The organism is Pseudomonas sp. NPDC047961 (assembly GCF_050272435.1).
Lineage (GTDB): Bacteria > Pseudomonadota > Gammaproteobacteria > Pseudomonadales > Pseudomonadaceae > Stutzerimonas.
On sequence record NZ_JBNNMD010000004.1, the window covers coordinates 341,370 to 399,040 of the forward strand.

40 protein-coding genes and 1 riboswitch (2 of these 41 cut by a window edge) are annotated in these 57,671 nt (G+C 61.2%); of the genes, 14 read left to right on the forward strand and 26 right to left on the reverse strand.

Annotated features, from left to right (window positions below; genetic code table 11):
- The 7 genes from uca to ACQKIK_RS15925 form a co-directional block, all read right to left on the reverse strand.
- Nucleotides 1-3,029 carry the 5' portion of an urea carboxylase gene (gene uca / locus ACQKIK_RS15895; RefSeq protein ID WP_499136631.1) on the reverse strand. Its footprint begins 613 nt before the window's first position, so only the first 3,029 of its 3,642 coding nucleotides appear in the window; the start codon lies at nt 3,027-3,029; its stop codon lies off the left edge, out of view.
- 294 nt (nt 3,030-3,323) lie between these two features.
- The gene (locus ACQKIK_RS15900) at nt 3,324-3,959 is read right to left on the reverse strand and encodes an urea amidolyase associated protein UAAP2 (RefSeq protein ID WP_499136632.1); all 636 of its coding nucleotides are present in this window, start codon (nt 3,957-3,959) and stop codon (nt 3,324-3,326) included.
- Between the two features lie 15 nt (nt 3,960-3,974).
- Entirely contained in the window at nt 3,975-4,703 is a 729-nt protein-coding gene (locus ACQKIK_RS15905) for an urea amidolyase associated protein UAAP1 (RefSeq protein WP_463286882.1), read from the reverse strand.
- Nucleotide 4,704: 1 nt separating this feature from the next.
- Nucleotides 4,705-5,541 (reverse strand): ABC transporter ATP-binding protein, encoded by an 837-nt coding sequence (locus ACQKIK_RS15910; RefSeq protein WP_499136633.1) that lies wholly within the window; start codon nt 5,539-5,541, stop codon nt 4,705-4,707.
- The gene (locus tag ACQKIK_RS15915; RefSeq protein WP_045427029.1) at nt 5,538-6,353 is read right to left on the reverse strand and encodes an ABC transporter permease; all 816 of its coding nucleotides are present in this window, start codon (nt 6,351-6,353) and stop codon (nt 5,538-5,540) included. Before ACQKIK_RS15915 ends, ACQKIK_RS15910 begins: the two co-directional genes overlap by 4 nt.
- A gap of 122 nt (nt 6,354-6,475) precedes the next feature.
- Nucleotides 6,476-6,575: riboswitch (guanidine-I (ykkC/yxkD leader) on the reverse strand.
- A gap of 624 nt (nt 6,576-7,199) precedes the next feature.
- Nucleotides 7,200-7,472 carry an HU family DNA-binding protein gene (locus ACQKIK_RS15920; RefSeq protein WP_019339665.1) on the reverse strand — a complete coding sequence of 91 codons (273 nt, stop codon included), beginning with the start codon at nt 7,470-7,472 and terminating at the stop codon, nt 7,200-7,202.
- Nucleotides 7,473-7,775: 303 nt separating this feature from the next.
- The gene (locus tag ACQKIK_RS15925; RefSeq protein WP_064482364.1) at nt 7,776-8,204 is read right to left on the reverse strand and encodes a DUF2141 domain-containing protein; all 429 of its coding nucleotides are present in this window, start codon (nt 8,202-8,204) and stop codon (nt 7,776-7,778) included.
- A gap of 238 nt (nt 8,205-8,442) precedes the next feature.
- Between ACQKIK_RS15925 and ACQKIK_RS15930 the strand changes: the two genes are divergently transcribed.
- From ACQKIK_RS15930 to ACQKIK_RS15970, 9 genes are all read left to right on the forward strand, one after another.
- Nucleotides 8,443-8,919, forward strand: coding sequence for a GreA/GreB family elongation factor (locus tag ACQKIK_RS15930; protein ID WP_499136635.1), 477 nt, complete (start codon nt 8,443-8,445; stop codon nt 8,917-8,919).
- A 424-nt stretch (nt 8,920-9,343) separates the two neighbouring features.
- Nucleotides 9,344-10,516 (forward strand): isochorismate synthase, encoded by a 1,173-nt coding sequence (locus ACQKIK_RS15935; RefSeq protein ID WP_499136636.1) that lies wholly within the window; start codon nt 9,344-9,346, stop codon nt 10,514-10,516.
- On the forward strand, nt 10,513-12,138 hold the full coding sequence (locus ACQKIK_RS15940; RefSeq protein ID WP_499136637.1) for a (2,3-dihydroxybenzoyl)adenylate synthase: 1,626 nt from the start codon (nt 10,513-10,515) through the stop codon (nt 12,136-12,138). The genes ACQKIK_RS15935 and ACQKIK_RS15940 overlap by 4 nt, the downstream gene beginning before the upstream one ends.
- An 11-nt stretch (nt 12,139-12,149) precedes the next feature.
- Entirely contained in the window at nt 12,150-13,022 is an 873-nt protein-coding gene (locus tag ACQKIK_RS15945; protein ID WP_499136638.1) for an isochorismatase family protein, read from the forward strand.
- Complete coding sequence (locus ACQKIK_RS15950; RefSeq protein ID WP_499136639.1) at nt 13,019-16,114, forward strand: amino acid adenylation domain-containing protein; 3,096 nt, start codon at nt 13,019-13,021, stop codon at nt 16,112-16,114. Before ACQKIK_RS15945 ends, ACQKIK_RS15950 begins: the two co-directional genes overlap by 4 nt.
- A gap of 12 nt (nt 16,115-16,126) precedes the next feature.
- Entirely contained in the window at nt 16,127-16,885 is a 759-nt protein-coding gene (gene dhbA / locus ACQKIK_RS15955; RefSeq protein ID WP_499136640.1) for a 2,3-dihydro-2,3-dihydroxybenzoate dehydrogenase, read from the forward strand.
- Between the two features lie 18 nt (nt 16,886-16,903).
- Nucleotides 16,904-21,481 (forward strand): amino acid adenylation domain-containing protein, encoded by a 4,578-nt coding sequence (locus ACQKIK_RS15960; protein WP_499136641.1) that lies wholly within the window; start codon nt 16,904-16,906, stop codon nt 21,479-21,481.
- Nucleotides 21,478-22,821 carry an AMP-binding protein gene (locus ACQKIK_RS15965; protein WP_499136643.1) on the forward strand — a complete coding sequence of 448 codons (1,344 nt, stop codon included), beginning with the start codon at nt 21,478-21,480 and terminating at the stop codon, nt 22,819-22,821. The genes ACQKIK_RS15960 and ACQKIK_RS15965 overlap by 4 nt, the downstream gene beginning before the upstream one ends.
- Nucleotides 22,725-22,925 carry an AMP-binding enzyme gene (locus ACQKIK_RS15970; RefSeq protein ID WP_499136737.1) on the forward strand — a complete coding sequence of 67 codons (201 nt, stop codon included), beginning with the start codon at nt 22,725-22,727 and terminating at the stop codon, nt 22,923-22,925. Before ACQKIK_RS15965 ends, ACQKIK_RS15970 begins: the two co-directional genes overlap by 97 nt.
- Before the next feature lie 46 nt (nt 22,926-22,971).
- Here the strand turns inward: ACQKIK_RS15970 and ACQKIK_RS15975 are convergent, their stop codons facing one another.
- The 9 genes from ACQKIK_RS15975 to ACQKIK_RS16015 form a co-directional block, all read right to left on the reverse strand.
- Nucleotides 22,972-23,916, reverse strand: a complete 945-nt coding sequence (locus tag ACQKIK_RS15975) for an ABC transporter substrate-binding protein (RefSeq protein ID WP_499136644.1) — start codon at nt 23,914-23,916, stop codon at nt 22,972-22,974.
- Nucleotides 23,913-24,779, reverse strand: coding sequence for an ABC transporter ATP-binding protein (locus ACQKIK_RS15980; RefSeq protein WP_499136646.1), 867 nt, complete (start codon nt 24,777-24,779; stop codon nt 23,913-23,915). The genes ACQKIK_RS15975 and ACQKIK_RS15980 overlap by 4 nt, the downstream gene beginning before the upstream one ends.
- A complete protein-coding gene (locus ACQKIK_RS15985) occupies nt 24,779-25,822 on the reverse strand; it encodes a FecCD family ABC transporter permease (RefSeq protein WP_499136648.1) in 1,044 nt (347 codons plus the stop codon). Before ACQKIK_RS15985 ends, ACQKIK_RS15980 begins: the two co-directional genes overlap by 1 nt.
- 2 nt (nt 25,823-25,824) lie before the next feature.
- On the reverse strand, nt 25,825-26,862 hold the full coding sequence (locus ACQKIK_RS15990) for a FecCD family ABC transporter permease (RefSeq protein WP_499136649.1): 1,038 nt from the start codon (nt 26,860-26,862) through the stop codon (nt 25,825-25,827).
- A gap of 56 nt (nt 26,863-26,918) precedes the next feature.
- On the reverse strand, nt 26,919-28,892 hold the full coding sequence (locus ACQKIK_RS15995) for a TonB-dependent receptor domain-containing protein (protein ID WP_499136738.1): 1,974 nt from the start codon (nt 28,890-28,892) through the stop codon (nt 26,919-26,921).
- Nucleotides 28,893-28,948: 56 nt separating this feature from the next.
- On the reverse strand, nt 28,949-30,163 hold the full coding sequence (locus ACQKIK_RS16000; RefSeq protein WP_499136650.1) for an MFS transporter: 1,215 nt from the start codon (nt 30,161-30,163) through the stop codon (nt 28,949-28,951).
- A gap of 202 nt (nt 30,164-30,365) precedes the next feature.
- Nucleotides 30,366-34,313, reverse strand: a complete 3,948-nt coding sequence (gene putA / locus ACQKIK_RS16005; protein ID WP_499136651.1) for a trifunctional transcriptional regulator/proline dehydrogenase/L-glutamate gamma-semialdehyde dehydrogenase — start codon at nt 34,311-34,313, stop codon at nt 30,366-30,368.
- Nucleotides 34,314-34,634: 321 nt separating this feature from the next.
- Complete coding sequence (locus ACQKIK_RS16010; protein WP_046161374.1) at nt 34,635-35,723, reverse strand: endonuclease/exonuclease/phosphatase family protein; 1,089 nt, start codon at nt 35,721-35,723, stop codon at nt 34,635-34,637.
- Between the two features lie 232 nt (nt 35,724-35,955).
- Complete coding sequence (locus ACQKIK_RS16015; RefSeq protein WP_499136652.1) at nt 35,956-37,656, reverse strand: glycoside hydrolase family 5 protein; 1,701 nt, start codon at nt 37,654-37,656, stop codon at nt 35,956-35,958.
- Between the two features lie 627 nt (nt 37,657-38,283).
- Here ACQKIK_RS16015 and ACQKIK_RS16020 point away from each other — a divergent pair.
- On the forward strand, nt 38,284-39,417 hold the full coding sequence (locus tag ACQKIK_RS16020; RefSeq protein WP_499136653.1) for an aminotransferase class V-fold PLP-dependent enzyme: 1,134 nt from the start codon (nt 38,284-38,286) through the stop codon (nt 39,415-39,417).
- Nucleotides 39,418-39,979: 562 nt separating this feature from the next.
- Here the strand turns inward: ACQKIK_RS16020 and ACQKIK_RS16025 are convergent.
- On the reverse strand, nt 39,980-41,656 hold the full coding sequence (locus ACQKIK_RS16025; RefSeq protein WP_499136654.1) for a putative bifunctional diguanylate cyclase/phosphodiesterase: 1,677 nt from the start codon (nt 41,654-41,656) through the stop codon (nt 39,980-39,982).
- Nucleotides 41,657-41,904: 248 nt separating this feature from the next.
- Between ACQKIK_RS16025 and ACQKIK_RS16030 the strand changes: the two genes are divergently transcribed.
- The gene (locus tag ACQKIK_RS16030) at nt 41,905-42,495 is read left to right on the forward strand and encodes a YqaA family protein (RefSeq protein ID WP_499136655.1); all 591 of its coding nucleotides are present in this window, start codon (nt 41,905-41,907) and stop codon (nt 42,493-42,495) included.
- Nucleotides 42,496-42,547: 52 nt separating this feature from the next.
- Here ACQKIK_RS16030 and uvsE read toward each other — a convergent pair whose 3' ends face one another.
- A complete protein-coding gene (gene uvsE, locus ACQKIK_RS16035; protein WP_499136656.1) occupies nt 42,548-43,573 on the reverse strand; it encodes a UV DNA damage repair endonuclease UvsE in 1,026 nt (341 codons plus the stop codon).
- A 156-nt stretch (nt 43,574-43,729) separates the two neighbouring features.
- Nucleotides 43,730-45,559, reverse strand: coding sequence for an NAD(P)-binding domain-containing protein (locus tag ACQKIK_RS16040; RefSeq protein WP_499136658.1), 1,830 nt, complete (start codon nt 45,557-45,559; stop codon nt 43,730-43,732).
- 417 nt (nt 45,560-45,976) lie between these two features.
- Between ACQKIK_RS16040 and ACQKIK_RS16045 the strand changes: the two genes are divergently transcribed.
- From ACQKIK_RS16045 to ACQKIK_RS16055, 3 genes are all read left to right on the forward strand, one after another.
- On the forward strand, nt 45,977-47,875 hold the full coding sequence (locus ACQKIK_RS16045) for a sigma-54-dependent Fis family transcriptional regulator (RefSeq protein ID WP_499136660.1): 1,899 nt from the start codon (nt 45,977-45,979) through the stop codon (nt 47,873-47,875).
- Between the two features lie 102 nt (nt 47,876-47,977).
- Complete coding sequence (locus ACQKIK_RS16050; protein WP_499136661.1) at nt 47,978-49,984, forward strand: UvrD-helicase domain-containing protein; 2,007 nt, start codon at nt 47,978-47,980, stop codon at nt 49,982-49,984.
- A 64-nt stretch (nt 49,985-50,048) separates the two neighbouring features.
- Nucleotides 50,049-50,669 (forward strand): glutathione S-transferase family protein, encoded by a 621-nt coding sequence (locus ACQKIK_RS16055; RefSeq protein ID WP_499136662.1) that lies wholly within the window; start codon nt 50,049-50,051, stop codon nt 50,667-50,669.
- A gap of 34 nt (nt 50,670-50,703) precedes the next feature.
- Here the strand turns inward: ACQKIK_RS16055 and ACQKIK_RS16060 are convergent, their stop codons facing one another.
- From ACQKIK_RS16060 to ACQKIK_RS16090, 7 genes are all read right to left on the reverse strand, one after another.
- The gene (locus ACQKIK_RS16060; RefSeq protein WP_499136663.1) at nt 50,704-51,465 is read right to left on the reverse strand and encodes an SIR2 family NAD-dependent protein deacylase; all 762 of its coding nucleotides are present in this window, start codon (nt 51,463-51,465) and stop codon (nt 50,704-50,706) included.
- Nucleotides 51,466-51,876: 411 nt separating this feature from the next.
- The gene (locus ACQKIK_RS16065; protein ID WP_499136664.1) at nt 51,877-53,376 is read right to left on the reverse strand and encodes a methyl-accepting chemotaxis protein; all 1,500 of its coding nucleotides are present in this window, start codon (nt 53,374-53,376) and stop codon (nt 51,877-51,879) included.
- Between the two features lie 128 nt (nt 53,377-53,504).
- The gene (locus ACQKIK_RS16070; RefSeq protein ID WP_499136665.1) at nt 53,505-54,752 is read right to left on the reverse strand and encodes an NAD(P)/FAD-dependent oxidoreductase; all 1,248 of its coding nucleotides are present in this window, start codon (nt 54,750-54,752) and stop codon (nt 53,505-53,507) included.
- A gap of 15 nt (nt 54,753-54,767) precedes the next feature.
- A complete protein-coding gene (locus ACQKIK_RS16075) occupies nt 54,768-55,019 on the reverse strand; it encodes a hypothetical protein (RefSeq protein WP_045427097.1) in 252 nt (83 codons plus the stop codon).
- Nucleotides 55,016-55,444, reverse strand: coding sequence for a nuclear transport factor 2 family protein (locus ACQKIK_RS16080; protein ID WP_064482344.1), 429 nt, complete (start codon nt 55,442-55,444; stop codon nt 55,016-55,018). The genes ACQKIK_RS16075 and ACQKIK_RS16080 overlap by 4 nt, the downstream gene beginning before the upstream one ends.
- Entirely contained in the window at nt 55,441-56,868 is a 1,428-nt protein-coding gene (phrB, locus tag ACQKIK_RS16085) for a deoxyribodipyrimidine photo-lyase (protein ID WP_499136667.1), read from the reverse strand. Before phrB ends, ACQKIK_RS16080 begins: the two co-directional genes overlap by 4 nt.
- Nucleotides 56,865-57,671, reverse strand: the 3' portion of a protein-coding gene (locus ACQKIK_RS16090) for a MerR family transcriptional regulator (RefSeq protein ID WP_499136668.1). Its footprint extends 135 nt past the window's final position; 807 of the gene's 942 nt are visible here — the last part of the coding sequence; the start codon falls outside the window, past its right edge; its stop codon occupies nt 56,865-56,867. The genes phrB and ACQKIK_RS16090 overlap by 4 nt, the downstream gene beginning before the upstream one ends.

Genomic DNA, 57,671 nt, shown 5'->3' on the forward strand with positions numbered 1-57,671 from the left:
TAGACGCACATGTAGGCACCGCCGATGCCGACGGAGTTTTCCGCGGTCCAGGTGCGCGCTGGGTTGTATTTGGTGGTGACCAGCCGATGCCGCGGGTCCAGGGGGGTTGCTACTGGCGCGCCGAGGTAGACGTCGCCCAGGCCCATCACCAGATAGCTGGCTTCGAACACTGTGCGATGCACCTCGTCGAGGTTCGGCAGATCATTGATGCGACGGATGAATTCCAAATTGCTCGGGCACCAGGGTGCGTCCTTGCGCACCGTGGTCATGTACTTGTCGATCGCCAGCTGACAGGCCGGGTCGTCCCAGGAAAGTGGCAGATGCACGATGCGCGACGGGACTCGAAGATCTTGCGCCGAGCACACCGCGTCCCAGAGGCCGTCGACGGTGCCGAGCAGGCTCCGAAGCGGCAGGGTCTCCGGCTGGTAATGGACCTGCAGGGAGCGGATGCCGGGGGTGAGGTCGATCACGCCGTTGAGGTTCTTCGCCTCGAGCGCCTGCATCAATGCGTGGCCTCGGAAGCGCAGGACAAGGTCCAGTTCGGGCGCGCCAATTTCCAACAGCAAATGGGTGTCGCCGGAGAGTCGGGCGACCAGGCGGGTGTCGTCGTTACCCAGATCGAGAACGATGGGCGATGTGAGGGCATGGGCTGTTGTAGGAGCCAGCTTGCTGGCGATCCTTTCGCATGGCTGATCGCGAGCAAGCTCACTCCTACAAAGGTTGGCGCACTCAAGATTTTGGGTCTTAGCCAACTCACGCGCCATGGACACATCCACTGGCACGAAGCGCACCCGGTCACCGGCCTTGAGCTGGCCCATCTGCCAGAGGTCGGCGTCGATGATGGTCACTGGACAGACAAAGCCGCCGAGGCTCGGGCCGTCCGGGCCGAGGATGACCGGCATGTCGCCGGTGAAGTCCACGGCGCCGATGGCGTAAGGGTTGTCGTGGATGTTCGAGGGGTGAAGGCCGGCCTCGCCGCCGCTGTCACGCACCCACTCGGGCTTCGGTCCTATGAGGCGAACGCCGGTGCGGCTGGAGTTGAAATGCACTTCCCAGTCGGTGGCGAAGAAGCGCTCGATATAGCCTTCCGTGAAGTATTCCGGCGCGCCGTGCGGGCCGTAGATCACACGGATCTCGCGTACCGATGGCAGCGGCGGGCAGAGCTCGACAGGCAGGCAGGCGACGGCGCTGCGGTCAACGAGTTCAGGAATATGCAGTACATCACCGGCGCGTAATGCGCGTCCGGCATGGCCGCCGAACTGGCCAAGGGTGAAGGTGCTCTTGCTGCCCAGATAATCGGGCACCTGCAGCCCGCCGCGTACGCATAGGTAGCTGCGTGCACCGGCGCCGGCAATGGTGCCGAGCGCAAGCGTGCTGCCAGCCTTGACCAGAATCGCAGTGCACATCGGTTGCGCGACGTCGTCGAGCTTCACCGGAATGTCGGCGCCCGTTACCGCGACCACCGCATCGGTGTTGAAGCGCAGAATCGGCCCGCTCATGGTGATTTCCAGGCCCGCAGCATCGGTCGGATTACCCAGCAGCGCATTGCCCAGGCGCAGCGCACGGCTGTCCATCGGCCCGGACGGAGGCACGCCGACAGCCCAGTAACCGAGCCGGCCGGGAAAGTCCTGAACGGTGGTCTGGGTGCCAGCGGTGAGCACCTCGAAAGTGGTCGCCTGGTAAGTCAGGCCGTCCAGGCAACGGGTCCAGGGATTGCCCTTGGCAAACGGGGCATACGCGAGAATCTGGCGCAGGTAGTCGCGGTTGGTCTCGACGCCATACAGCAGGCTGTCGGCTAAGGCCTGATCGAGCGCAGCCTTGGCTGCCTCACGGGTCGACGCGTAGGTGATGAGCTTGGCGATCATCGGGTCGAAGTAGGGCGGAATTTCGCAACCTGCTTCGACCCAAGTATCGATGCGCAGTGCTTTGCCGTCGGCAGCTGGAAACTGGACCGCGGTCAGCAGGCCAGGGCTCGGCTGAAAATCGCGCCCCGGGTCCTCTGCATAGAGCCGCGCCTGGATGGCGTGGCCCTCGGGCTTCAAGCTCTTGGCCAGCTCGGTCAGCGGCGGCAGATCACCGGCCGCCAGTTCGATCATCCAGCGCACCAGATCGACGCCCCAAACCTGCTCGGTGACGCCATGCTCGACCTGCAACCGGGTATTCACTTCGAGGAAGTAGAACTGCTCGGCCTCGCTGTCATAGACGAACTCGACCGTGCCGGCGCTGCGATAGCTAACCGCCTTGGCCAGCTTGATCGCCGCCTCGCACAGCGCATCGGCCATGCCGGCGGGTAGGTTCGGCGCCGGGGTTTCCTCCAATACCTTCTGGTTGCGCCGCTGCACAGAGCAGTCGCGCACGCCGAGGGCGATCACATTGCCCTCACCATCACCGAATACCTGCACTTCCAGATGACGGGCGCGCTGGATGTATTTCTCGATGAATACGCCGGCGTCGCTGAAATTGTTTTGCCCCAACCGTTTGACTGCGTCGAAGGCATCCGCCAGTTCAGCCGCGTCACGGCAGACCCGCATGCCGATGCCGCCGCCGCCAGCAGTACTCTTGAGCATGACCGGATAGCCGACCTGGTCGGCTGCGCTTAGCGCATCGGTGAGGCTGTCGAGTAGCTCGGTGCCTTCGAGCATCGGCACGCCGTGCTGCTTGGCCAGCGCGCGGGCGGTGTGCTTGAGGCCAAATACCCGGAGCTGCTCTGGCGTCGGCCCGACGAAGGCGATACCGGCCGCCTCGCAGGCTTCGGCGAACGCGGCGTTTTCGGAGAGGAAGCCATAGCCGGGGTGGATCGCTTTCGCACCGGTTCGATGCGCAATGGCGAGGATCTTGTCGACCGCCAGATAGGTATTCGAGGCAGCGCCTTCGCCGAGGCTATGGGCTTCACTGGCCTGTTGGATATGCAAGCTGGCGGCATCGGCCTCCGAGTAGACGGCAACGCCTTTCACGTCCAAGGCACGCAGCGTACGCAGGATGCGGCAGGCAATGGCGCCGCGGTTGGCGATCAGGAGTGTGTCGAACATCTTCAGTCCCTCTGGGGGAGGCGGGCCGTCCCGCTTATATTCATTCATCGCCCCCGGCCGTCCGGGGGTTCATCCATTGGTAGGGTGGGCTTCAGCCCACCATGTGGACGTACTGCTAACGGTGGGCTGAAGCCCACCCTACGACGCTCAAGCAGGGCGCCGCGCGCCCCATCCCTCTGTGCTACTGGGCCGCGCGATGATCATCCTTCCCCCGCGCATCCGGCTTGGGTTTGGTGGGCCGCTGCCCGGCGCGTGCTTGCATCAACGGCAGCAGGTAGCGGCGCAACCAGCGCATCAGTCCCACACCAGCACCTCGGCCGGCGTGGGGTTCCAGCCGTTGCACGGGTTGTTGAGTTGCGGGCAATTGGAGATCAGCACGATCACATCCTGCTCGGCCCTCAGCTCGACATATTTGCCAGGGGCGGAGATGCCGTCCTCGAAGGTCAGGCCGCCGTCGGGCGTGACCGGGACGTTCATGAAGAAGTTGATGTTGGCGCCGATGTCGCGCTTCTCCAGGCGACCGTCGTGCAGGCTGGCACGCAGGAAGTTATCGCGGCAGCTATGCATGTAGCGCTTGTCCAGGGCGTAACGCACCACGTTGCTTTCCTGTGCACAGGCCCCGCCGAGCGTGTCGTGACGGCCACAGGTGTCGGCGACGATGGTCAGCAGCGGGTTGCCAAGGTTCGAGTAGAGCACCGTGCCGGTGGTGAGATAGACCTTGTTCTGCCGGCGCAGCGTGCGCTGCGGATCGAAACGCTCACGCGGATTCATGGCGCTGAAAAACAGGGTGTCGACCGCCTGATTGCCTTCCAGATCGAGCAGGCGCAGGGTCTGGCCGGCCTTCACTTCGAACAGATAGGGCTCGCCAGCCGGAATCACATGCCGGAAAGTGGCGGCTTCGGGGTGCAGGTTGCTTTCGTGGATGGTCATTTGGGCACCCCTTCCTCAGATGTAGAGTCGTTCGGTGTTGTGAAAGCCGCGGCTATTTTCCGGGCGCGAGGTGCGGCAAAGGACGCTGATGCCATCGCTGTCGACGCGGTGCCAGCTGAGCTGGACGGGTTTCGGTGCGTACTCGGGGTTCGGGTCCATTGGGTGTGGCAATGCGGTCAGCACAACCAGCGTCTCCATTGGCGCGTACAGCTCCACGGCGTCGCCGGCCTTGCTGTTGCCGGCCTCGAAGGCGAAGCCGCCGTCGGCGTCCACGGTGACCTTGCTGAACAGATTGAGTGTCATCAGCAGGTCCTGCAGATTCAGGTTCCACTTGCCCATTTCCACCAGCAGGTTGTCCGTGCCGTTGCGGAAGAAGCCGTTGCGCAGTTCCTGATAGCGACCCTGGCCGTATTTCTCGGCGACTTCGTCAGCGTTCAGTACGCCACCGAAACTGTCATGCCAGCCGCAGGTATCGGCTGTGATGCAGGCCAGCACCCGACCCATGTCCGAATACAGGCAATGGCCAGTGGTGAGCTTGGCGGTGTGCTGGCACTTGAGCGTGTCCGGCAGGTTGAGTCGCTCGCTTTTTTCATGCGCGTTGAACATCAGCAGACTGACGTTGGCGCCGCCCTCGAGGTCGGTCAGGCGCAACAGCTGACCACGCTTGAGCACGAAGGAGGTGTGGCCGCCGCCGGGTAGGGTTTCTTCATAAAGCATGGGGCGGATAGCGAGTGAAGCGCTCATGTCAGACTCCTTGATTGACGGTATGCAGGTGGCCTAGCTGCGGTGGCAGGTCGCCAGCGGCGGCGCGCGCGACCCGGCGATCGCTGTTCAGCGGGATGTCATAGGTGACGCGTGCGCCGTAGGCGCCAGGGGCGTGAGGGTCGAGGCGGGTCTTGTCGAACACCAGGATGCGCGTTCCGAGGGTGAAGCCTTCGGACAGGTCGTGGGTGACCATGAACACCGTCAGTTGGGTCTCCCGCCAGAGTTGCAGAAGCAGCTCATGCATGTCCTTGCGAATGCCGGGATCGAGTGCGCCGAAGGGCTCGTCGAGCAATAACACACGGGGCTTCATGACGAGTGCCTGGGCGATAGCCAGACGCTGCTGCATGCCGCCAGAGAGCTGCGCTGGGTACTTATCCAGCGAGTGACCAAGGCCCACTTTGCGGAGGATCACTTCGGCCTGCTCGCGTGCTTCGCGCTTGCTGCGGCCGAACAGGCGGCCCAGCAGGGGGGATCTGGGCAACTCCAGGCCGAGGGCGACGTTGTCCACTACCGACAGGTGTGGAAACACCGAATAACGCTGGAACACCACGCCACGGCTAGCGTCGGGCTCGCCGGCGATGGGTGCGCCATCGAGCAGGATGTCGCCGCGGCTGGGCCGTTCCTGGCCGAGCAAGAGTCGCAGAAAGGTGGATTTTCCGCAGCCGGACGCGCCGACCAGGGTGCAAAATTCACCTTCATTGACGCTCAGGTTCAGCCGTTCCAGCACCACCTGATCGCCATATTCCTGCCAGACATTGTTGACCTGAATGAAAGGGTTGGTTGGCCGTTCGCCAGCCGGGCGGATGACATGACTCATGCCTTGGCTCCTTCGTACCAGGGGAAGGCCAGCTGGGTGAGCTTGCGTAGACCGAAATCCATGCTCCAGGCGAGCAGGGTGATCCAGGCCACGTACGGCAGGATCACGTCCATCGCCAGATAGCGGCGGACCAGAAAGATGCGGTAGCCCAACCCGTCGGTGGAGGCGATGGCCTCGGCGGCGATGAGAAACAACCAGGCTGAACCGAGCACCAGGCGCAGTGCGATCAACAGGCGCGGCAGTAATTGCGGTAGCACCACCCGCAGGATCAGCGTCCAGGTGTTGGCGCCCAGCGTCTGCGCTTTGATCAATAGCTCCGGCGGCAATTCTCGGGCGCGCTGTTCCAGATCGCGGGCCAGCACCGGGGTCACGCCAATGACGATCAACATCACCTTGGACAGCTCGCCGAGACCGAAGACGATGAACAGAATCGGCAGGATCGCCAGCGGCGGGACCATCGACAGCACCGTCAGCAAAGGCGACAGGGGCGCGCTGAATAGCGGCAGCGTCCCAGCAGCAACACCGAGGCACAGCCCGGCAACGGCGGCGATGCCGAGGCCGACGCCGAGGCGCTTGAGGCTGGACGCGGTGTCCTGCCAGAACAGGTAGTCGCCACTGCGTTTGTCCGGCGTGAAGGCAAGGCGCTCCACAGCGCTGGACATCTGCGTGAAGCTAGGCAGGAGCTTGTCGTTGGGGTTGGTCTCGAGCCGTTGTGCAGAGCTGACCAGATAGGCGAACAGCAGAATTGCGAAGGGCAGCATCACCAGCAGCGTCCAGCCGGTGCGGCTCGGAACACGATTGATCAGGCGCATGGGGAGGTCCCCCTTTCGATCGGGGGGTGTCGCCGCGGGTCGGTCGTGTTGTCGAATCCGAGCAGGGGCATAAAAGTCCTCCAGTGAGTGGACATGGCAATAGGAGCTGCGTGTCGAACGCCGTCTCCCGGGCTTTTATCCCGCCGTGTAACCTCACTGGAGGTCGCCAACTCTCGGACCAGCCACTCGCAACCGCGAGCCGGAACCCTAGTCAGCTATTTCTGAATTTTCTCGTCCCTGAGCCGCAGCTTCCTGGCAATAGGGATTTTGCAAGAGCAGTGCCAACCACAAGACCTGCGTATTTCGGCGCTTGCGGCGGGGTTAAGCAGCGCTGGCGCGCTTTAATAGTGCAAGGCGAGCGTTCCATGCCCCCTTTCGGGACGCCAGCTGGTAGATCCAGATCTACGTAGGCGAGGGATGCGTCAAAACCTGTCTGGCAGCAAAGCCGCCGAGACTTTTGCTGGCAAGGCGGAATCCGCGCATGCGGCGCTTTGCGCTAACGACAGGGCGCTAAGGGAATCTTCTAGGGTGCTACCGCACATCAAGATCAACCGGCGCAAGGACGTCAGACGATTGATCGCCCGAGGACACACAGGCAATAGTCGGCAGTCATCTGGTGCTGTCGTGCCAGTCTGCTTGTCTTGATCAGGGTTTCTGTTGCGCAAGTGCAGGTGAGATTGAAAGCCTACCAGCTCAGGCGAATGTCACGAACGCGCGGTATGGAAGCTTTCGCCTTGCGGCTATAGGGCAGGTGTAATCAGGCGGGGATAAGCAGGAGAGGGAAGGTCCGAGCAGGCGCTGCGTCCGTGAGGACGTCAGCGGCCCGGTTTCCTGGGATGCAGTGACTTAGTTCACTGCGTCCTTCAGCGACTTGCCTGGCTTGAAGCCTGGCAGCTTTGCTGCGGAGATCTTGATCGTTGCGCCAGTCTGCGGATTGCGGCCATCACGGGCTGCACGCTCTTTGACGGCAAAGGTGCCGAAGCCGACCAGCGTCACGCTGTCGCCGTTCTGCAGGGTGTTGGTCACGCTTTCGGTGAAGGCATCCAGCACGCGGGTAGCGGTGCTCTTCGGTACATCGGCGGAGGCGGCGATCGCTTCAATCAACTCGGCTTTATTCACGGGTGTGGCTCCAGATTGGAATGGGTGGTCAGTATAAGCAGCGTCTCGCTCTGCCGCCTGCGGCAAATTTCCTCTTTTTCAAAAATATCCGGTGCGGGGCGACAAATCGTTTGTTTGCCTAATCCAGACGCTTTTGTCTGGACAGCGGGATTTTGGCTCCGGTTCATTGCCCTCCCGACCATTGGTAGGGCTGCAGTCGGCAGGATGCATCAAAAGCGATCCGTACGCGGCTAACCAGGTCGCGCCAAGCGCAAAACGCCCATGAGCCGGCCGATCAACATGCTGATTGGCTCGCGTTCGACTTTAGTAGTGGATGTCGACGTCGATCTCACTGGGCTTGTCGCCTGGTACTTCGAACCGGCTCTCCTCGAATGCTGGCGGACCCATTACCTTGGGGTTATTGGACAATCCATAACCTTCGGTAGGAAACATGCCAAATCGAAGGTCCAGCTCGCCGTTAGCGTTTTCGTCGTGGTAGGCCATCACCGCGTACTGACCGGCGGGTACGTCATCGAACACCAGGGTGACCGTTCCGCTCTTGGCTGGCGATTCGCTCGAGGCAAATGCCTGGTCCGCTTTACGGAACGTCTTTGGGTCCGAGAACAGAGCCACGCGAACCGTGCCCCGGTCGTGTTCGATGTTGTTCAGTTTGACCGTCAGCGGCTGGCCGTCGGCGAAAGCCGCTTGACCTACCGCCATTGCTACCAAAGTTAGCGCTACGCGCAGTGTCATCGATTCGCTCCTGGTTGGCGTGCATCTCGTTTGGATTGGGTCGCGCGGACATACCAAGCGTGCCCGGAACAGTATGGCGATAGTGCCGCGCTTCTAACGGATCGACCAGCCTATACGGTTGATTAGGCAGCCGCGCCTCAGCACACGCAGGGGCCCATATCGATTGAGAAGGATGCCGTGGCCCCAGGAACGCCGCAATGCGATGCTAGGCGCCAAACGCCTTACTGACCGAGCCCGCATGAACAAGACCCATCTTCAGACGCTGATCATCGACAAGCTGCAGGCCGACCTGGCTGTTGCAAAGGATGCACTGAAGGCCTCTCACGAGGCGGCGACGCACGCCGAAAGCAAAGCGGAGAACAAGTACGACACCCGTGGTCTGGAGGCGGCCTACCTGGCTGACGGTCAACGGCGACGCGTTCATGAAATAGAAACAGCGCTCTCAAGCTATCGAAACCTGCCGGTGCGATCACATCGCAATGCAGCGATTACCCTGGGCGCTTTGGTTTCGTTGGAGTCCGCTGACAATTGCCGCTGGGTGTTCCTCGGGCCGGATGCCGCTGGGCTGAATGTGACGATTGAAGGAGAAGAGGTGCTGGTGATCTCTCCGCGTTCACCGCTGGGCAGAGCGCTGCTGGGCTGCGAGGAAGGTGATGAGGCCGAGATTCGCGTCGAAGGACAAACCATCCGCTACAGCGTAATCAGCGTCAGCTGATCTGCTTTCACCGAGCGAATGAGAAAGGGCACCTCAGCGAAATTCTAGTAACCGTAATTTTCTTCTAGATCAATCAGATATGAATCTCATCTGATGTAGATTGTACGGTTTGTGTTTCTGCTTTGCTCAGTGGATGTGAGGCGCTAGAGCATTTGATAAGTAACATCAATAAGCGTCTCTATCCTGCTGATATTAGGAGATAAAATGTCAGATAGCGGTTCGTTCTTAGCCGCTACGTTTGGCTCTCGCACCCAACCGTCCTACCGCACCGTTTCTACCGTGCTGCTGGCGTCGCCGCGTCGCTTGGTGCCGGCAAAATGCCACCCCTCAACCCCTCTAGAAACAATTTGACGCATCCAGTCGAGCTGACTATCGTGCCGCATGCAGATGATAAGCAATCTCATTAGTATTTGCGGAGGTGGTGGTGAACGCATTAACTCGCGTCGCCTACGACGGGCCTGAGGCAGGGTACAAATTCCCGCCGTCGTACCGATTCTATTCACCGGCTGGGGGTATTGAAGCCAGCGGTTGTTTCAAAGTGATAGACACGCCGGCGGAGGGTGCCGGGCCCGGCCTTGAAAGGGACGTCCAGCGCGGTTTCGCCGAAGCCCAGGCAGCCGGGCTGCGCAACCCAGTGCTGGTTGGCGTAATTCCTTTCGATAAGCAGCAACCTTCAAATCTATTCATTCCGCGACACGTCAGTCATCTCCCGCCGACGGCACCGCCTACCTCAATTTGTGGATTTGCTTGTGGTAACGCACGCCAGTGCATCGAGCAGCCCAACCAGGCTGGCTTCCAGCAGGCGGTGAACCGAGCGCTTGGCGCGCTGCGTAATGGACGTCTCGACAAAGCGGTGTTGTCCCGTTTGTTGCAGCTTGAGTTCGATGAGCCGCCCTGTGCCGCGACGATCTTCCAGGGACTGCGTCAGCAGAATCCCGAGGCATACCACTTCTTCACCGACCTGCCTGACGGCGGCGTCCTGATCGGCGCCAGCCCCGAGCTTCTGCTTCGCAAAACCGGCCAGCGTCTGGAAACCAACCCACTGGCGGGCTCAGCCCGGCGTCATGCCGATCGAATCGAAGACGAGTACTCGGCACAGTGCCTGCTCGATTCCGCCAAGGACCAGCACGAGCACCGCCTGGTGATCCGCGATATGGAACGCCAGCTTCGCCCCTTGTGCCGAGAGCTGCACATCCCAGGCGCACCGTCCCTGATGAGCACGGCAAAGCTGTGGCACCTGTCGACGCGGATCGAAGGCGAGCTCGCCGAGCCCGTATCGGCGCTCAAGCTGGCGTGCCAGCTGCACCCGACTCCCGCGCTCTGCGGTTTCCCTACCGCCGCAGCCAAGCAACTGATTGCAGAACTCGAACCCTTCGATCGAGGTGTCTTTGGCGGCATTGTCGGCTGGTGCGACGCGGCAGGTAACGGTGAGTGGGCCGTAGTGATCCGCTGCGGCGTGATCGATGACCGCAGTGTTCGGTTGTTCGCCGGGGCTGGGCTGGTATCGGAATCTTGTCCTGAGTCGGAGTGGCGCGAGACCGGCACCAAGCTCGGCACCATGCTCGCAGCGTTCGGTCTCGATCGGGAGGCGGTATGAGCCTGGTTCCGTTTACGCGCTGGCCTGATGAATTCGCCGAGCGCTATCGCCGGGCCGGTCACTGGCGTGGCGAACCGCTGAGCCAGATGCTCGCCGAGCAGGCCAGCACCCAGCCGGACGCCGTTGCGGTAGTCGAAGGTAGCAAAGCATTGACCTATGCCGACCTGGACCGGGCCTCGACCAACCTGGCGCAGCGGCTGGCGAACCGCGGCCTGGGGCAGGGCGACCGCGCGCTCGTGCAGCTGGGCAATCAGGCCGAGCTGTACGTTGTGTTTTTTGCATTGATGAAAGCCGGCATAGCGCCGGTCAATGCACTGTTCAGTCACAACCGTCTGGAGCTGGTGGCCTATGCCGCGCAGGTCCGACCGCGGCTGTTGATTGCCAGCCGGGCCCATTCGCTGTTCATAGGCGATGCGTTTGTTGAGGAACTGACCGAACTCATTCCCGAGCTGGATACCGTCCTGCTGCACGACGATCCCCACCCTGAGCTGCGTCTGCAGAGCTGGTTCGTGCAAGCGAAGGCACTGCGAGCATTCAGCCCGACGCCGCCCGGCGAAGTGGCTTTCTTCCAGCTCTCCGGTGGCAGTACCGGGACGCCAAAGCTGATCCCGCGAACCCATGACGACTATCTCTACAGCGTCCGTCGCAGCGTCGAGATTTGTCAGTTCGACCGCGAAACCCGTTACCTCTGCGCACTACCGGCAGCGCACAACTTTCCGTTGAGCTCCCCCGGTGCGCTGGGTGTGTTTCTCGCTGGCGGTCGTGTAGTGCTGAGTCCGGACCCCGGTCCCGCCAGTTGCTTCCCTTTGATTGCACAGCAGCAGGTCAACGTTACCGCGCTGGTGCCGTCTGCCCTGGCCATGTGGTTACAGGCCGCGCCCGGCCATCACCATGAACTTGCATCGCTGCAGTGGGTACAGGTGGGCGGCGCCAAACTGCCGGAATCCCAGGCCAGGCGGGTGCCCCAGGTGTTGGGATGCCGGCTGCAACAGGTCTTTGGCATGGCTGAAGGGCTGGTCAACTACACCCGACTGGATGACAGCGACGAGCATGTCTACCTGACCCAGGGCCAGCCGATGAGCCCAGATGACGAGATCAAGGTCGTCGACCGTGAGGGTCATCCAGTGGCTGCTGGCGAAATCGGGGCGCTGATGACGCGCGGGCCGTACACGATCCGCGGCTACTTCCAGAGCCCCGAGCACAACGCCGCCGCATTCGATGCAGAGGGGTTTTACCGCTCCGGTGACCTGGTCCGCCAGCGAGACGACAGCTACCTCGTCGTCGTCGGCCGGATCAAGGATCAGATCAATCGTGGCGGCGAAAAGATCGCCGCCGAAGAGGTGGAAAACCTGCTGATGGCGCATCCCGCCGTAGCGCAGGCGGCGCTGGTTTCAGTGCCCGATGAGGCCATGGGCGAGAAAAGCTGCGCCTACATCGTCAGCCCCGACCCCACGCTCAAGGCGATCGTGCTGCGCAGGTTTCTGCGCGGGCTCGGCTTGGCCGACTACAAGCTTCCTGACCGATTCGTACACATCGACGCGCTGCCAGTGACCGCTGTTGGCAAGGTGGACAAGAACCGCCTGCGCCGTCGCGTCGCTGAACAACTGACCGTTACCGAATAAGGATTCGTTTCATGGCAATTCCCACTCTGACGCCATACCGCCTGCCCAGCGAATGGAGCGCGAACAAAGTGCAGTGGTCGCTCGAACCGGCTCGCGCGGTTCTGCTGATTCACGACATGCAAGCGTACTTCTGTGATTTCTGGGGCCAGGACAGCGCCTTTATCGATGAACTGGTCTCGCGTCTGGCACAGGTTCGTCAGCGCTGCAAAGCACTGGGGATTCCTGTCATCTACACCGCCCAACCGGGTGAGCAAGCTGATGCGAACAGGGCGCTGCTGACCGATATGTGGGGACCGGGCATTACGCAATATCCCGAGCGCCAAGTGATCGTCCCGGGCCTGGCGCCTGCTGACGACGACACGGTTCTGGTGAAATGGCGCTACAGCGCGTTCCAGCGTTCACCGCTGGAACACATGATGAACGAGCTCAGTCGCGACCAGCTGATCATTGGTGGCATATACGGCCATATCGGCTGCCTCATGACGGCGTGCGATGCGTTCATGCGAGACATCCAGCCCTTCATGCTGGCCGACGGCATCGCGGATTTCGGCGCGACCGAGCACGGGATGGCGTTGAACTACGTGGCGACGCGGTGCGGCAAGGTCGTGACCTGCCGCGAAGTGCTCGAACTGGGCGCCGCCAACCGGTCATTGCCGAGTCGGGAGGGGCTGGAAGCCCGGTTGCTGTCGATGCTCGACGAGATGGATGAACCCTTCGACCCCGACGAAAACCTGCTCGACTACGGCCTGGATTCGATTCAGATCATGACCCTGCTGAGCGAATGGCGGGAGCAGGGGCTGGAACTGAGTTTCACCGATCTGGCCAAGACCCCGACGTTGAATGGCTGGTGGGCTCTGCTCAACGAGCACGGAGGTGTCCGATGAGGTCGCTCGGGACTGCCCAGCAAGGGCTCTGGTCCGGCTACCTGCTCAACGAAGACCGCGCCATGTTCAATACCGCAGAATGCATCGCGTTCGCCGGCAAGATTCACGCGGCGACGATGATCGCCTCGGTGCAACAGGCGGTGCGGGAGTGCGAGGCGCTATCCGGAGTGTTCGTGGCCGATGAAGACGCGGTGTTCTTCAAACCCTGCGAACTGCCAGTGGTCGTTCAACAGGTGCAGGTTCCGGCAGGGACGGATGCGGAAGGCTGGGTCCGTGACTGGGCCATGCGCGACATTCGCATCGCGATCGATCTCCAACGCGAGTTGCCGTGCCGTTTCGTGTTGCTGCAGGCCGAAGGGCGCGACTTTCTGTACAGCTGTGTGCATCACATAGCCCTGGATGGATACGGCACCAACCTGCTGTACCAGCGAATCGCCGAGCTCTACGGCGCTGCGATGAGCGGTGACCCGGTGCCAGCCAGTGAGTTTGGCCGATATGAAGATGTGCTCAAGGAAGACGCCGAGCGGGACGCTCAGGGCCGTACCGCCGCTGCACGCGGTTACTGGCTGGAAACATTGTCACGCATGCCGGAGCCTGCCAGCTTCAGTGAACGCAGTGCGCCGATATCGGCCACGTTCGTCCGTCACGGCGCTCCGTTCACAGAGCCTCTGTGGCAAGCGCTGAATCAGGTTGCCGAAGCTCATGGCATCGGCTGGCCGGACCTGCTGCTGGCCGGTGTCTCGGCTCATCTCCGGCAGGTAAGCGGTGTCCGCTCCCAGGTACTGGGTCTGATGGTGATGAATCGCATCGGCTCGGCCTCGTGCAATGTGCCGTGCATGCAGATGAACATCGCGCCCTTGTGCCTGGATCTGCCGGACGATGCCGATCTGATCGCCTGCGCCAAGGCCATCGGCAAGCTACGTCGTAGCAGCCGGAAACATCAGCACTACCGCTACGAATCCCTGCGCCGAGACCTGGGTCGTGTTGGCGGAGAACAGCGTCTGTTCGGTCCGCTGATCAACATCATGCCGTTCGACCGTCCGCTGACTTACGGCAACTGCCCGGCGCGAACGCTGAACCTGAGCGCAGGTCCGGTGGAGGACCTGACGCTGGAAGTCCAGATTGGCGCCGACGGCATGCCGGTACTCGACTACGACGCCAACCCGGCCTGCTACAGCCTCGACCAGGTGCGCAGCCTCCAAGAAGAACTGTTCGATCTGCTCGAATGCTGGCTGGCCGAGCCGCAGCAGCCACGCGCCGTGCTGCTCGATGAGCTGTTTGCAGTTCGCCGAGCCTGGCAAGTCCTCAAGACCCCTGGTCGCGCCTCCCATGTGCAACCGAGCAATGTGCTGGAGGCGATACGCCTACAGGCACAGAGCAGGCCTGAGCACATCGCGCTGGTCCAGCATGAGCAGGCGCTGAGTTACGGCGAACTGCAAGCTCGGGCCGAGATGGTCGCTGCCGCGCTTGTCGAACAGGGGATTGAGCCGGGCCAGCGTGTCGGTGTGATGCTGAGCCGTTCGCCACAAGCAATCCTTGCCCAGTTGGGGGTGCTGCTCGCTGGTGCGGTCTACGTACCGCTGGACCCGGAGCAGCCCGCCGATAGGCAACGGCTGATCTGCGAGACGGCCGAGCTGGCGCTGGTCATCACGGAGGCGGCCTATAGGCATCGGTTGGCGGACATCCATTCTGGTGCGATCCAGTTGATTGGGTCGCTGACCTCGGCCAACCGAACCTACAGCCCACGCGACAACGATGCGGCCTGTTACCTGATGTTCACCTCCGGTTCGACGGGTGCGCCGAAGGGTGTGGAAGTCAGCCATCGCGCACTGGCGCATTTCGCTCAGGCGGCTCGGCAGCGCTACGGCATGGGTTCAGCCGACCGCGTCCTGCAATTCGCACCGTTCAACTTCGATGCAAGCATCGAGGAGGTCTTCGTCAGTTTGTCGGCCGGGGCGACGTTGGTGCTGCGGACCGACCCGATGTTGCAGTCGATGTCCTCGTTCGTAGAAGGACTCGAGCGACTGGCGATCAGCGTGGTCGACCTGCCCACAGCGTTCTGGAACGAGTGGGTCGTGGCGTTGCGCAGCGGCCAGGTGCGGATCCCGGCATCGCTTAAGACGGTTATCATCGGTGGCGAAGCGGTCTACCCCGAGCAACTACAGGTCTGGCAACGTGTTGGGCGGCCCGATGTTCGTTTGATCAACACCTACGGCCCGACCGAGACTACGGTGGTCGCGAGCAGCTGCGATCTGCAGAACCTTGATCCCAACCGCGAACGACTGCCCATCGGTCGACCGCTGGCAAGTGTCGAGGCGCTGGTTCTGGAGCGCGGCAATCGCCCTGGATCGGAAGGTGAGCTGGTGCTGTTTGGCCCACAGCTGGCCAACGGTTACCTCAACAGCGACGCGCCGGCGTTCGCCCATCTACGTATTGGCGAGGAGACGATGCGGGTCTACCGCACCGGTGACCGGGTGCGGCTGGTCGATGGTCAGCTGGTGTACCTCGGTCGGCTGGACAATGAGTTCAAGATCAGCGGCTATCGCATCCAGCCGGGAGAGGTCGAAGCACGGATGCTGGCACTGCCGGGTATCGACGAGGCCTGCGTGCTAGGCCTGGAACTTGATGCCGGAGTGCGCCGGCTGGTGGCGTTCTTCGCTGGCCTGCGGGACGACGTCCGAGCGATCAAGCGCGAGCTGAGCGCTGTACTGCCCGCAGCGATGGTGCCTACCGATTACCGTCATTTTGCCGTCTTGCCCCGTACCGGTAGCAACAAAATCGACCGTAAGCGCCTGCAGCACGCCTATCTGCAAGGCTCGACCGAACGCGTGCTGAACGACGAGACGCAGCGGCGCGTCAGCGCAATCTGGCAGCAGATCCTCGGTGTCAGCGGCATTCAGCCGGAAGACAACTTCTTCGAGCTCGGTGGGCAGTCGCTGCAGACCATCCAGATCGTCAATCGCCTGGGCGCCGAGTTCGGCACCGCCGTGAAGGTTTCCGATGTCTTCGATCACCCGCAACTGGCGGACTTCTGCAGTTTTTTGGACAGCCGACTGCAACAGCGAGAAGAACTCGTGGAAATGGTTTGGTGAAGGGGCGAGCAAATGAACGATCAGATGAGTTTCAGCGGGCAGAGCGTTTGGGTGACCGGTGCCGGGCAGGGGATCGGCCGCGCCGTGGCCGAAGGCTTCGCACGGCTGGGTGCTCAGGTCGTCGGTTTCGACCGCGCCTTTTCCGAAGGTGACTACGGCTTCACGACTTATCTGCTTGATGTCGGCGATGCGGGCGCGGTGCGCCATGCGTGCGCCGAGCTGCTGGGTGGACAACAGCGGGTTGATGTCTTCGCCAGTGTTGCCGGCATCTTGCGGCTCGGAGCTATTGAGCATCTGAGTTCGGCTGACTGGGACGAGTCGCTACGGGTCAACGTGTCCGGTGCCTTTTATCTGCTGCGCGAACTGATCCCGCGTTTCAAGGCGCAGGGCAGCGGAGCGGTAGTGGCGGTGAGCAGCAATGCGACTCACGTTCCGCGCATGCAGATGGCCGCGTACAGCGCATCCAAAGCTGCGCTTACCAGCCTGATCCGAACAGCGGGCCTGGAGCTGGCTGAGCACGGCGTGCGCTGCAATCTGGTCTCGCCGGGCTCCACCGATACCGCCATGCAGCGTGGCATGTGGCACAGCGAGGACGCGCGAGAACGGACGATTGCTGGCTTTCCGGAGCAGTACAAGCTGGGCATTCCGCTGCGCAAGATCGCCACGCCAGAAGAGGTCGCCCGTACCGTGCTGTTCCTCGCATCGGACCTGGCGAGCCACATCACCCTGCAGGACATCGTCGTCGACGGCGGCGCCACCCTGGCGGCCTGAGATTCCGAGAGGTAGCAGATGCAAAACAACATAATCGGCCTGCTGAAGCACTTGGCTCAGCAGGGCGTGCAGCTTGCGCTCAACGATCAGCAGCAGCTGGTTTCGCAGTCGAGCAAAGAGGCCGTGACCCCCGCGCTCGGGCAGCAGATACGTGACAATCGCGACGCCATCATCGAATGTCTGAGGGCTCAACGCGCATTCGATGCACCTATCGCGCCACAACACCTCAGCGTCGGTCCGCTGTCGTCATCGCAGAGCGGGCTTTGGTTCATCGAGCAGTACGAACAGGATTCGCACCTCTACAACATGCCCGTCTTCTTCCGCCTGACTGGCGAGCTGGACGTGGCGGCGCTGGAGTTCGCCTTCGATGCGCTGGTCGCCCGTCACGCCAGTTTGCGCACGCGCTTCCAGCGTAGCGCCGAGGGCCGAGGAGAGCAGGAGATAGTGCCGCACACAGGGTTCCGTCTGGCGCGGGAAGATCTCAGCCATCTCGAACCGCAGGCACGTAAGGATCTGGTTGCGCAGCGAGTGCGGGAAGAGATTGAACGCCCATTCGATATCACCAGCGGGCAGCTGACGCGCGTCACCGTGCTAAAGCTGGGCGAGCGCGAGCACGTGCTGATGATCAACCAGCACCACATCATCTCGGATGGCTGGTCGGTGAAAAACATGTTCGCCGACCTGAAGACCGCGTTTCTCGCTCATCAGAATCGTGAGGGCCTGATTTGGGACGAGCCCGCGCTGACCTACATCGACTACGCACGCTGGTTCAATTCGCGCTTATTCCGGGACTATCACGAGCAGTTCAAACCCTTCTGGGTCGAACGCCTGGCGGGTATCCCCGAAGTGCACAGCCTGCCGATGGACAAGCCACGGCCTGCCCAACCGGCCAGTGGCGGCGAAGTGGTGTTCTCGACTATCGACAATGCGCTCTGGGATCGTTTCAAAGGGCTGTGCCAGCAACACAACACTTCGCCCTTCATCGGCCTACATGCGCTGTTCGCGCTGCTGCTGGCACGTCATTCCGGTGAGCGCGACATTGTCGTTGGCACCCCCTTGGCCTACCGCGAGCGGGCGGATGTCGAGCCTTTGGTAGGTTTTTTCGTCAACACGCTGGTGTTACGTACGCAGCTTCCCGAACAGCAAAGCTTTGTCGAGTATTTGCGCCAGTGCCGTGCTGACGATCTTCAGGCGTTCGATCATCAACTCTATCGGTTCGAGGCCCTGAGCGAAGCGCTGGGCATGGACCGCCATACCGCGATCAACCCGATCTTTCAGATCATGCTGGTCTACCAGGCGCGGGTCGACTTCAACGACCTGATCCCCGGCTGTGACGCGGTGGAGGAGACCTCTCCGGTATTGCCTGCCAAGACCGACATTTCGGTCAAAGTCACCGAGCTGATGGATTCGGTACGGGTCGATTGGTTATATGCCACGGCGCTGTTCGAACGCAGCAGTATCGAAGGCTATGCGAGCCGACTGCTGAACATGCTGAAGGCCGTGGTCGATGCGCCAGAGCAGGACATCTGGCAGTTACCCATGCACGATCCTTCGTTGCTGGACCAGACCGCTGAGTGCCTGTCGGCGTTGCCCGCGCTCTATCCCGACGGACTGACCGCGCTTTCGCTGTTCAGCGACATGGCTCAGCTACATCCGAATCGACCCGCGCTGCGGCAAGGGGAAGGCTATGTCAGCTATGCGGAGCTAGACGCCCGTGCCAGCCGGCTTGCCAATTGGTTGCAGGCTCAGGGCTGTGCATCAGGCGACCTGATCGGTGTTCTGGCCCGGCGAGAAAACGCGTTTGCGGTCGCGTTGCTCGCGTGCTGGAAAGTCGGCGCGGCCTATGTCCCGCTGGACCCGAACTATCCCCAGCAGCGCCTCAGCCACATCATGCGGGACGCGCATTTGCAGCTGGTCATCGGTCAGGGCGTGGCGCCATTCGAGCTGGAGCCAGGTGCGCGTTGGGTCGATCTAGATAGCCATGAAACCCAGGCGCAGCTAGATGCCCAGTCGCCATGTGCGCCGCCGCTCCAGCATGACCCGCAACGACTCGCCCAGGTGATCTACACCTCCGGATCGACCGGAATGCCGAAGGGCGTGATGATCGAACAGGGATCACTGGCCAACCTGCTACTCGACCACGGTCGCCGGCTCGATGTCGCGCAGGGTGACCGAATGCTGGACTGCATGTCCTTGTCGTTCGATGCCGGCAACATGTGCGCGCTGGTGCCGTTGGTTCACGGTGCATGTCTGCTCTGGGCCGATCCCGGTGAGGGTCTGCTGGATGAGATCGAGCGCACCGAAACCACACAGATAATTTTTGCCACAGCGCTGCTGGCGACACTGCCGGAGCGACCGTTGCCGGCGATGAAAGCGGTGGGCTTCGGCGGCGAAGCCTGTCCGCCTACGATCCCACAGCGTTGGGCATCCCAGTTCCGCTTGATCGACATGTACGGGCCGACCGAAGCCACCGTTACGGCGCTGACCAAGACGCTCGCGGCAGGCACTCGCCTGACCATCGGCCAACCTATCGATGGCATGCAGGCGGTGATCCTGGATCGGCACGGCGCGGTGTGCCCGGTTGGTGTTCCGGGTGAGCTCTGTCTGGCGGGGCTAGGGTTGGCCCGCGGTTACCTCAACCAGCCGGAGCGCACGGCTGAGGCCTTTCGTGAGCATGATTTCGCCGGGGTGAAGGTACGGATGTATCACACCGGAGACCGCGCACGGCTGCTGGCCAACGGTGAATACGAATACCTGGGCCGTCTGGATGCGCAGATCAAACTGCGCGGTTATCGCATCGAGCCGGGGGAGATTGAAGCTCAACTGCACGCCAGCTGCTCAAACCTGCAGGAAGTAAAAGTCTTGGTCGTCAGCCAGGGCACACGTCAGGCGCTGGTGGCCTACGCCACGGTAACCGCTGGCGAAGCGACACCCGAGCCAGACGCAGTATTGCAGGCCGCAGCCCATCGACTGCCTGAATACATGGTGCCTCAACGTCTGATCATCCTCGACAGGATGCCGCTTACGGCCAACGGCAAACTGGATCAGCGGCAGCTGCCCACGGTTGAGCTGGCCGAAGCTGAACAGCTGGTGCCGCCCGCTGGCGATCTGGAGCGACACGTGCTGGAGATATGGCAGGGTGTGCTGGAGCAGCCGCTGGGCGTAGAAAGCGATTTCTTCCGGTTGGGCGGCGATTCGATTCTGAGCATCCAGCTGGCGACACGTCTGCGCGATGCCGGCTACCCCTGTAGCGTCAAAGAGGTGTTCGAGGCAAAGACCGTGCGCCGACTGTGCCGCGTGCTCGAAGGACCACGCGAGAACCAGGCGATCCGCGCCGAGCAAGGTCTGCTGACCGGCGATTTCGCTCTGCAGCCAATCCAGCAATGGTTCTTTGAGCAGCCCTTCGCTCAACCCCAGCATTGGAACCAGGGCGTTGTGCTTGGGCTGTCGGCCGAGGTGAGTCAGCTCCAGCTGATGGATTACATGCGCCAATTGTTGGCGCAGCATGATGCGCTGCGGCTGATCGTCATTCCGTCTGGCCAGTGTTATCGGGATTTCCTGCCGTTACCCGAGCCTGCCCAACTGGATGCCGCGGAGCTGGGCGAGTCGGGGTTACAGCATGCGCTAACCGAGCTGCAATCCCACCTCGATCCGGCCAGCGCTCGAACGCTCGCCTGGGCCATCATCGAGAACTTGCCGAACGGCCAGCGAGGCCTGTTTATTGCGTTTCACCATTTGGTCATCGATGCGGTGTCGTGGCGCATTCTGGTGGAAGACCTGCAGCGATTGGCCCGCGGCGACGCGTTGCCCGACAAGACCAGCAGCTACCGCGAGTGGGGCGAGGGTCTCGCTGCCTATGCGCAGCGTGCTGAAGCGCAGCTGCCGTACTGGGGTGAGCAGGTCGGTACGATGGGCCAGGCTTTTACGAATCAAACCTTTCCCCAAGAATGGTCGTCCAGCGAGCACTCCGAACCGCAACTGTTACAGCTGGATGAAGTCACCACTCGGCAACTGACTCAGATAACGACCAGGCGATTGCAGGTCGACGTCCGCGAGTTGCTGCTGGCTGCGCTGACCCGGTCGCTGATGGAGCTGGGGCTCGGCGAGCAGCAGTTGATCATGCTGGAAGGTCACGGCCGCGAACCGATTGATGCTGGGTTGGACGTCAGCCGCACGGTTGGCTGGTTCACCAGCATGTTCCCGGTCAGGGTGCATAACCAGGCGGACTGGCCGGCGCTGGTTCAGCACGCTGCCGAACAGTTGCGCCAGGTGCCGGACAAGGGTGTTGGCTATTTGCCGCTGCGCAGCAATCCGGCGCATCGTGACAGTCTTCCGCTGCCCGCCGTCGCGCTGAATTACCTGGGCAATTACCAGAGCGGAGCAGGCGAGTGGCAGCCATTGCCGTTGCCACCGGGCAACCCGAGCGGTACTGGAAACCTGTCTGCAGAACTGATCAGCCTGCATGGTGGCGTGTTTGACGGCCTGCTGACCTTACGGCAGATCGGCAGTCTGCGCTCGGACCTCGGCGCCCGCTTTTTGCAGTCGTTGCGAACTAACCTCCAAACCCTGGCTGCACTTGGCGGAGAGCTGCAATGACGTCATTGAACCTACAGCTCGCCCACGTTTTCGCCCGTCAAGCCGAGCGCCCGGCGCTAGGGTGCCTCGGCGCCAGTTTCAGCTACGCCGATTTGCAGGCCCGCGTCGCGGCCATCGTGTTGCAACTGCGCGCAGACGGATTGACTGCAGGTGATCGCGTCGGGCTGCATCTTTCCCGTGGGCCGGATCTGATCGCGGCGCTGCTCGCTTGCCTGCATGAAGGGCTTTGTTTCGTACCACTCGAGCCGGAGTTTCCGCTTGACCGACTGCAGGGCATCGCCGACGACGCATGCCTGCACCGCATCATTCAGGATGAACAGCCGTCGCGCTCGCTGGCACCTTCGCTGCGCCTGAGACCCGGTCTGGCAGCGATGCCCGAGCCGCTGGTGCTCGATGACCAGCTGCCTGCGTACATGATGTTCACCTCCGGCTCTACAGGAAAACCCAAGGGCGTCGTGATTGGCCGGGCTGCCTTAAGCAACTTCCTCGACGCCGCGACCCGGCGTGTCGGGATCGGGCCGGACACACGTTGGCTGTTCACCACCACGCCGGCTTTCGATATCTCTCTGCTGGAGATGCTCGGGCCACTTTGGGTAGGCGGCTATGTCGAAGTGGTCTGCGCACCAGCTCACAAAGACCCGGTGGCGCTGCTGCAGTTGCTCGACAGCCGGCTGGACCTGAACACCCTGCAGGCCACGCCTGCATTCTGGCGAATGCTGCTCAAAGCGGGATGGCAAGGGCGTGAAGGTCTGACCGCGCTCTGTGGTGGTGAAGCTCTCGACGCTACGCTCGCGGCACGGCTCAGCGTGTCGGTGGGGCAGCTGTGGAACTGCTATGGCCCCACCGAGGCGACCGTCTGGTCGATGATGGCGCAGGTCGAACAGCCATTGGCGGACCATGGTGTGCGGCTCAAGCGTTCACTCGATGGCTACCGACACTGGATTCTCGACGAGAACGGCAATGACATCGGGCCGGGCTGCGAGGGTGAACTGTGCATCGAAGGGGTCTCGCTGGCACAGGGTTACTGGCAACGCAGCGATCTGAGCGAGCAGGCCTTCATCAGCTGGCAAGGGCGGCGTCTGTACCGTACCGGAGATCGGGTTCGCCGCATCGGCGACGACGAATTCCAATACCTTGGACGTCGTGACGATCAGATCAAGTTGCGCGGTTTCCAATCGAACTGGGCGAAATTGAAGCCAACCTGCGGCGCATCGAGGGGGTACAGGATGCTGCGGTACGGTTGCTGGGTAAAGGCGACGAGGCCTGCCTGGTTGGCTATGTGGAGACACGAGGCGAAGGTGCGCCCGGGCGGGTTCAGATCCGCCGGGCACTGCATCTGAGTCTGCCGCACTATATGGTTCCGAGTCGCATCGTGCTGCTGGACTCGCTGCCGAAAACTCCGAGTGGCAAGATCGACCGTAAGCGGTTGCCCGAGCCGGTCTGATCGAGTGCGCTAGCCCGTGGCCCGGGCGGCCACGGGGCAATCTGCGTTAGTTTTTCGCGACCGGCTCAGCGTCTGTTTTGCCGACGATGGATTCCACATCTTCGATCACCTGCAGGGCAGCCATTGGCCCACCCAACGAGGTCCATAGCGACCCATCGACGGCGGCGAAACGCTTGGCCTCGATAGACGAGAGCTGGCGGAACGCCGGTGTTTCTTCAGCCTGGCTAAGCGCCTCGACGGCTTCGCCGCTGGTGGCCAGAGTCCCGATCACCAGCCAGTCCGCATCCAGTAGTTCAAGGGATTCAAGGCTCAGTGCCATGGAATGAGTGTGGCCTGGGTCCTGCTGGTGAACCGGGCGGACCAGGCCGACGTCTTCCACCACAGTGCTGGAGAACGCGTCCTTGAACATGTAGGACGGGCCCTTCGGGTTCCAGCGAACGATACTGAACGTCTCGCCTTGATGGTCCTTCAAACGCTCCCGCGCCTCGGCTGCACGTGCTTCGTAGCGGTCCAGAAAAGCCTTGGCTTCAGCATCCTTGTTCAGCACATGAGCGGTTCGCTGCATGCTGGACTGCCAAGGTTCCGCCCATTTAAAGGTCGTGACGGTCGGCGCGATCTCGTTGAGTATCGCCAGCTGCTCTGGCTTGACCGGACCGGTGAGGATCAGATCCGGTTCCAGCTCAAGCAGTGTCTCCAGGTTGGGGTTGTCCAGATCGCCGACGACCTTGATGCCTGTTGGCACCTTGCCTTCCAGGTAACGCGGCGGTGCAGCCTGGCCGCGACCGTTGACGGTGCCGATCGGTGTCACGCCCAGTGTCAGCGCCGTATCCAGATCGATTTCGTTGAGCGTGACAACACGCTCAGGCGTGGCCGGAACGGTGACGGTGTTGCCGAACGCATCTTCCACCTGACGGGTGGCGGCGTGCGCACTGAGCGTCATCAACCCCGCTATAAGTGCGATGGTGAGGTGCCAGGGGGTTCGTTTGATCATTGGGTCGTGTCCTTTTGAGCGGGTTCGTGCACCGCTGGGGTGCGGGTGGCTGATGGCGCAGAGGCGGGAAGCGCAGACTCGGCGAGCGAACGGCGACGCGGGACGATTACCGGAGCGCCGTCACCGGGCGCCGGCAGGATGTCCACTTCGGTCTGGTAAAGGCGGTCCACCAGCGCTTTGGTCATCACGTCGCGTGCACGCCCCATGGCTTGAATCTGCCCATCGGCGAGGGCGATCAGTTCATCGCAATAGCGCGCGGCGATGCCCAGGTCATGGATGACGATCAGCACCGTGCGGCCTTCGGCTGCGATCCGGTGCACCGCCTCCATGACTTCGGCCTGATGGCCGATATCCAGTGCGCTGGTGGGTTCGTCGAGCAGGATCAGATCGGTGTTCTGCGCCAGGATCATGCCCAGCCACGCACGCTGCGCCTGCCCGCCAGAGAGCGAAGAGGCCTGGCGATGCCAGATGGCGTCGAGCTGCATGGCCGCGCGAGCGCGAGCGACCTGGCGAGCATCCTCGTCGCTCCACTGGTTGAACCATCCCTGATGGGGATGCCGACCGTATTGCACCAGCTGTTCGACGCGAATCCCCTCGGCCATCACGGGGCGCTGTGGAAGAAACGCCAGCTGACGGGCCAGGCTTTTCATCGAGTAACGAGACAGCGACTGCCCATGGATGTGGATTTCGCCACGTTGCAAGGGCAGCTGACGCGCCAACAGCTTGAGCAAGGTCGATTTACCGCTGCCGTTAGGCCCGACGATCCCAATCAGCCGGCCTTTGGGCAGCGAGAAGGTGAGGTCGTCCAGAACCACCTTGTCCTGATAGGCGAAATGGAGGTTTTCGACGCTCAGTACCGTCATCAGTCAGCCCCTCGTCTGTCCTTGAGCAGCAACGCAAGCAGCAGAATGCCGCCGAGTAGCCTTGTCATGATGCCGGTGGGGATCTCTTCCGGCTGCGCCAGCACCCGCACCAGCGTGTCGCTGCCCAGTAGCAGCACTGCTCCGCAGAGGGCCGATAGCCAAAGCGGGGCCAGGTTATCGCGCGCCAGCCAGGACGCCAGGATCGGTGCGGCCATGGCGATGAATACGACCGGCCCGCCAATCGCCGTGCCCAGCGAGGCCACCAGAATGGCCAGGCCCAGCACGCCGAGCTGTACCAGCGGCACACGGATGCCCAGGTTCTGCGCAGTGGCATCGCCAAAGCGCAACAAGGCCAGGGGGCGGTTGACCAAGGCCATCAGCGGACACAGCGCCAGCAGGACCAGGGCGATCGGATTGACGGTCTGGTAGCTGACGCCAGCGAAGTGACCCATGGTCCAGAGATACAGGCTGCCCAGGTGTACCAGCGGCTGCGTCGACATGGCGAAGTCGCCGATCGCGCCGAGTAGCTCCGACAGCGCAATACCGATGACGATGAACAGATAGCCTTGCTCTCCGGGGCGGCGGCAGAGGGTGAACAGCGCTACGGCGGCCAATACCGCGCCCAGGGGAGAGGCCCACCAGGGCCAGCTGCCCAACGTCAGGTAAAGGGAAAAACCGACAACCGCCAGCGATGCACCTTCGTTCACACCGATCATGTCTGGCGTTGCGAGGCGGTTGCGCACCAGCGTCTGGATCAGGCAGCCGGCCATGCCCATGGCGAAGCCGGCAACGATGGCGGCTGCAACCCGCGGCATTCGGATTTTGAAGACCATGATCTCGTGCAGCTTGCTGCCATTGCCGAGCAGGGTGGCGAGCACGTCTCGCATGCCCATCTGGCCGGAGCCCAGGCTGATCGCCAGCGTAGCCAGTATCGCAAGCAGCAGCGTGAGCAGGCCGCACATCAGCCAGTTGCGCCGATGCAGCAGCAGACTCAGGCTGCCCATGCGCAGCGTCCACACGCCGCTGGGAGTGATCGATGCCATGCTTACCTCACCGCCAGCAGGGATCGGAAGCCACCGCGCAAGACGATAGCAATCAGCGCCGGCGCGCCGAGTGCGGCCAGCAACGTCCCGACCGGCAGCTCGAAGGGTTGCGATAGCCAGCGCGCCAGCACATCAGCCGCCAAGAGGAACACCATGCCGAACAGCGTCGAGAACAGCAGCTGTCGGAGCAGTGCCACCGGTTCGATCAATCGAGCGCAGTAGGCTGCTAGAAAGCCCACGAAACCGACGGGCCCGGCAAGAGATATCGCGCAGGCCGTCAGCAATGTCGAGGCGACCAGGACGCCCAGTCGCACCCAGGTGGTGTGAATGCCCAGCGCCCGCGCCTGGCTGTCACCCATTTGCATCAGGGTCAGTTGTCGGCAGAGCAGCCCGGCGAGTGCCAGGCCCAGCAGCGCGACGGGCGTGACGGTGCCCACCGCGTCGAGCCGGGTGGCCGAGAGGGAGCCCAGGTTCCAGAACCGAAATTGCTCCAAGGCCACACGTGTCGACAGCAACATGAAATTCGACAGACCGCCGAATATCGCAGCCAGCGCGACGCCGGCGAGGATGAGTTTCAGCGGGCTGGCTTGGCCCAGCATCAAGCCGATGCCGAGCACCACGAGGTTGCCCAGCAGGGCGCCGGCACCGGACCAGAGCAGATAGCCCCGTGTCGATTCGACGCCGTAGAAAATGAGACCGATGACCAGCCCCAGCACTGCGCCGGCATTAACGCCGAGCAAGCCGGGTTCGGCCAGCGGATTACGTGTTGCGCTTTGCAGCAGCGAGGCGGCGATGGCAAGACTTCCGCCAACAACGAGCGCCGCCAGCGTACGCGGCAAACGCAGTGTCTCTACCACCATGGCCAGTTTTTCATCCGCCACGGCGAGTTGGTTTCCGAGAAGATAGTGCAGCACTTCGACCGCGCCGTAGACACCCGCGCCGGTGCTCATCGAGAGCGCCAGCAAGCCCAGAAGAAGCGTGCCGCCAGCGATGAGGACCGCTTGCTGGTAGCCGGGGAAGGTCGAATCAATCCGTGTCATTGGTTTCGAGCAAACTCCTGAAGCCCGGCAGCTAGGCTGCCGGGCGATGGCGGGTATCAGATGTCGTAGCTGAAGCCAACGAACACCGTACGCCCCATGAGGATGTTGTCGACCGACTGGGCGACATCGTCGCGCTTCTCGTTGGTCAGGTTGTTCATGCCGGCGTTAAATGCAAGTTGAGGCGTAGCCTGGTACCGACTGCCGAGGTTGAGCACGTGGAAGGCCCCGCTTTCCTGGGCTCCGCTGGCTGGTGTCGACAGCCATTGGCTTCCGACATACTGGTAGTCTAGGTTTAGCGCGAGTGCCGGTAATGCCCGCCAATCGAGCCCGACGTTCGCAATGTGCTGCGGAGTGTTGTTTAACGGCTTTTCGGCCTCGCGGTCCTCGGCATCAGAATAGGTGTAGTTCGCACGCAGGCCGAGTGCTTCGGTGAAAGCGTAGCGGCCTACAAGTTCATAACCGCGTACGCGCGCCGTGCTTATATTGCTGTAGGTCATCACGGTTGGGCGGTATCCCGCACTCCAACGGTCGCTGACGATCATGTCGTCAATCTCTGTCTGGAAGAGTGTGACGCCTGCTTCGAAACTGTCGTTTTGGTAGAGCGTGCCTAGCTCGTAGCTTATTGCTGTCTCGGGCTTTAGCTGCGCGTTACCTTTGACCCGGCAGAAACCTTGGCACGCAGCCACGCTGTAGGTCTCGTCAGACTGATAGATGGCAGGCGCCTTGAACGACTTGCCGACACCGCCCTTGATAACCCAGTTGTCGGTTAGGTTATAGACGCCGTATGCGCGCGGACTAAACTCGCTACCGAACGCGTCGTGGTGATCCCAACGCCCACCCAGCGTCACGTCTAGATCTCCCAGCGAGAATTCGTCCTGTACAAAGAGCGCATACTGATCAACGTTGGTTTCGGTCCCGAGATTCTGGTTGTGGCTGAAATCGGTTCGACGGCGTTCGGCGCCGACAGTCAACAGCTGGCCGGCAACGATTCCACTGAGCTGACCATCGACCGTATGATTCTGCTGCTCCGCCTGTCCGACCACGTTACCGTTGAATCGGGTCATCAGCTCGGAACCATCGGTTAGTTCGACATCTTCATAGTAGTAGCGCAGTCGGCTGTTGAAGCCATCCCAGCGGCCGCTGTGTGCGAGCCCAAAACTAGTCCGCTCCATTTCCTGATCGTTTTGAACTACGCCGTAACGCATGCCTGGGTACCAGTTTGCAACGCGCTCATCTTCCCGATGGGTGATATCGACGTCGACGGTCTGCCGCTCGTCGAGCAGCCAGCTCAGCGAGCCGTACATACTTCCGGCCTGGCGGTGCTCTGCAGCATCGGCATCTGGCGAAACGGTCTGGTCTGAGCGCCAGGCAGCTTGGTCGACGCCTTCAACAATCAGGTTACCTAAGAGCCTGTTTTCGATCAGAGCGCCGCTTACGTAACCACTGGCCTTGTGGCTGTCGCCTGAGTCGCCCACGGTTGGCGCCTCAAAGGTATAGGCGATTCCAGCCCTGGTTTGGTCGCTGGGTTGCAGCAGGATCACGTTCACCACGCCCCCGATCGCATCGGCACCGTAAAGCGAAGACATCGGCCCGCGGATTACTTCGATGCGATCAATTGCCGCAATGGGGATCGACGACAAGTCAAAATCATTCGCGTACTCAGAGGTCAACACATCGCGGGAGTTAATCCGGCGGCCGTTGACTAGAAGTAACGTGTAGTCCGCATCCAGACCACGCAATTTGATCTCTTTGCGTCCGTAGGTTGAGGAGGGGTTAATTTGCACACCGGGCAGGTACTTCACTGCATCGGCCAGGTTGTAAACCGGTCTCTGCTCAAGCTCCTCACGGGTCACCACCGACACGCTGGCCGGCGCGCTGAGCTCGCTGTGTGCCGTCTGGGTGGCGGTGATGACTTGTTGCTCCAGAGCAACAGGCTCGGCCGCGAGTGCGGCAAGCGGCATAAGGCTGACCACGATGGTCAGGGATAGGTGACGGGGACGGCTGATACCCCGGTTTAGTGCGATTGACATAGCATGCTCCGTTGCTGCTCGAGGGTCGAAAGGACTGATCACGTATCCGCGACGGGTTAGCCCGCCTGTTGTTTGGTTGAGGTGAGGCACATGTCGCGCTGTCTGATGCCATGAAGCAGATAAAGCACGCCGAGACCCGCCACGACGCCCGCTACTGCATAGAAGGCGGCTAGCTGTTCGAAGCCGATCACTTGGTGTTGAGGCCCTTCGCTCAGATAGCGCGCTGAAAACAAACTGCCGAGTCCGGCGGCGACATTCGAAACCGTTCCCTGAAACGCCATGAATGCTGCGCGTTGGTGAGCATGGGGAACGCCGGCGGCAATGGTCATGGTGCTGTTGGTACGCACGGCACTCAGCGCCATGAACAGCGTGAAGATGACGTAGAGGGAGATGCCCACCGGTGCGGCGAACCCAAGCAAGGTCACCAGTGAGAGGGAGCCGCTGCTGACAAGCACCACTGTTACAGCGCTGCCGCGATCGATCCAGGCGCCGCCGATCCGCATGGCCGCAAGGCTGGCAACGCCGCCGAGCAGATACAGCAGACCCAGATGCGAGCGCGGAAAGTCCAGATTGAATTCAAAGTAAGTGGCGAAGTGGGGCACCAGTAGAAAGTGCCCAAACATCTGCAATGACGTGATGCCAAGTGCGACCAGGCAGAGGCGCGAACCCAACAGCGATCGGACCGAGGCTTTTGGCCGTTCCACGACTGCAGGCTTGGGCAGCAACAACTGGCACAGCAGCGCCAGCAGCAGCCCCGTCCCGCCCAACAGGAAAAAAGGTGCCGTCCAGTTCCAGCGAATCGAACATTCCAAGGCCAGCGGAATGATCAGAATCGCGGCGAGTGAAAAGCCCATCCCGACATAGGCAAGCTGGCGGCCGCGCTCCGCAGGCGGTATCAGGTCGAGCATGGTGGCCATCAGAATCGCGCCCATCGGACCCGCCACCAGGCCGGACAGCACGAAGATCGCAATCAGCTGGTTGGGGCCGGTCGCCCAGGCACAGCTCAGCAGCAGGGCAAATCGCAGGACGAGGAGGGTGATCAGCGCGCGCTTGCGGTCGAAACGATCCAGCCAGGGTGCACTGACGAACCCACTTAGCGCGGCAGCCAAGGTTGCGCCGCCGCTGATGTAGCCAACGTGGCTGGCCTCCATGCCGAGCTCGCGCACGAGGTCCGGCCCAAGCGGCATGACCATCATCAGGCTGCCAATGGACAGCATGTTGATCAGCATCGCTAGGTGAACAGAGATCCTCGTCTGGTCGGCAACTTTCATTGGATTGCGGCACGCTCGGTTTGTCAGGCGGCTGCATCCTAAGTCAAGCTGAAAGCTATATCAAACACAAATCGTTCGCATTACCATAATCAGGTGGTCGCAGCTGATGTTCTGAAGTCAGCAGGACAGTGCACGTTGAAATCAGACGATCCAACAGCGTGCGAAAACCGGCGGGGTCGTTACAGTCGATAAACTGTGTTGGTCAGCCGATGGTCATCAGGCTCGCATTGCCGCCCGCCGCAGCGGTATTGATGCTCAACGCGCGCTCGATCAACAGCCGCTCCAAAGGAATGTCGGTATCGCCGCTGGCCATTCCCTGCACACCGACAATCGGACCGCTGCGTTGCGATAGCCGCTGGCTGACGTCGAGCAGCTGGTCGGGTTCGCCGTGGTAGAGCACGACATCGAAACGCGTAGCGTCGCTGGTCCAGTCCGAGGTCAAGGTGATCCTGGCTTGGACTGCCTGAGGGAGCGAGGCGTGAAGCGCTTGTGCCGGCGAGACATCAGGTAGCACGGCCTCGCTGCCAACGGCCAATACCGCCGCGAGCTGGATCATCAGGTCGCCTTCGTCGTCTGCCAGACACAGCACATGCTCGCGTGGCAGCAGGCTGTAGCTGTTGCGCTCACCGGTTGGGCCGTTGAGCAAGCGAGTGGTACCGCTCTGGGATTGGTTGGCGTAGCGCTCACAGAGGGTGGCAACTGCTTCCCGGCCGGTTTGCCGAGCCCACTCCTGGAACTGCCGGGCGGCGTCGGCCTGGGCGGGGGCGCGACGCACCTCGGGTAGCGTCTGCGTACCGCCGAAGTTCAGTGCGCGCAACAGCGCGTCGTGTGGCCGCTCCGATAGCAGGCGATACAGATACAGCGGGCCGCCAGCCTTGGGTCCGGTACCGGAAAGACCTTCGCCGCCGAACGGCTGCACCCCGACTACTGCGCCAACAATGTTGCGGTTGACGTAGAGGTTGCCGACCTTGGCACGGTCGATGACCTTGGCGATGGTTTCATCAATGCGGGTATGCACACCCAAGGTCAATCCGTAGCCCGCCGCGTTGATCTGGTCCAGAAGTTGGTCCATCTCCGTGCGGCGATAGCGCAATACGTGCAGCACCGGGCCGAAGACTTCCTGCTGCAGCTCATCAAGGCGTTCGAGTTCGATCAGCGTGGGCGTCACGAAGGTGCCATGGGCGCATTCCTTCTCGTCGACACGGGCCAGCTGATGCACGCGTCGGCCTTTGTCGCGCATGGCCTGCAAGTGGCGCTCGATGGTGTCGCGCGCTTCACTATCGATGACCGGGCCTACATCCACTGACAGGCGCTGCGGATTACCCATTCGTGCTTCGGCCATGGCGCCTTTGAGCATGCTGATGACTCGTTCCGCGACATCTTCCTGTATGCAAAACACCCGCAAGGCGGAGCAGCGTTGACCGGCGCTGTCGAAGGCCGACGCCATCACATCCATGACGACTTGTTCAGCCAACGCCGAGGAGTCAACGATCATCGCGTTCTGACCGCCGGTTTCTGCAATCAACGGAATGCTACGTCCACGCTCGTCCAGACGTCCGGCGATGCTGCGTTGCAAGATCGAGGCAACAGCTGTGGAACCGGTGAACATCACGCCGCGGATACGTTCGTCAGCGACCAGCTGGGCACCGACGGTTTCGCCGCGCCCTGGCAGCAGCTGCAGGGCGCCCTTGGGAATGCCCGCTTCATGCAAGATCTGCACGCCCAGCATGGCGATCAAGGGTGTTTGCTCCGCCGGCTTGGCCAGTACGGTATTGCCGGCGCCCAGCGCGGCGCAGACCTGGCCAATGAAGATCGCAAGCGGGAAGTTCCACGGGCTGATGCAGACCACCGGGCCGAGTGGTAAATGGGTGTCGTTGTGGAAGTTGTCACGCACTTCGGCGCCGTAGAAACGCAGGAAATCGACGGCTTCGCGCACTTCCGCAATGGCGTTGGCGAAGGACTTACCCGCTTCGCGGATAAGTACGCCCAGCAGCTGTTGCATGCGCTGTTCCATCAGATCCGCGGCCTTTGCTAATGCAGCTGCGCGCTCGGCGGGCGGGGTGCTCCTCCAAGCGCTGGCGCAGTCGAGGGCGCAGCGCAGGGCATTGTCGACATCCGCTTCGCTGGCTTCCTGCACGTGACCGACCGTATCCCGATGATCAGCCGGGTTGAGCAAGGGCGCGGCGGGATTCGTCGAAACGGCGTCACAGCCGAGTAATGGAGCAGCAGTCAGGCGTTGGCGTGCGCCAGCAAGCAAGGCGGACGAAAGCGAGGCCAGCCGTTGCTCATTGGACAGATCAAGGCCGCAGGCATTGAGCCGACCGGGCCCATACAGGTGCTGGGGCAGCGGAATCCGCGGGTGCGGCAGGCCGAGTGTGCCTTCCGAGGCGAACATCTGTTCAACCGTCGTCACCGGGTCTGCGACAAGCTCTTCGAGCGAGATGCTCTTGTCTGCGATGCGGTTGACGAAGGAGGTATTGGCGCCGTTTTCAAGCAGCCGGCGGACCAGATAGGCCAACAGGGTTTCGTGGCTGCCAACGGGCGCATAGATGCGGCAAGGCCGGTTGAGACGTCCGTCCTCCTTGCCCACGACCTGCTCGTAAAGCGGCTCGCCCATGCCATGCAGGCACTGGAATTCATATTGACCGGGGTAGTAGTTCTGCCCGGCCAGGTGATAAACCGCGGCCAGGGTATGCGCATTGTGTGTGGCGAATTGCGGATAGATGGCTTCGGGCGTGGCAAGCAGCTTGCGCGCGCAAGCAATGAACGACACGTCCGTATAGGCCTTGCGCGTATAGACCGGATATCCCTCAAGGCCATTGAGCTGCGCCAGCTTGATCTCGCTGTCCCAGTAAGCGCCCTTGACCAGGCGGATCATCAAGCGATGGTGGCTGCGCTTGGCCAGGTCGATCAGGAAATCCACGGTGTAGGGGCAGCGCTTCTGGTAAGCCTGAATGACGAAACCGATGCCGTTCCAGTCGACCAATGACGGCTCGAAGCAAAGCCGTTCGAGTAGTTCCAGGGACAACTCGAGGCGATCCGCTTCCTCGGCATCGATGTTGATGCCAATGTCATAGCGCCGCGCCAGTTCAGTCAGTGACACCAGGACAGGGTAGAGCTCATCCATCACCCGGTCGTACTGCGCACGGCTGTAACGCGGGTGTAGAGCCGACAGTTTGATCGAGATGCCTGGGCCCTCGTAAATGCCACGACCGCGCGAAGCCATGCCGATGGAATGGATTGCCTGTTCGTATGAGGCCAGATAGCGCCGCGCATCTGCTGCGGTGAGCGCAGCTTCGCCAAGCATGTCGTAGGAATACCTGAAGCCTTTGGCTTCCATGGTTTGGGCATTGGTCAGCGCTTCGTTGATGGTTTCGCCGGTGACGAACTGCTCGCCCATCAACCGCATCGCCATGTCCACGCCCTTGCGGATGAGCGGCTCGCCACCTTTGCCGATCAGGCGGTTCAGTGATGATGAAAGGCTGGTTTCGTTATGCGTGGCCACCAGCCGGCCGGTGAGCATCAAACCCCAGGTGGCGGCGTTCACAAACACTGACTGGCTGTTGCCCAGGTGCGGTTGCCAGTTGCCGGTGCTGATCTTGTCGCGGATCAACGCATCCCGAGTGCCCCTGTCCGGCACTCTCAGCAAGGCCTCAGCCAGGCACATCAAGGCGACGCCTTCCTGGGATGACAATGAGAATTCCTGTAGCAACCCCTGCACCAGGCCTTGCCGTCCACCGGCGCTTTTCTGGTTGCGCAGCTTCTCAGCGATGCGTAGCGCAAGTCGGTGGGTCGCTTCGGCCTTTTCCGGCGACAGCCGCGCCTGCTCCAATAGCATCGGCAAGGCCTCCGGCTCAGGGCGGCGATAGGCAGCGGTGATGGCTGCGCGGAGCACCGACTGCGGCAGAATGCTCTGTGCAAACTCGATGAACGGCTGGCTGTCAGGAACAAGATTGGCCGTTTGATCCTCCCCGACGTGCGACACCGCCTCGGTTTCGGGCTGACTCGTGTCGCGTTCGACCTGCTCGAGGTAGCGGAGCAGTGCCTGTTCGATCACCCACTGTGGCGGGCGCTCGATCCGCCTGGCTGCGTCCTCGAGCCGATCGCGAGTTGCTTCGTCGAGCGTGATGCCGAGTGTGCTGGTGACCATGTGGCTGTCCTCCGTGGTGCGGTAGGCGGGATACCTCGGCGGCTGCGCAGCAAGCTGCGATCTGTCATCTCCACCAGTAGACAAGCCCGTGCGGCTTATCCATCTGTCTCTCCTCAGCGTAGACCCTCGCTGTGCATTGATCCGGCGCATCCGGCAGATGACGCCTCGCCGATGATTGCTGGCTCTGGACTCTCACGAAACAATGCGTCTAGCGACGCAGTTCAATTGGGTCTACGAGATCTGAAAGCGCTGGACCGCGCCTCCACAGATGCAGGATCGCTCTCCGGGGCGCTGCTTGAAGCCAGCACACGCGTCGCTGGTTCAGTGTTTTTCCGGCTCCGGCACGTCGGATTCGCTGACCCCTTCTTTGCGGATCTTTTCCTCCGCCTCATCTTCATCTTCTGCGTCGCCCTGCAGGCTCTGTTGTTCGGGCGCCGGGTCATATTGCAATTCGACCAGTACAGGAAAATGGTCGGAACCGAACTCGGGCAGGCGTTGGATGCGTACCAGCTGGAAGTGATGGCTATGAAACAAGTGATCCAGCGGCCAGCGGAGAAACCAGTGCTGAGCGTGGAAACTGTTGACCATACCGCGACCGACGCGTGGGTCTAGCAATCCGCTGATCTTGCGAAACAGCCGTGTGTTGGGTGACCAGGCTACATCGTTGAGGTCGCCGGTGACGATGACCGGAATGTCTTCCAGATCGTCCCGAACGCTCTCGGCTACTACCAGCAGTTCGACGTCGCGCTCGGTTGATTCGTCGTTTTCCGTGGGACTAGGCGGGGCGGGGTGCAGGAAGTGCATGCGGATCGCCAGCTGATCATTCAGACGGACCTTGGCGTGCATCGACGGCACATCGTCTTCGACCAGGAAACGGGTTTCCGCATTTTCCAACGGCAAACGGGACCAGACATGCATGCCGTAAAGGTTGTCCAGCGGGCACCGGCAGGAGTAGGGGTATTCGTTGCTTAGTTCCTCGAGCTGATCCTCCCACCATTGATCAGTTTCCAGCGTCACCAAGATATCGGGCCGGTGCTCGCGGACCAGCGCTTTGAGCTTGTCGGTCTGGCGGTTCGGCGTCAGGACGTTGGCCGCCATAACGCGTATGCGGGGTTTTTCGCTGTCAGGAACGGCTGTTTTCACCTCGGGACGCCACAAGCGGGTGTACGGGATGATCCACCAGGCCTGGTAGGCAAGGCAGAGGATCGACAGAGCACTGATCAGAACTTGAAGCGGTTTGGCGTAAGACAGCAATAGCGCCTGGGCCAATAGCAATGCAAAGGCGAGTACGCACAGTTGCAAGCGTGGGAAATCGAGCCCGCGTACCCACCAGACGGGGTTCTTCCAGAGTGGTAGAAACGTCAGCACGACCAGCAGACCAGTCGCTGCCAACAGGATTTCTTCCGTCATGACCGATCCTCGGTGCTATTCGGCGCGACGTCATATCGGCCGTTCGGGTAGCTGTAAGCAGGCATAACGAATTCGTCCCGTCTACGCGTTGATTGGTTCCGCTTGTTTTGTGATGAAGAGGTGGGGAGAGGGTGTAGGCCTCCTGCGGGCCCGCTGAGTAAGGAGAGCCAACAAAAAAAGGCCTGACACGTAAAACGTGTCAGGCCTTCGCTAGAGTGGCTGCCGCTCGAGGTTACAGCGGTTCGCCAATGGCTGCGCAGCTGTTCGGAGCCGCGGCATGCCTTCTCAGCACCGCTAGCTGCGGCTGCTCCGCGCCGCCCGCTACGTCGAGTGCAAGAATGTAGTTGCCCCACCATGGACCACCGGCCCAGTAGGTCAGCGGAACGCAGTTCTCGCGCAGGTAGCCGAGCAGGTTATCCATCGCGACGATCGCATCGGGCGCATAGTTTGGCACGCCCATCTCGCCGATGAAGCCGCGCAGGTTGTTGGTCCTCAGCCAGTCCACGAAGGGTTTGGCGCGATTGATGCCGAGCTCCGGTGCGAAGGTTTCGGTCTTGTCCACATACATCCCCGACGTATCCCGGTCGAGGTACATGTGGGCTTCGAAGATCAGGTTATTGTTCGGGTCGCGCATCCAGGGATCGGAGATGAGCTGGGTGTTCGATTGCGGCCAGTGCCAGGCGCTGGAGAACCGATCTCCGGCAACGTAGACCCAGTTAGTGCGGTCGACCTTGCGGATTTCCTTAGCGGCCGCCAGCGCAGCTTGCGGCCAGAGCCCTTTGGTGTTCGGCTCGTTCATCAGACCGTAGCCGCTGAGTGCCGGATGCTTGCCGACTTTCAGCGCGATTCGCTTCCAGGTATTGGCGAACGACTGGATCGATACCGTTTCGGAACCTATCGGCTGGCGGTAGTAACGATAGTAGTTATGCATGTCCAGCACGACCTTCACGCCATGCTTGTGGGCAAAGTCGAGCGATTGGGTGAGCAGTGCCAGCTGCGCAGTGTCGAGCTCGGTGTCCAGCTTCGGTTGTATGCGCTCCCAGAGAAAAGGCAGACGCACCAGCTTCAAACCCTGCTCGGCGTATTTCTTGTAGTAGGACTCGGCTGGATAGATGTAATTGGTCCCGTGTTTACCCGGCAAGACTGAAGGACCGAAGGCGGCGCCAGACAGCGCAACACCGACAAGGCGTACCGGCTCGATTGTCGGCAGCGTGACCTCGGCAATCGGCGCCGAAGGCGCGGCGGGCAGGATGACCGGAGCCGCTACCAGGCTGAGTTTGTGCGGATAACCAATGCGATTGCCATCGAGCACGGGACCATCCATGAACACCGTAAGGGCGCCGCTGGCGGGCTTTACCGAGGTAATGGTGCGCACCTGACCGTCGGCCGTGCGTACCGATGCGCCAACTACGAAGGCCGCCTTGTTTTGTGCGGTCGCAGCGACCGAAACGGCTGCCGACGCACGCCAGGAGCCGTTCAGCCAGTAGCTGTTGGTGAATTTGTTGATCAGCGCCGCATGGCTCGGCGAGGCAACCGGCGCGGGGCTGGGTTCGGCTGGCGCGGGTAGCGTGCTCGCCACGGTGCTCACGCGGAGCCTGTTGGGATAACCGACCAGATTGCCGTCGAGCACCGGACCATTCAGGAATACTGTCAGGGTGCCGCTGGCCGGTTTGAGCGCGGTGACCGTACGAATCTGCCCATCTGCTGTACGCACCGAGGTGCCGACTCGAAACGCTGTCATGTTCTGTTGAGTCGCGGCGACCGAAACGCCTGCCGAGGCGCGCCAGGAGCCGTTCTGCCAGTAGCTATTGGTGAACTTATTGACCAATGCCGAGTAAGACAGGCTCGACACGCTCGTGTCCACGCCACTAGCAGCGTAAGCGCCACCTACAGGGAAAAAGCCCAACAGCGTGGCCAGGGCCATTACAGGCATGAGGCCTTTACTGGGCCTCGGGGAAAAATGGTTAAACATCGGCTCACCGTGATCATGAACACCGAACTAGGTTTCGGTGTAGCGACAAGGGGAGGTTGATCAATAAGCGGCGCTGCAAAGGCAGGCGGTATCCCACAAACAGAACGAACCAATCCGTAAAACGACCAGGGCTGTGAAAGCTCCCGTTTCGTTTGCGTACTTATAATTTATTTTGCAAATCACTAAAACTTTTAGCGACCACGTATTGGCGCCAATAAATAGGCTATGTCCGCGATTAATAGCAGTTTGATATTAAGTCGCCACGCTGTCGTCCATGCGCGCCGGTCTGGAGCCCTTTGGTTGTAAGGGCTGCGCGGATGATGGCGTCATTTTTTTGAATTAACCGTTAACGCTGTCTCCCTTCTAGTAAGGAAGTAATCCGATAAACGGTAGGTTATTTGTTGAACTATTCTGAGATTCCGGTTGCTGGTTGCGCTGGGTGTCAGGGCAACGGCAACTGCATGTAAGCGGCACTAGGTTCGAAGCGTTTCGCTGCGGGCGGCCGAGCTGGGAGGACGCTTTGGTTGTTGTAAAGCGCTCAAGCTTCGGGCAGGGTCAAAGTCAGGCCTCTATCTGCGGAGTCATTCCATGTCGGAGCTATACCCTCGCGTTGATCCCGATGGGCTGATCGAATACTCGGTCGTCTACACGGACCGATCGCTGAACCACATGTCCCGGTCGTTCCAGAGCGTGATGAACGACATCTCCAGCACGCTGAAATCTGTCTACAACGCCCGCTCAGTCGCAGTGGTGCCGGGCAGCGGCACCTTTGGAATGGAAGCGGTGGCACGTCAGCTGGCCCACGACCGCAACTGCCTGGTGATTCGCAACGGCTGGTTCAGCTATCGATGGACGCAGATATTCGAGATGGGCCGGATTCCAGCGCAGTCAACCGTGCTCAAAGCGCGACCACTGGATCAGACTGCGCAAGCTGCGTTCACACCGCCGCCTATAGATGAAGTGGTCGCCAGCATTTCCACCAACAAGCCGGACCTGGTATTTGCTCCCCATGTGGAAACCTCGTCCGGGATCATCCTGCCGGATGACTACCTGCGCGCGATCGGCGACGCCGTGCATGCGGTGGGCGGGCTGTTCGTACTCGATTGCATTGCCTCCGGTGCGCTCTGGGTTGATATGCAGGCGAGCGGCGTGGATGTGCTGATCAGCGCGCCTCAAAAAGGCTGGAGCGCTTCACCCTGTTGCGCACTGGTGATGCTCAGCGAGGCTGCCCAGGCACGCGTCGAGGCGACTCAGAGCAGCAGCTTCGCCTGCGACCTGAAGAAATGGCTGCAGATCATGCAGGCCTACGAGCAGGGCGGTCACGCCTATCACGCCACCATGCCGAGCGACGCCTTGGCGCGCTTTCGCGATGTCATGCTGGAAACTCGAGACTACGGATTTGAAACCGTTCGTGCGCAGCAGCTGGAGCTTGGGCAGCGAGTGCGATCATTGCTGGCGCAGAAGGGCTTCAAGAGCGTGGCTGCCCCTGGGTTCGAAGCGCCTGGCGTGGTGGTCTGCTACACCGACGATGCTGGCATCAAGAACGGCAGCAAATTTGCCGCACAAGGTCTGCAGATTGCCGCCGGTGTCCCGCTGCAGTGTGATGAGCCTGCGGACTTCCAGACCTTCCGCATGGGGCTGTTTGGCCTCGAGAAGCTGAAAAACGTCGATCGGACTATCGATATCTTGCAGGGCGCCCTCGAGCAAATCGTCGCCGGCTAGGCCCCGTCGAGTGCAACGGTCAGGCGAAATCTAGACCGCTCGTCGAACAATCGGGGGCGTTGCGACTGATTCGCAAGTCGGTCGTTTCGGCGCGTGACGCGCGAGATGGCTGCGATTACGGTCATTGGGAGGGGTAAGAGGTGCTAGAACCTGCGAGCTAGACACATTCCTGAAACAAAAATGTGTTTGCACGAACCGTTATGCTGGCTACGCTGAAATTGTACAAAGCTTATTACAACAAGAAAGAGGGGCTAACTATGACCAACAACCAGAATGCTCAGGTCGTTGCACTCGAGTTGTGGCGCTTTTGCGCTCACTGCGTTGCTGCCATCGTTGTTGTAGGAGCGGTACTGATTGGGTTCCTTGGATCATGGGAGCTGGGCCTCAAGGTAGGTGTCTTGCCGTTACTTGCACTCGTTGCAGCGGACATCTTGGCCAGACGGCGGGAGCATGACATTCAACTAAGGAATTCCTGACCACCTGCCATCCTGCGCGAGCTGGTGGAGTTCGTGCAGGATATTCACTCATTCAAGATGAACATCCCGGGTACGTTTGGCACCCGTTATCGGTGCGTTAACTCGTAAAGGGTCGCCCAATCAGACACCTGGTCTGCTGGCATGGGTGGCGCTATACCGTATCCCTGGGCCAGATAGCAGCCCATCCCCAGTAGCATTTTCTCTTGCAGGTCCGTTTCTACGCCTTCCGCAATCACTTCTCGTTCGAACGTCCGCGACAGGTTGATGATTGCCTCGGATAAAGCGAGGTCCTCCTTGTCGTGAAGAATGTCACGCACGAACGACTTGTCGATCTTGATCGTTTGTGCCGGTAATCGCTTGAGATAGTTGAGTGATGAAAAGCCCGTGCCGAAGTCATCCAGCGAAAAGGTGACCCCCATCTGCTGGCAGTCGATCAGGCATTGGCTGACGTGCTCGAGATTGTCGATGGCCGTGGACTCTACAATCTCGAGATCAAGTAACCGCGGTTCGACATCCGAATGTTTGGCCAGCAGGCGCTGCAAGCGATCGACGAAATTGGGCAGCTGGAAATGCCGCGCCGCGATGTTCACGCTCGTCGGCCAATGATGTCCTTCGGCATTCCAGATGCGTAGCTGGCGTAACGCCTGCTCCATCACCCAGTCACCGATCTCTATGATGACATCGGTCCGCTCCACAGCGGGCAGGAACGCGTCAGGCGGCAATAGACCCAGCTCCGGGTGCTGCCACCGCAGCAGTGCTTCGAAACCGATTACCGTGCCGTTGCGCAGGTTCACCTTGGGTTGGTAGTGCAGGCGCAGTTCATCATTCTCCAGCGCATGTTTCACGCACTCGATGTTCTTGAAGGCTGCCTGCGTCTTCTGACTGATCGACACGTCAAAGAAGCGAAAGCGGTTACGACCGCTTTGCTTGGCTTCGTACATCGCTTGATCAGCATGGCGTAACAAAGTATCGGGGCCTTCGTTATCCTGTGGGTAGATGGTTACGCCGAGAGAGCCGGCAACCTTCATAACGTATCCGTCGATGTGGAAGGGCACGGCGATGACGTCCAGGACGCGCTGCAACGCGGCAGGAAGCAGCGTTTCATCGACTTGATCCAGCAGCAACACGAATTCGTCTCCGCCTAGACGCGCAAGAAGATCTTCCGTGCGCAATTCCCGCGTCAGCCGGTTCGCCACTTCGACGAGTAGCAAATCGCCCGTGGCGTGCCCGTAGCGGTCGTTCACCGCCTTGAAACCGTCGAGATCAAGAATGCATACCGCAAGCGAGCGACCATGACGCTGCGCTGCCGAGATGGCTTGATGCAGCCGGTCGTGCAGATAGGCCCGGTTCGGAAGTGTAGTGAGCACGTCATGGGACGCACGCCACTGCATGGCCTCGAGTAGCTCATGCTTTTCCGTCACATCGAACCGGATCGAAATGTACTTCTCGACGTATTGCGCCAGGTCGTCCTTGATCGGGACGATGGTGCTGTTGACCCAGTAGAGCGAGCCGTCCTTGCGGCGGTTGCATATCTCGCCCTTCCAGATATGGCCTCTTGAAATGGTGCGCCATAACGTCCGAAAGAATTCGGGAGTGTGCTGACCGGAATTGAGAAGGCGATGATTCGCGCCGATCAGTTCGCCCTTGGTGTAGCCAGATATCGCACAGAATTGATCGTTGATATGAGTAATGGTCCCGCGGAGATCCGTCTCTGAATAAATCGCCGCAGCGTCTACAGCGGTCCGATACTTATCTTCATTCATTGGCTAACCACGCTAATGACCACTGGCTTAGGGGTGCCTGAATGATTACGGCCCCTTTGGATTAATACTGACTCGGTGCGGTAGGGAAAGTGCAGCGGGGGGGTAGGGTATTGGCTCTCTGCAGCGTAGCCGGCGTTACGGCCCTGAGAAGTCACACTGTTTCAGGAACGGGTTGTCTGCTTGGAACTCCGATGAATAAGCGCAGCAGCAGACCCAACGTCCTGCCTATTCAACCCGGTAGTACCTCTATGCCCCAAACCCGCCTGACCTCCACACGTGCCTGGCTCGATCGCCTTGATAAGTCGCGTCACGCCATGCCTATGCTGTTTGTAGCGTCCATGATGGAGACGCTGCTCATCCCGATTCCCATCGAGGTGATTCTCATCCCCTGGATGCTCTGTCACGCCGACCGTAAATGGCGGATCGCAACGGTCGCGCTGGCTGGAAATCTCACGGCCGCCACGCTGGGTTACTACCTGGGTGTATTCGCGATGGATCAGTGGGGCGATACGCTGGTTGGACTGTTTGGTGGACAGGAAGCCTACGACGCGTTTGATCAGCAATTCCGGGAGGATGGGTTCACCGCGATCCTCGCGATTGGCATCATCCCGATCCCCTTCCAGATCGCCATGCTCGTGGCGGGCGCCAGCGCCTACCCGATCTTTCTGTTTCTGGCGGCCGCCTGTCTCGCCCGGGGTGCCCGTTACTACGGCCTTGCATTGTTGATCGCGGTGGCGGGCAAAGCGGCATTGGATATCTGGAATCGCCATGCCAAGCCGATAGGCATCGCCGGGCTCGTATTATTTGCGGTGTGGCTGTGGTTCAAGTTGGCGCCCTGAACCACTGCGCGAATCGAGATCACAGCCGCTGCATGACGCGGCAGGGAGACCGCTAGGCGGCGCGCCCCTCTAGGTACTCACGGTAATAGTCCAACGTGGCGAGATTCTTGTCCTTGGCTTCGAACATCATGTCGAAACGGTCGAGGAATTCACGGGCGTAGAGATTGGTCCAGCGATTCCACATGCGCTTGCTGTGGCTGTAGAGGTCGCGCTTGCTCAGCGTTTCGAGCAGGGCTGGCATCTCCATTTTCTCATCGGCGGAAAAGCCCATTTCCATCAGTCGCTCCGGCGGCTGCGAATAGTGCATGGTTGGCCTTACGCCGTGCCAGCTGTCGATAATGCGCGCCACGCGTGGGTCGTGTGGGTCGATGTACCGGTCTTCGTTGATCCAGCAGTGGTGGATATCCAGCACCACGGGCGCCAGGTCGGCGAGCTGCAGGCAATCATCGACGCCGTAGGTCTTCTCCTCGTTCTCGAAGGTGATGCAGTGGCGCGCTTCCTGCGATAACCGTGGCCATATCGAACGAATGCCTTCGACGCCCAGGCGACCTGCGATGTGCACGTTGCACTTGAAGTCCTGGAACTGCCGGCCGAAGCCCATCATCCGGATCATGTCGGCGTGATACTCAAATTCCGCCAGGCTGTTTTCCACCACCTGGGGCTTGTCCGAAGCCAGTACACAATACTGGCTGGGGTGCAGCGACAGGCGAATGCCCAAGGCTCTGGCTCGCTCGCCGATCTGTGCGAAGCCCGTTTCGATCGCGTTACGCACGTCCGCCTGGCGATAGAAATCCGCCGCCTCCGGATGGCTGTAGAAGGGCAACAGATCGCTGCTCAGACGCAGCATGCGCAGCGGCTCCGGCAGTGTGCCGACGTAATTGATCAGCCGAACCTGCGCCGCCAGGTTGTGCTCGATGATGTCGTTCAGCTTTTCCCGCGCCACCTCCTGCGACACGCTGTTGAGCCAGCGCAGCGTGGTCGCGCGCGGATTGAAAGTGCGCTCGATTGCTTCCAGCTCCTTCAGCGATTCGCTGTGGCTGGGATGGCGGTACATGCAGGCGAAACCGATTCTGTACATAACGACCTATGTCTGGCAGCGCTTGGAACTACGCGGCGTAGATGACTGTTCTGTTTAGTACCTCGACGATGCGCCGCGTGCGATGCATCTGATGAACTGTCGAACGCGGAAACGAGAACGGGGCCCTAAGGCCCCGAGTGCGTGCCGCTATTTAAATCAACCGCAATGGTAGCTCAGCGCCAGTTTGTAGACCGAAGTGTCCAGCCCCTCGAAACGGGCCTTCAACTGCAGGGCCAGGTACAGCGAATAATGCCGTGACTGGTGCAGGTTGCCACCATGGAACCAAAGGTTCTGCTGCTGCGTGGGCTTCCACATGTTGCGCAGTTCGCCTTCGTATGGGCCTGGATCCTTGGTGGTGCCGGACCCCAGTCCCCAGCAACGGCCAACCTTGTCTGCGACATCCTGAGAGATCAGCTTGGCCGCCCAGCCGTTCATCGAACCGTAGCCCGTGGCATAGACGATAAGATCTGCCGGCAAACGGCTGCCATCGCTGAGCAGCACGGCGTCCGCCTCGATCCGTTCGACGTTCAGCCCTGGTCCGCTCTTCAACTTGATGGTGCCGTTGGCGATCAGCTCAGAGGCGCCGACGTCGATGTAGTACCCCGAGCCGCGACGCACGTACTTGAGAAACAAGCCGGACTCATCGTCACCGAAGTCGAGCATGAAGCCGGCAGCGGCGAGGCGATCATAGAACGCCTTGTCGCGCTCTTTTACCTGCTCGAAGGCCTGGCGATGGAATTCGGGCAGAACCTTGTAAGGGATGGATGCGAAGAGCATGTCGGCTTTATCGGTGGTCAGCCCGCTCTCGAGCGCATCCTCGGAGTAGAGCGGGCCGAAGACGATATCCATCAGCGAGTCGGAACGCACGATGTGAGTGCTGGAGCGCTGGACCATGGTTACCTCAGCGCCGTTTTCCACCAGATCGGCGCAGATGTCATGTGCCGAGTTGTTCGCGCCAATGACCACGGCGCGCTTGCCGCGCCAGGCATCGCCGCCCGGATGCTGGCTGGAGTGGTGCTGCTGACCTGCGAAACTTTGCGCACCGGCATACACCGGGACATTGGGCACACCTGACATGCCGGTTGCCAGGATCAGCTGCGTGGGCTTGAGCGTTAGCGGCTTGCCGTCGCGCAGCACCTGAACGGTCCAGTGGCCTTCGTTTTCATCGAAGCTGGCGCTGACGCACTCGGTCTTGGCCCAGTAGTTGAGCTCCATGACCTTGGCATACATTTCCAGCCAGTCGCCGATTTGATCCTTCGGTGTAAACACCGGCCAATGTTCCGGAAACGGCAGATAAGGCATGTGGTCGTACCAGACCGGATCATGCAGACACAGCGACTTGTAGCGACCGCGCCACTGATCGCCGGGCCGCTCGGCTTTGTCGATGATCAGCGAGGGTACGCCCAGTCGCTTGAGTCGTGCGCCCAGCCCCAGCCCGCCCTGGCCGCCTCCGATCACCAGGCAATAGGGCTGTTCGGTGATGCCGAGGGCGGCTTCTTCATCGCGGCGCTTTTCCAGCCAGTTGCGCCGGTCGACACGGCCATGGCCGTGCTCCGCACCCATCGGCCTGCGGCGCCCGGTCGGCTCCTCGAAACCCTTGAGTTCACGCATGGTGGTGAGCAATGTCCAGCACAGGCCGTCCTTCAATCGCACGTAACCTTTGCCGCGCGCGACTTCAGTTTCCAGGCTGATCCAGCCTTCCAGCACACCGTCAGCAAATGTCGCTTCACCTTCGAGTTTCCAGCTCTCCGGTTTGGTCTCCTCAAGACGGGCTTCAAGCATGTCGCGGATATCGGCCTTGCCCTCGAGCGTGACCAGATTCCAGCTGAACAGGACCAGGTCCCGCCAATGGCAGTCCTCGGCAAAGAGATCGAGAGCGCCGTCGATGTCACGTTGCGCGAGGCGCTGGCCGAGGCGTTCGACCCAAGCGGCGAGCTGGGCAGTGGGTGTCTCGGCCGGGGTCATGGAGTCGATACTGATGTTCATGGGTATGTCCTTGCGAAGGTTCTTGTTATCTATGCAGCGTGCAGTCGTTCAGCGTTTCCACGAAGCCGGTTGGCATGCGTTGAAGCTGGAGGCTGCGAGCGCAACCGCGCGGTGTCCGCTTGGGTCAGTCGATGGCCCATTCAAGGCCGGGAAGCGAAAGGGGCATGGGATTCTCCTGATCATTGTTGTTGTGGCCGGATACCACATCGATCAGAGCAAAGGCCGGGCCAGAGATCGGGAACGCGCGTTATAGACGGCTTGGTTGCACGGACCACATCGCTGACGGAGCGTGGCTGTGTCAGATCTGACACAGTCCGCTGTGACAGTCTGTCTCCTGTTTGGGACGGCATGCGCTGCGCGACTGATTGGCCTATGCTGGCGCAAACCGCTCATGAATCAGCGCGGAGAAAAACAACAATGACGTCACCGCACATCGCTCGGCATGCCCATCAGGTTCTCAGTTTCGGTGAGGGACTGAACGCAGCCCATGGGCCTGCTTCCGATCCCGCCATCGCTCGCTCCTGGCGGCGTTGCCTGGATCAGCACCGTCTCGACCCAACGAGCGCACGTGCAACCTGCGTAGTCGAGCAGACGCGCCTGCGCGAGCACCGCGAACAGTTGCAGCAGGTGGTCGGTGTGGCGCACTGGCAGATGAACAGCCTGCATCAGCAACTGGGCGGCGCTGGCCATGCGGTCCTGCTGACGGATGCACGTGGCGTAGTGATCGACAGTGTTTCCAGCGAGGCGGAGCGCACGGAATTCCAGCGCGCCGGCCTGTGGCTCGGAGCTGTATGGGACGAGGCGGTCGAGGGCACCAACGGCGTCGGAATGTGCCTGCTCGAACGCCAGGCCTTGACCATCTGCCGTGACGAACACTTTCGTGGCCGTCATGCCACGCTGACCTGCTCGGCCAGCCCGGTGTTCGATCCGCAGGGCGAATTGCTGGCGGTACTGAACGTGTCATCGGCACGTGAAGAGCTGTCGCACCAGCAGCGTTTTCACACTATGGCGCTGACCAATCTGTCGGCGAAGCTGATCGAAAGCTGCTTCTTTCTGCAGCATTGCGAGGGCGCCTATCTGCTGCGCTTTCACGCCCAGCCCGAATACATTGGTCTGCTCAGCGAAGGGCTACTGGCGTTCGATGGCGGCGGCCGAATAAGCGCCGCCAACGATACGGCACTGGGGTTGCTTGGTGCTCGTCGTAACGCCTTACTGGAGATGTCGCTGGAGCAGGTGTTGGACATTCGCCTGGACGAACTGCTGCAACGCGCCACACCGCAGCCAGGCACCTGCTGGCCGCTTCGCACACTGGACGGCCAGCTGCTGCATGGCCAGCTACGCGGTCCGAAAATGCGCGTGATTCCGGCTCGGGGCAAATGCGCGGAACCACAAACAGCGGGGTTGTGCCTCGAGGACCCATCGCTGCGAAGCGGCTTTCAACGGGCGCTCAAGGTCATGGAGCGGGACGTGCCGGTGCTTTTGCACGGCGAGACTGGAACAGGCAAGGAGGCGTTCGCCGCCGCTCTTCATCGCGCCAGTTCGCGGGCACAAAAGCCGTTCGTTGCGCTTAACTGCGCCGCTATTCCCGAAACGCTGATCGAGAGCGAGCTGTTCGGCTATCGCGGCGGCAGTTTCACCGGGGCACGCAAGGAAGGCATGGCGGGCAAGCTACAGCAGGCCAACGGTGGCATTCTCTTCCTCGATGAGATCGGTGACATGCCGCTGGCCCTACAAACCCGGTTGCTGCGTGTATTGGAGGAGCGCCAAGTCGTACCATTGGGCGCTGTCGTGCCGACGCCGCTGGACGTGCGGCTGATCAGCGCCAGTCACCGCGACCTGCAAGGATTGGTCGCCGAAGGGCGCTTTCGCGAAGACCTTTTCTATCGTCTCAACGGGCTAACGGTGGAGCTTTCACCGGTACGAGCGCGCAGCGATCGTGATGCGTTGCTTGATCACCTTACCGAGAAGGAAGCACGAGGGGAGGCCGTACAGCTGGACGCCAGGGCGCGTCAGCTGCTCCTTTCTTATGACTGGCCCGGCAACGTTCGGCAGATGCGCAACGTGCTCAGAACCTTGATTGCCTTGGCTGAGGGCGGTTTTATCGGCGGCGCTGACGTTGAGGCTGTGCTTCCTGCATACCCGCCGTTGACGATGCACGAGCCAGCCCAGGATCTGCTGGGTCAGGCCGAGCGCGAGGCCTTGTTAGCGGTTCTCGACGCGCGGCAGTGGCACGTCAGTCGCGCTGCGCAACAGCTGGGGATCAGCCGTAACACGCTGTACCGAAAACTGCGCAAGTACGGAATCACTAGAAGCTGAGCCGGCACTGCGGCAACACTTGGCGGGTTGTCGCCTGGAGCCCAGCCGCAAGGCAAAAACCCGTACCATATCGGCCACCTGTCTAGCCCCGGTTGGTTGTTCATGCTGTCTGCCGTCAAGCGCTACAAGCTGCTGGTGTCCAGTGCGCTCGCGCGTTGTTTTCCGCGTACCTCTGCGTACGTTCAGTCCGAAGATGATCTGATTTTGCGTCGCTGGCCGGACGCCGGGGTAAAGTCCGGCGGCAAGTCGGGGCATCCAGGCAAAAAGGTCAGGAAAGCCAAGTCAGCCGCTAAGCCAACGCGCCTTGCAGATACGGCTGCCAGTACCGCGCCCAAGGTCGCGTCCAAGCCCCGAACGAAGGCGCGCAAGCCGGCCGGTGACGGTATCTACGGCCCTGCGAAACTCTCCGTGACCGAGCAACAAATCCAGGCCATGCGCCTGCGAGTAGGGCGGGCGGTGGACGCAGGCGTGATCCGAGCGCCGTCCGACGAGCAATGGGCGATGATTCTTGAAGAGTCGCCAGCAACACGGATATTCGCTGGGGCGGGCTCGGGCAAATCCACGACGCTGGTGTTGCGCGTGGTGTTCATGCTCTGCCACCTGGACATTCCGCCCGAGCGGCTCACCGTAATTTCCTTCACCAACGCCTCGTGCGCCGAGTTGCGCGAGCAACTGATCCGAGTGCTGGGGTTCTGGAATTTCGACTTTGATCTGGCCCGCGCACGTCAGTGCGTTCGTACCTTCCACTCGGCCATGGCAGTGCTGGCCAAGGACCTGCTCGGCAAACCGCAGTGGTTCGAACAACTGGACGAGAAGGGGGCTTCGCCTACAGAGCTGGACAACCCGCTCACCGCGTCGCGTTTACGGGCCGGCCAGTTGCGGTTGCTGAAAGAGGCGTACCAGCGCTGTTACGTCGAAGACCAACGTTTCCGAGAGCTGGTGCATGCCTTGCTAGGTCTCGCTCCGCCGCCCGAGTCTGGCACCCGGCGGGCGGTTCCGCGTGCGCCCTTGGACGGCTGCAAGCTGGCCGGTGAGTTCAGTACAGCGCCGTTGTTCGAGGCGTTTTATGTCCAAGCCGGCTTCATCGAAAGCATCGGCATTCGCATCGACCAGATTCAACTGACACGGCTGGCGTCCAAGGAACCCGAGCGTAACTTCATCGAAGCGCTGCAGCTGTTCTGGCGGCATTTCCAGAGCGCTCTGGAAGCCCAGGGCTTGATGACGTTCAACGGTGCGTTCCAAGCCCTGACTCAGCGGCTGAACGGCGGTGGCAAGGTTTCCGGCGATGCGCTGGCACCGTTCAGCCATCTGCTGATCGACGAGTTTCAGGATATATCGCCACAGATCGTTCAGTGGCTACAGGCGTTGCACGGCACCCTTGCGAGACAGGGTGAAACGGTCAGCCTGATGGCAATCGGTGATGACTGGCAGTCGATCTATGGCTGGCGGGGCAGTTCGCCGGAGCTGTTCATGGACTTCAACAAGTACTTCCCGGCGAAGGGCGGAGCGAAGCAAAGTCGGACGTTGGTGCTGGAAACCAACTATCGTTCCATCGAACCGGTAATCCGCGACGGCGAAGCCGTGCTGGCGGGCGTTGCGGTCAAACAGGCGAAAGCCAGCAAGGCGAGCCGCCCAACGCAGCCAGGCGATCACGGCGTGAAGCTGATTACCCGTTTCGATATCAAGACCCGTCTTCCCGATCTGATCCGCGATATCCAGACCCAGTGCGACCACGTCGCCGGGCTGCCGAACGCCGACCGTAATGCCGTACTGGTTCTCAGCCGTCGCAACGAACCCTTGCGTGCCATCGAGGCGCAGCTGGATCGCAAGCTGCCGGTCAAGGCATACACCATCCACCGCGCCAAAGGCCTGCAGGCTGAAGTTGCGATCATCGTCGATGACTGCCTGCCGAGTGAACGCCACCCGCTGCGCAGTGCGTTGTACGCCTACAGCGGCTTCTTTCGGAACAGCTATGACCAGGCCATGGCGGATGAAAACCTGCGGCTGGCGTACGTGGCGATCACTCGCGGGGTAAGCCGGGTGTTCTGGTACACGCAGAAAGCGCAGGGTGCGACGCGGCTGCTTGCTGACAAAGGTAAGGTCCGTTAAGCACCAGCAATTTACAGCTAGGGTTGAGCGGTGACTGATCGACCAAAGAACAGGAGCGAATCGCATGTTGAAACTCTGGGGCCGAGCGAACTCGACCAATGTGAAGAAGGCGCTCTGGTGCCTTGAAGAGCTGGATGTTCCTTACACTCGAATCGATGCAGGCGGCGCCTTCGGCGTCGTAAGCGACGCAGACTATATCGCCAAGAATCCCAACCAGCTGGTGCCATGCCTGGAAGACGGCGCGTTGGTGCTGTGGGAGTCCAATGCCATAGTCCGCTATCTAGCCGCTCGTTATGGGGAAGGAACACTCTGGAGCGCAGACCCTGCCGCGCGCGCGGAGGCGGACAAATGGATGGACTGGACCACCTCGTCGCTGGCCGCTCCCTTCCGCACGGTGTTCTGGAACATGGTGCGCACTGCGCAGGATCAACGCGATATGCCAGCAGTACAGGTGGCAATCGGCGAGTGCGGAAGGTTGTTGGCTATCGCTGACCATGCCCTCTCGAAACAACCCTATCTGGGTGGCGTCTCGTTCGGCATGGGCGATATCCCGCTGGGCTGCTTCGCCTACGCCTGGTTCGAGATGCCCATCGAGCGCCCGGACCTACCGCACCTGCGCAGCTGGTATGAGCGACTGCTAGAGCGTCCGGCCTATCAGGCGGCGGTGGTCACGCCACTGACCTGAAGCGTGTGGCTCTGCAGCCAGGCAGGTACGGCGCTCAGCGGTCACCAAAGGCCAGCTCGACCAGTGGTGGCAGCTGCTCACCAGCGAGCCCTGCCAACGCAAATTCCCGTTCGCTGTGATCGGTATTTGGCTGCGGGTTGACGTGGACCACTACGGCTCCGGCCCGCCAGGCCAGTCCCGGGACTTCAGCAGCGGGGTAGACCATCCCGGAAGTGCCGACCGAAATGAGCAGATCGCAGGTCTCTGCGGCAGCGAAGGCGGTATTCAGTGCTTCGGTGGGCAGGCTTTCGCCAAACCAGACGACGCCGGGGCGCAGCTTTGCGCCGCAAGCATTGCAGCTCGGCGGCTCCAGTCGGCGTCCACCTTCGGGCTCGTCCGGCATACCCAGCGGTGTGTTGGGGCGCTCGCCGCAGCTGAAACAACGTGGCTGATGCAGGCTGCCATGCAGGTGAATGACGTCGGTGCTGCCCGCGCGCTCGTGGAGGTCGTCGACGTTCTGGGTGACAAGCGTGAGGCGAGGGACGTGGCGGGCCAGTTCGGCAATGGCCACGTGCGCAGGGTTCGGCTGGGCCTGCAGCACCTTCATCCGACGCCACTCATACCAACCCCAGACCAGAGGCGGATCGGCTTGGAAGGCTTCGGGCGTTGCCAGCGACGCCGCGTCGAAACGCTCCCATAACCCGGTGAGCGAGTCGCGAAAGGTCGGAATACCGCTTTCTGCCGACACGCCTGCGCCTGTAAAAACCACAACGTGCCTGGCACTACGCAGCGTGTCGACCAATGAGGCTGGGATCATGAGCTGACTCCTCTGTACGGCGATTGAGCTGAAAGCGACCAATACCATTCAAGGCACCCAGGTGCCCAAAAAAAGACGGTAACTCCATAGCGACTGCCAGTGAGGTCATTCGTTACTCAAGCTCCAACGTTTCAGAGTATCGGCGTCGCCACGCTCGTGGGTAATCGGCTGTGGGCGCGGGCATAGGCGAGACGGCTGCATCGTTAGTAGATGCTGCGGATGTCGCCAAACGTAGAGGGCGGGACCAGGTAAGCGTCGCGGACCTGGACTCACGCACCGTTCTGGATTGACCGGCCCCTGATGTTTGATAGCGGCTTCGTACGGCTGATGTTCCGGACTGTAGTCACTCCCAATGGGCTGATAGCAGGGAAGGCCGCGGGCTCCGGTGTACAACCGAAGCCCTGATGTCATTTATGAACGAACGGCGAAGCGTCCGCTGAGCGTGCCCAGTCGTGAGGCCAGCGCAGTCAAGCCAACGCTGTCCTGCTCCAGCTTGCTGGCATCTACAGCGTTCTGCTCGGCGATCTGCTGAACGCTCTGCAGGTGGCTGGCGATATCCGCGGAAACCGCAGTCTGCTCATGGGTTGCGGCAGCGATCAGCTCGTTCATATGACTGATGGATTCGATCTCCTGTGCCATGGATTCCAGCAGCACCGTCGTGTGCTGGCTGTCTTCGACGCAACGGGCCACGCTCTGCCGGCTGACCTGCATCGAATCGGCGGCTTTGCGGCTGCTTTGCTGCAGGCGCGTGATGATCTCTTGAATCTCGCGAGTAGAAGTCGCCGTTTTCTGCGCGAGATTACGCACCTCATCGGCAACCACCGCAAAGCCTCGGCCTTGTTCCCCGGCCCGAGCGGCCTCGATGGCGGCGTTCAAGGCCAGCAGGTTGGTCTGTTCGGCGATGCTACGGATCACTTCGAGCACGCGCCCGATCTGCTCGGATTGGGCGGCCAGGTCTTGCATGACCTCGTCGGTTCCGTCGATGCGCTGCGCCAGCTGGGCGATTTCCTGACGGCTGGTCGCGACCGATTGCCGGCCCTGTCCCGCCTTCGTGTTTGCGGCTTGTGCCGCTTGTGCCGCCCGATCGGCATGACCGGCGACTTCTTCGATGGCGGTCGACATCTGCTGCATTGCATCGACCATCTGTGCGGTTTCGCCCAGTTGTAGATCGGCACCGTCGCGCATTTGCCGGGTTGCGGCGCTCAGGCTGCCAGCCGTCCCGTCGAGGCCACGCGCATCGATTACCACTGCACTGACCAATTCGGACAGTTGATCAAGCAGGTGATTGAACCGCTCGCCTACAGGTCCGCTGGCTGCGGAGCGATGGTGGAGGTCGATCCGTTCAGGGTTGCGGGTGATCTCTGCCGCAGCGCTCAGCAGCGCTTCGCCTTCGCGCGCTTCGGCGTTGCCGCGTATCGCCAGATAAATGAGGATGGCACTTTCAAGTACCACATAAAACGCATGCAGGAAGACTTCACCCCAGGTGCCATGGGGCATCAGGAACACCTCGGCACCTTGCTGCTGTAGTGCAAAGAACGCCAGGTGATGCACCGCGATGGTCGCAGCAGCCACGACGATGGGCAGCCAGTCCCGGTAATACACCAGGAACGCGAGCAGGGCGAAGATGCCGAAGTGCATCTCCAGCATGCCGTGCTCCTGGTTGATGTGCAGCGCTGACATGACCATGAACGCAGCGCCGATGAGACAGCGCATCAGCCGCTCGCCTGAAATAAGTGCGTTGAGCACTGTCATTGCGAGCGCGGTACCGCCACCCACGACGATGGCCTGTGCCCAACTGCCGCTCATTGCTGCCAAACCGAGCGCGTATACGAAGAGAAACCACAGCACGCCGAGCATGATTCGATCGGCCTTGCGGTAGTGGTCTTGCATGGTGAAGGTCGTGCTGTTCATCGGGTGCCTCTCGTAAGCGCTCGGGCGTGCATCGCTATATCGGCTGGCTTTGAATTGGAACTCAGACCGCTCATCGGCTCATGGTCGATTCGTGGCATGGAAGACTCGGGGTGCTATGTGGGTGGCGTTCAACCCCGGTTGCCGAGCGCATCGGCCACCCGCATCGCACTGACCACGCCGTCTTCATGAAAGCCATCACCCCAGTAGGCGCCACAGAAGTAGCTGTGATTCGGGCCGCAGAGTTCATCGGCGCGCTTTTGTGCAGCGATTCCGTCCAGGCTGTATTGCGGATGAGCGTATGTGTAGCGCCCGAGAATCCGCGAAGGGTCGATGAAACGGGTCTGGTTCAGGCTGAGGCAAAACGTTTCCGGCGCTTCGATACCCTGCAGCAGGTTCATGTTGTAGGTGACCGCTGCCAGCTGCTCGCCCGGACTGCCGAGGCGGTAGTTCCAGCTGGCCCACGCCAGAGGGCGCTTTGGCAACAGCCGGGTATCGGTGTGCAGCACCACGTCGTTATCGGCATAACGCGGTGCGCCCAGAATCTGCTGTTCGGCCGGGGTCGGTGCATTTAGCAGCCTCAACGCCTGATCGCTGTGACAGGCAAAGATGACTTTGTCGAAACGCTCAGCACCCTGCGCACTGACGACCGTCACGCCCAGGCGATCGCGGTTTACTTCGAATACCGGGCAGTTGAGCCGGACGCGCTGGCTGAAGCCCTGGGTCAGCGGTCCGACATAGGCACTTGATCCACCCTCGATCACATACCACCGAGGCCGTTGGCTGACCGGCAGTAACCCGTGGTTCTTGAAGAAACGAACGAAGAACAGCAGCGGGAAACCGAGCATTTCATTCAGCGACATCGACCAGATTGCAGCCCCCATGGGCACGATGTAGTGATCAATTAAACGTTGGCTATAGCCGCCCCAACGCAGGTACTCGCCGAGCGTGACGTGCGGGGCTATGCGCTGATTGGCATAGTCGTCGAGGCTCTCCTTATTGAAGCGCTGAATGTCGCGAACCATGTTCCAGAAGGAGGGCGACAAGAGGTTGCTGCGCTGGGCGAAAAGACTGTTCAGGTTATTGCCGTTGTATTCCAGGCCGGATAACGGATCGCTGACCGAGAAGCTCATTTCGGTTGGTTTGAAGGCCACGCCGAGACGCTCGATCAGTTCGATGAAGTTGGGATAGGCCCGTTCATTGAATACGATAAAGCCGGTATCGATTGCGTAATCCCGACCCAGCAGACTGACGTCCGCCGTATGCGTATGTCCACCAAGCCAGCCAGCTGCCTCGAACAGGGTGATGTCGTGCTCGCGATGCAGCAGGTGCGCGCTCGTCAGGCCGGAGATACCTCCTCCGATGATCGCCACTTTCATGACTGTTTTACTTGATCAACGGCGCGACATGCGCTGGCCCAGTGCGTACTGCAGGCGTGCCGGTAGTAGAGAGGTGGAACGCAGTGCGGCGGCAAACGCCGCCAGAAAGACGCTGCCATGCGGTTGCCGATCAAGCTTGCCGGCGATATGGCGTGTTGCCCGTTCTGCTGGCCAGCGCTTGGGCATTGGGAAGCCCTGCTGACCGGCCAATGCCTGACCAGGCCCGCGGCTCGCGCTCGTCAGCCAGAGGCATTGCGACGGGCTCATGCGATTCTCCGGTGCAACCAGCGAATCATCGATCCGACAACGGGAACGTGTTGATAAATCAAAGCGCCCGCGTCGAAATAATCGCGATGACGCACCACTTTGCCAGCCGCATTCCAGCGCAGCATGGTGCAACCTTCCAGGCTGATGAGCTGGCCTTGATTGAGGCGGGGATGGCGAAAGCTCATGACCCAGCGGAGATACCCTTCGCCTTCCCGCACCTCGTCGAAGGCGAAAAACTCGAAGTCGAGTGACCTGAGGTCGGCGTACAGCTCTGCAAAATAATCGTGCAGCTGGGTTAGCCCGCAGATTTCATGCAACGGGTCTGTGAAATGGATGTTGTCGGCATAGAGCTCGGCAAGGCGGTCGAGATTGTGTACATCGAGCCGCGCGAAGTTGGCCGAAAACTGCTGCAGAAAGCCGCTCACAGCGCCTCTCCCAATTGCCTGAATGCTGAAAGCGCACGCTCACGGCTCATCGGCAGATCGGTGATAGGAGACGGGTACTCGACGCCTGCGAACAGCCCGTTCAGCTTCGCCGGGTTGTGGATTCCGCGTTTGTCCAATTCCGCCAGCTCGGGCAGCCAACGCCGCAGGAAACGGCCGTCCGGGTCGAACTTGGCCGACTGACTGAGCGGGTTGAACAGGCGGAAATAGGGCACCGAATCGGTCCCCGTCGAGGCGCTCCATTGCCATCCGCCATTATTGGCGGCGAGGTCGCCATCAATCAGGTGCTGCATGAACCAACGCTCGCCTTCGCGCCAGTCGATCAACAGGTTTTTGCTTAGAAACATGGCGACGATCATGCGCAGGCGATTGTGCATCCAGCCCGTGGCCAGCAATTGGCGCATGGCGGCATCGATGATCGGAAACCCGGTACGGCCCTGCTGCCAGGCCGCCAGCTCATCCGGTGCGTGACGCCAGGGCAGGGTATCGGTTTCTCGCCGGAACCCCCGGCCCATCGAGACGTGTGGATAGCCGACCAGTACATGCTTGTAGAACTCTCGCCAGAGCAGTTCATTGATCCAGGTGACCGCACCCGGATTGCCGCTGTCGTGTTCGCCTCGATTGGCTCTCAAAGCGGCGTGCAGGCACTGCCGAGGGGAAATAACGCCTGCAGCCAGGTAGGCGGAAATCTGGCTGGTACCCGGCTCGGCGGGGAAGTCGCGACGTTGTTGATAGTCCGCCAGATCGTCTTCGGCGAACTTTGCGAGGCGAAGTTGGGCGAAGTCTTCGCCAGCCGGCCACAGCGAACACAGATAGTCGCTGGGCTGGGCGAAACCATCGACTGCCTGCGGCACCGAGTCGCCGGCAACCAGCAGCGATGCCTGGCGATCCGGGACGGGGAGACACGCGGGAAGTGACTGTGTCAGCCGGGCATAACACACCTTTCGGAACTGGCTGAAGACTTTGAAGTAACCACCCGACAGCGTTGTGATGGTCCCTGGTGCAAACAACAGCTGATCAAGGTGGCGACGCATGTCGGTGGGCGTTTTTCGCAGCGCTTCGGCGACCGCCTCGTCACGGCGCTGCTCGTTCACACCGTACTCGTCGTTGACGTGCAGGGTACTGATCTCATGGGTGCGGCAAATATCGACAATCACCGCCGGCACTGCCTGCCAGTCTTCAACGGTGCGGATCAGCAGCGGGACGTTCAGTTCCGAGAGGCGTATCGACAGTTCGGCCAGATTGCGTAGCCAGAAATCGACCTTGCACGGCGCGTCGTCATGGGCGAGCCACTGCCCAGGTGTAATCAGATAGAGCGCCACGGTCGGACCGGTGCTCATCGCGGCAGCCAAGGCGGTATTGTCACTGACGCGTAAATCGGTGCGTAGCCAGAGAAGCTGGTTCATTCCCGATACCCTTTGGGATTTTCAAGCAGCGGCCCATCCTGCAGGACTTCGAGGGCCGCGAGCGGATCGATGGCGAGGGTCAGACCAGGTACGTCGCGCAGTTCGGCCAGGTGAATGCTGGCTGCGGGCCCTGCCAACAGCAGCGGCATACCGTGCGGGTCGGCCAGGCGAGGCAGTTGGCGCTTGAGGTAGCCACTATCCAGCGACTGGCTGGCGTAGAGCAGCAGGCCACGCGGTTTGATCCGTTCCAGCGCCAGCGGCAGTTCCGCCAGCGGCACCGACCACTCGATTACCTCGGCAGGGCAACCGGCGCTGGAGACCAGCCAGGCGCTGAGCCACAAGCCCGGCTCGAAGCGCTGCTCGCATAGGGTCATCAACAACAACGGAGCACCGTTGTGCTGGCGGTTGCTGTGATAGATGCGGGTGCCGAGCTTGGTTCGCAGCCATGAACAGAACAATCCACGCTCGAGCTCGGCGCCGAACGAGCTGGTCCAGCGTTGTTCGAGGCTCAGCAGCAGGGGCATTAGCAGGTGCTTGCACAGGGTAAGTGGTGGATATAGAGACAGCGCACGGTTGAAGCTGTCGTCTAGCTGTCGCTCGGAAAGGTCGGTGACGGCCCGATACATCTGGTCGTGCATTCCGGCCCACTGGTTATGTTCGGTGGGATTGGTGCTCTGGCGGGCGTCCAGCAACTGCTTGACTTGACCGACTGCAACGCCCCGGTTGAGCCACTTGAGAATGCTCTGGATGCGCTTGACGTGACTGTCGTCATAGAGCCGATGGCCCTTGGGCGTGCGACGCGG

What these genes read in the sequence shown, in the direction of transcription:
- ACQKIK_RS15900 (WP_499136632.1), bottom strand. Translation starts at nt 3,959, where the DNA reads ATGACCATCCACGAAAGCAACCTGCACCCCGAAGCCGCCACTTTCCGG.
- ACQKIK_RS15905 (WP_463286882.1), bottom strand. Translation starts at nt 4,703, where the DNA reads ATGAGCGCTTCACTCGCTATCCGCCCCATGCTTTATGAAGAAACCCTA.
- ACQKIK_RS15910 (WP_499136633.1), bottom strand. Translation starts at nt 5,541, where the DNA reads ATGAGTCATGTCATCCGCCCGGCTGGCGAACGGCCAACCAACCCTTTC.
- ACQKIK_RS15915 (WP_045427029.1), bottom strand. Translation starts at nt 6,353, where the DNA reads ATGCGCCTGATCAATCGTGTTCCGAGCCGCACCGGCTGGACGCTGCTG.
- ACQKIK_RS15925 (WP_064482364.1), bottom strand. Translation starts at nt 8,204, where the DNA reads ATGACACTGCGCGTAGCGCTAACTTTGGTAGCAATGGCGGTAGGTCAA.
- ACQKIK_RS15930 (WP_499136635.1), top strand. Translation starts at nt 8,443, where the DNA reads ATGAACAAGACCCATCTTCAGACGCTGATCATCGACAAGCTGCAGGCC.
- ACQKIK_RS15940 (WP_499136637.1), top strand. Translation starts at nt 10,513, where the DNA reads ATGAGCCTGGTTCCGTTTACGCGCTGGCCTGATGAATTCGCCGAGCGC.
- ACQKIK_RS15945 (WP_499136638.1), top strand. Translation starts at nt 12,150, where the DNA reads ATGGCAATTCCCACTCTGACGCCATACCGCCTGCCCAGCGAATGGAGC.
- ACQKIK_RS15950 (WP_499136639.1), top strand. Translation starts at nt 13,019, where the DNA reads ATGAGGTCGCTCGGGACTGCCCAGCAAGGGCTCTGGTCCGGCTACCTG.
- dhbA (WP_499136640.1), top strand. Translation starts at nt 16,127, where the DNA reads ATGAACGATCAGATGAGTTTCAGCGGGCAGAGCGTTTGGGTGACCGGT.
- ACQKIK_RS15960 (WP_499136641.1), top strand. Translation starts at nt 16,904, where the DNA reads ATGCAAAACAACATAATCGGCCTGCTGAAGCACTTGGCTCAGCAGGGC.
- ACQKIK_RS15965 (WP_499136643.1), top strand. Translation starts at nt 21,478, where the DNA reads ATGACGTCATTGAACCTACAGCTCGCCCACGTTTTCGCCCGTCAAGCC.
- ACQKIK_RS15975 (WP_499136644.1), bottom strand. Translation starts at nt 23,916, where the DNA reads ATGATCAAACGAACCCCCTGGCACCTCACCATCGCACTTATAGCGGGG.
- ACQKIK_RS15980 (WP_499136646.1), bottom strand. Translation starts at nt 24,779, where the DNA reads ATGACGGTACTGAGCGTCGAAAACCTCCATTTCGCCTATCAGGACAAG.
- ACQKIK_RS15985 (WP_499136648.1), bottom strand. Translation starts at nt 25,822, where the DNA reads ATGGCATCGATCACTCCCAGCGGCGTGTGGACGCTGCGCATGGGCAGC.
- ACQKIK_RS15990 (WP_499136649.1), bottom strand. Translation starts at nt 26,862, where the DNA reads ATGACACGGATTGATTCGACCTTCCCCGGCTACCAGCAAGCGGTCCTC.
- ACQKIK_RS15995 (WP_499136738.1), bottom strand. Translation starts at nt 28,892, where the DNA reads ATGTCAATCGCACTAAACCGGGGTATCAGCCGTCCCCGTCACCTATCC.
- ACQKIK_RS16000 (WP_499136650.1), bottom strand. Translation starts at nt 30,163, where the DNA reads ATGAAAGTTGCCGACCAGACGAGGATCTCTGTTCACCTAGCGATGCTG.
- putA (WP_499136651.1), bottom strand. Translation starts at nt 34,313, where the DNA reads ATGGTCACCAGCACACTCGGCATCACGCTCGACGAAGCAACTCGCGAT.
- ACQKIK_RS16010 (WP_046161374.1), bottom strand. Translation starts at nt 35,723, where the DNA reads ATGACGGAAGAAATCCTGTTGGCAGCGACTGGTCTGCTGGTCGTGCTG.
- ACQKIK_RS16015 (WP_499136652.1), bottom strand. Translation starts at nt 37,656, where the DNA reads ATGCCTGTAATGGCCCTGGCCACGCTGTTGGGCTTTTTCCCTGTAGGT.
- ACQKIK_RS16020 (WP_499136653.1), top strand. Translation starts at nt 38,284, where the DNA reads ATGTCGGAGCTATACCCTCGCGTTGATCCCGATGGGCTGATCGAATAC.
- ACQKIK_RS16025 (WP_499136654.1), bottom strand. Translation starts at nt 41,656, where the DNA reads ATGAATGAAGATAAGTATCGGACCGCTGTAGACGCTGCGGCGATTTAT.
- ACQKIK_RS16030 (WP_499136655.1), top strand. Translation starts at nt 41,905, where the DNA reads ATGCCCCAAACCCGCCTGACCTCCACACGTGCCTGGCTCGATCGCCTT.
- uvsE (WP_499136656.1), bottom strand. Translation starts at nt 43,573, where the DNA reads ATGTACAGAATCGGTTTCGCCTGCATGTACCGCCATCCCAGCCACAGC.
- ACQKIK_RS16040 (WP_499136658.1), bottom strand. Translation starts at nt 45,559, where the DNA reads ATGAACATCAGTATCGACTCCATGACCCCGGCCGAGACACCCACTGCC.
- ACQKIK_RS16045 (WP_499136660.1), top strand. Translation starts at nt 45,977, where the DNA reads ATGACGTCACCGCACATCGCTCGGCATGCCCATCAGGTTCTCAGTTTC.
- ACQKIK_RS16050 (WP_499136661.1), top strand. Translation starts at nt 47,978, where the DNA reads ATGCTGTCTGCCGTCAAGCGCTACAAGCTGCTGGTGTCCAGTGCGCTC.
- ACQKIK_RS16055 (WP_499136662.1), top strand. Translation starts at nt 50,049, where the DNA reads ATGTTGAAACTCTGGGGCCGAGCGAACTCGACCAATGTGAAGAAGGCG.
- ACQKIK_RS16060 (WP_499136663.1), bottom strand. Translation starts at nt 51,465, where the DNA reads ATGATCCCAGCCTCATTGGTCGACACGCTGCGTAGTGCCAGGCACGTT.
- ACQKIK_RS16065 (WP_499136664.1), bottom strand. Translation starts at nt 53,376, where the DNA reads ATGAACAGCACGACCTTCACCATGCAAGACCACTACCGCAAGGCCGAT.
- ACQKIK_RS16070 (WP_499136665.1), bottom strand. Translation starts at nt 54,752, where the DNA reads ATGAAAGTGGCGATCATCGGAGGAGGTATCTCCGGCCTGACGAGCGCG.
- ACQKIK_RS16075 (WP_045427097.1), bottom strand. Translation starts at nt 55,019, where the DNA reads ATGAGCCCGTCGCAATGCCTCTGGCTGACGAGCGCGAGCCGCGGGCCT.
- phrB (WP_499136667.1), bottom strand. Translation starts at nt 56,868, where the DNA reads ATGAACCAGCTTCTCTGGCTACGCACCGATTTACGCGTCAGTGACAAT.